At 34.3% G+C, this 57671-nt stretch carries 68 protein-coding genes and 2 pseudogenes (2 of these 70 cut by a window edge); 59 read left to right on the top strand and 11 right to left on the bottom strand.

The window, feature by feature from the left end; all coding sequences use genetic code 11:
- Positions 1 to 60, bottom strand: the beginning of a protein-coding gene (locus DOK76_RS03825) for a helix-turn-helix domain-containing protein (RefSeq protein ID WP_206965104.1). The gene continues 522 nt to the left of window position 1, outside the view; 60 of the gene's 582 nt are visible here — the first part of the coding sequence; its start codon is at positions 58 to 60; the stop codon falls past the left edge of the window.
- A gap of 158 nt (positions 61 to 218) precedes the next feature.
- On the opposite strand from DOK76_RS03825, the gene DOK76_RS03820 reads away from it, so the two are divergent.
- The 28 genes from DOK76_RS03820 (at position 219) to DOK76_RS03685 (ending at position 16841) form a co-directional block, all read left to right on the top strand.
- Positions 219 to 437: a helix-turn-helix domain-containing protein gene (locus tag DOK76_RS03820; protein ID WP_206965103.1), complete on the top strand. Its 219-nt coding sequence runs from the start codon at positions 219 to 221 to the stop codon at positions 435 to 437.
- Positions 438 to 752, top strand: a complete 315-nt coding sequence (locus DOK76_RS03815; protein WP_206965102.1) for a hypothetical protein — start codon at positions 438 to 440, stop codon at positions 750 to 752. It begins immediately after the preceding gene.
- A gap of 140 nt (positions 753 to 892) precedes the next feature.
- On the top strand, positions 893 to 1066 hold the full coding sequence (locus DOK76_RS03810) for a hypothetical protein (protein ID WP_206965100.1): 174 nt from the start codon (positions 893 to 895) through the stop codon (positions 1064 to 1066).
- A gap of 1 nt (position 1067) precedes the next feature.
- Positions 1068 to 1346, top strand: a complete 279-nt coding sequence (locus tag DOK76_RS03805; RefSeq protein ID WP_206965099.1) for a hypothetical protein — start codon at positions 1068 to 1070, stop codon at positions 1344 to 1346.
- 105 nt (positions 1347 to 1451) lie between these two features.
- A complete protein-coding gene (locus DOK76_RS03800) occupies positions 1452 to 1757 on the top strand; it encodes a hypothetical protein (protein WP_206965098.1) in 306 nt (101 codons plus the stop codon).
- On the top strand, positions 1747 to 1965 hold the full coding sequence (locus DOK76_RS03795; RefSeq protein ID WP_206965097.1) for a hypothetical protein: 219 nt from the start codon (positions 1747 to 1749) through the stop codon (positions 1963 to 1965). Before DOK76_RS03800 ends, DOK76_RS03795 begins: the two co-directional genes overlap by 11 nt.
- Positions 1965 to 2162 (top strand): hypothetical protein, encoded by a 198-nt coding sequence (locus DOK76_RS03790; protein ID WP_206965096.1) that lies wholly within the window; start codon positions 1965 to 1967, stop codon positions 2160 to 2162. Before DOK76_RS03795 ends, DOK76_RS03790 begins: the two co-directional genes overlap by 1 nt.
- Entirely contained in the window at positions 2155 to 2508 is a 354-nt protein-coding gene (locus DOK76_RS03785) for a hypothetical protein (RefSeq protein ID WP_206965095.1), read from the top strand. The genes DOK76_RS03790 and DOK76_RS03785 overlap by 8 nt, the downstream gene beginning before the upstream one ends.
- Before the next feature lie 2 nt (positions 2509 to 2510).
- Positions 2511 to 3356: an LvrA C-terminal domain-related protein gene (locus DOK76_RS13100; RefSeq protein WP_242542191.1), complete on the top strand. Its 846-nt coding sequence runs from the start codon at positions 2511 to 2513 to the stop codon at positions 3354 to 3356.
- A gap of 10 nt (positions 3357 to 3366) precedes the next feature.
- Positions 3367 to 4200, top strand: coding sequence for a DnaA ATPase domain-containing protein (locus tag DOK76_RS03775; protein WP_206965094.1), 834 nt, complete (start codon positions 3367 to 3369; stop codon positions 4198 to 4200).
- A gap of 18 nt (positions 4201 to 4218) precedes the next feature.
- Positions 4219 to 4710: a hypothetical protein gene (locus tag DOK76_RS03770; RefSeq protein WP_206965093.1), complete on the top strand. Its 492-nt coding sequence runs from the start codon at positions 4219 to 4221 to the stop codon at positions 4708 to 4710.
- 10 nt (positions 4711 to 4720) lie between these two features.
- Complete coding sequence (locus DOK76_RS03765; protein WP_206965091.1) at positions 4721 to 5335, top strand: hypothetical protein; 615 nt, start codon at positions 4721 to 4723, stop codon at positions 5333 to 5335.
- A 36-nt stretch (positions 5336 to 5371) separates the two neighbouring features.
- Positions 5372 to 5635 carry a hypothetical protein gene (locus DOK76_RS03760; RefSeq protein WP_206965089.1) on the top strand — a complete coding sequence of 88 codons (264 nt, stop codon included), beginning with the start codon at positions 5372 to 5374 and terminating at the stop codon, positions 5633 to 5635.
- 109 nt (positions 5636 to 5744) lie between these two features.
- The gene (locus DOK76_RS03755; RefSeq protein ID WP_206965088.1) at positions 5745 to 5879 is read left to right on the top strand and encodes a DUF2292 domain-containing protein; all 135 of its coding nucleotides are present in this window, start codon (positions 5745 to 5747) and stop codon (positions 5877 to 5879) included.
- A 178-nt stretch (positions 5880 to 6057) separates the two neighbouring features.
- Positions 6058 to 6258, top strand: a complete 201-nt coding sequence (locus DOK76_RS03750) for a hypothetical protein (RefSeq protein WP_206965087.1) — start codon at positions 6058 to 6060, stop codon at positions 6256 to 6258.
- A gap of 11 nt (positions 6259 to 6269) precedes the next feature.
- Positions 6270 to 6680, top strand: coding sequence for a phage replication protein (locus DOK76_RS03745; RefSeq protein ID WP_242542190.1), 411 nt, complete (start codon positions 6270 to 6272; stop codon positions 6678 to 6680).
- On the top strand, positions 6670 to 6930 hold the full coding sequence (locus DOK76_RS03740; RefSeq protein ID WP_206965086.1) for a hypothetical protein: 261 nt from the start codon (positions 6670 to 6672) through the stop codon (positions 6928 to 6930). The genes DOK76_RS03745 and DOK76_RS03740 overlap by 11 nt, the downstream gene beginning before the upstream one ends.
- Entirely contained in the window at positions 6920 to 7195 is a 276-nt protein-coding gene (locus DOK76_RS03735) for a hypothetical protein (protein WP_206965085.1), read from the top strand. Before DOK76_RS03740 ends, DOK76_RS03735 begins: the two co-directional genes overlap by 11 nt.
- Before the next feature lie 25 nt (positions 7196 to 7220).
- Positions 7221 to 7508, top strand: a complete 288-nt coding sequence (locus DOK76_RS03730; protein ID WP_206965084.1) for a hypothetical protein — start codon at positions 7221 to 7223, stop codon at positions 7506 to 7508.
- Positions 7509 to 7521: 13 nt separating this feature from the next.
- The gene (locus tag DOK76_RS03725; RefSeq protein WP_206965083.1) at positions 7522 to 8100 is read left to right on the top strand and encodes a hypothetical protein; all 579 of its coding nucleotides are present in this window, start codon (positions 7522 to 7524) and stop codon (positions 8098 to 8100) included.
- Positions 8101 to 8128: 28 nt separating this feature from the next.
- Positions 8129 to 8524: a hypothetical protein gene (locus DOK76_RS03720; protein ID WP_206965082.1), complete on the top strand. Its 396-nt coding sequence runs from the start codon at positions 8129 to 8131 to the stop codon at positions 8522 to 8524.
- A 50-nt stretch (positions 8525 to 8574) separates the two neighbouring features.
- Positions 8575 to 13509 (top strand): phage tail protein, encoded by a 4935-nt coding sequence (locus DOK76_RS03715; protein ID WP_206965081.1) that lies wholly within the window; start codon positions 8575 to 8577, stop codon positions 13507 to 13509.
- Between the two features lie 36 nt (positions 13510 to 13545).
- Positions 13546 to 13884 carry a DUF6711 family protein gene (locus tag DOK76_RS03710; protein ID WP_370590087.1) on the top strand — a complete coding sequence of 113 codons (339 nt, stop codon included), beginning with the start codon at positions 13546 to 13548 and terminating at the stop codon, positions 13882 to 13884.
- A 78-nt stretch (positions 13885 to 13962) separates the two neighbouring features.
- Positions 13963 to 14220 (top strand): hypothetical protein, encoded by a 258-nt coding sequence (locus DOK76_RS03705; protein ID WP_206965079.1) that lies wholly within the window; start codon positions 13963 to 13965, stop codon positions 14218 to 14220.
- A gap of 58 nt (positions 14221 to 14278) precedes the next feature.
- Complete coding sequence (locus tag DOK76_RS03700; RefSeq protein ID WP_206965077.1) at positions 14279 to 14566, top strand: hypothetical protein; 288 nt, start codon at positions 14279 to 14281, stop codon at positions 14564 to 14566.
- Positions 14567 to 14634: 68 nt separating this feature from the next.
- On the top strand, positions 14635 to 15012 hold the full coding sequence (locus DOK76_RS03695) for a hypothetical protein (protein WP_206965075.1): 378 nt from the start codon (positions 14635 to 14637) through the stop codon (positions 15010 to 15012).
- Positions 15013 to 15474: 462 nt separating this feature from the next.
- The gene (locus DOK76_RS03690; protein ID WP_206965073.1) at positions 15475 to 16134 is read left to right on the top strand and encodes a helix-turn-helix transcriptional regulator; all 660 of its coding nucleotides are present in this window, start codon (positions 15475 to 15477) and stop codon (positions 16132 to 16134) included.
- On the top strand, positions 16119 to 16841 hold the full coding sequence (locus DOK76_RS03685; RefSeq protein ID WP_206965072.1) for a helix-turn-helix transcriptional regulator: 723 nt from the start codon (positions 16119 to 16121) through the stop codon (positions 16839 to 16841). The genes DOK76_RS03690 and DOK76_RS03685 overlap by 16 nt, the downstream gene beginning before the upstream one ends.
- Positions 16842 to 17284: 443 nt before the next feature.
- On the opposite strand, the gene DOK76_RS03680 is transcribed toward DOK76_RS03685, so the two are convergent.
- From DOK76_RS03680 to DOK76_RS03650, 7 genes are all read right to left on the bottom strand, one after another.
- Positions 17285 to 18166: a LysR family transcriptional regulator gene (locus tag DOK76_RS03680; RefSeq protein WP_206965071.1), complete on the bottom strand. Its 882-nt coding sequence runs from the start codon at positions 18164 to 18166 to the stop codon at positions 17285 to 17287.
- A gap of 18 nt (positions 18167 to 18184) precedes the next feature.
- Positions 18185 to 18754 (bottom strand): UbiX family flavin prenyltransferase, encoded by a 570-nt coding sequence (locus DOK76_RS03675; RefSeq protein WP_206965069.1) that lies wholly within the window; start codon positions 18752 to 18754, stop codon positions 18185 to 18187.
- A complete protein-coding gene (lpdD, locus tag DOK76_RS03670; protein ID WP_206965067.1) occupies positions 18751 to 19101 on the bottom strand; it encodes a prenylated flavin chaperone LpdD in 351 nt (116 codons plus the stop codon). The genes DOK76_RS03675 and lpdD overlap by 4 nt, the downstream gene beginning before the upstream one ends.
- A gap of 25 nt (positions 19102 to 19126) precedes the next feature.
- Positions 19127 to 19849 carry a DUF554 domain-containing protein gene (locus tag DOK76_RS03665; RefSeq protein WP_206965066.1) on the bottom strand — a complete coding sequence of 241 codons (723 nt, stop codon included), beginning with the start codon at positions 19847 to 19849 and terminating at the stop codon, positions 19127 to 19129.
- A gap of 94 nt (positions 19850 to 19943) precedes the next feature.
- Positions 19944 to 21404 (bottom strand): UbiD family decarboxylase, encoded by a 1461-nt coding sequence (locus tag DOK76_RS03660; RefSeq protein WP_206965065.1) that lies wholly within the window; start codon positions 21402 to 21404, stop codon positions 19944 to 19946.
- 334 nt (positions 21405 to 21738) lie between these two features.
- Entirely contained in the window at positions 21739 to 21882 is a 144-nt protein-coding gene (locus tag DOK76_RS13330) for a helix-turn-helix domain-containing protein (RefSeq protein WP_206965150.1), read from the bottom strand.
- On the bottom strand, positions 21852 to 22553 hold the full coding sequence (locus tag DOK76_RS03650; protein ID WP_206965064.1) for a hypothetical protein: 702 nt from the start codon (positions 22551 to 22553) through the stop codon (positions 21852 to 21854). Before DOK76_RS03650 ends, DOK76_RS13330 begins: the two co-directional genes overlap by 31 nt.
- Positions 22554 to 23063: 510 nt before the next feature.
- On the opposite strand from DOK76_RS03650, the gene DOK76_RS03645 reads away from it, so the two are divergent.
- The 28 genes and pseudogenes from DOK76_RS03645 (at position 23064) to DOK76_RS03515 (ending at position 50540) form a co-directional block, all read left to right on the top strand.
- Positions 23064 to 24086, top strand: a complete 1023-nt coding sequence (locus DOK76_RS03645) for a LacI family DNA-binding transcriptional regulator (protein WP_206965063.1) — start codon at positions 23064 to 23066, stop codon at positions 24084 to 24086.
- A 61-nt stretch (positions 24087 to 24147) separates the two neighbouring features.
- On the top strand, positions 24148 to 24546 hold the full coding sequence (locus DOK76_RS03640) for a DUF6106 family protein (RefSeq protein WP_206965062.1): 399 nt from the start codon (positions 24148 to 24150) through the stop codon (positions 24544 to 24546).
- Positions 24547 to 24564: 18 nt separating this feature from the next.
- Positions 24565 to 25941 carry an ABC transporter substrate-binding protein gene (locus tag DOK76_RS03635; protein WP_206965061.1) on the top strand — a complete coding sequence of 459 codons (1377 nt, stop codon included), beginning with the start codon at positions 24565 to 24567 and terminating at the stop codon, positions 25939 to 25941.
- Between the two features lie 21 nt (positions 25942 to 25962).
- A complete protein-coding gene (locus DOK76_RS03630) occupies positions 25963 to 26826 on the top strand; it encodes a carbohydrate ABC transporter permease (RefSeq protein ID WP_206965060.1) in 864 nt (287 codons plus the stop codon).
- Positions 26826 to 27650: a carbohydrate ABC transporter permease gene (locus DOK76_RS03625; protein ID WP_206965058.1), complete on the top strand. Its 825-nt coding sequence runs from the start codon at positions 26826 to 26828 to the stop codon at positions 27648 to 27650. Before DOK76_RS03630 ends, DOK76_RS03625 begins: the two co-directional genes overlap by 1 nt.
- A 15-nt stretch (positions 27651 to 27665) precedes the next feature.
- Positions 27666 to 29780, top strand: a complete 2115-nt coding sequence (locus tag DOK76_RS03620) for an ADP-ribosylglycohydrolase family protein (protein ID WP_206965056.1) — start codon at positions 27666 to 27668, stop codon at positions 29778 to 29780.
- Positions 29781 to 31871: an ADP-ribosylglycohydrolase family protein gene (locus DOK76_RS03615; RefSeq protein ID WP_206965055.1), complete on the top strand. Its 2091-nt coding sequence runs from the start codon at positions 29781 to 29783 to the stop codon at positions 31869 to 31871.
- A 1-nt stretch (position 31872) separates the two neighbouring features.
- On the top strand, positions 31873 to 32766 hold the full coding sequence (locus tag DOK76_RS03610; RefSeq protein WP_206965054.1) for a carbohydrate kinase family protein: 894 nt from the start codon (positions 31873 to 31875) through the stop codon (positions 32764 to 32766).
- A 1-nt stretch (position 32767) separates the two neighbouring features.
- Positions 32768 to 33697: a nucleoside phosphorylase gene (locus DOK76_RS03605; RefSeq protein ID WP_206965053.1), complete on the top strand. Its 930-nt coding sequence runs from the start codon at positions 32768 to 32770 to the stop codon at positions 33695 to 33697.
- The gene (locus DOK76_RS03600; RefSeq protein ID WP_206965052.1) at positions 33698 to 34822 is read left to right on the top strand and encodes an SIS domain-containing protein; all 1125 of its coding nucleotides are present in this window, start codon (positions 33698 to 33700) and stop codon (positions 34820 to 34822) included.
- Positions 34823 to 34836: 14 nt separating this feature from the next.
- Positions 34837 to 35241 carry a secondary thiamine-phosphate synthase enzyme YjbQ gene (locus DOK76_RS03595; RefSeq protein ID WP_206965051.1) on the top strand — a complete coding sequence of 135 codons (405 nt, stop codon included), beginning with the start codon at positions 34837 to 34839 and terminating at the stop codon, positions 35239 to 35241.
- Between the two features lie 11 nt (positions 35242 to 35252).
- Positions 35253 to 36206 (top strand): nucleoside hydrolase, encoded by a 954-nt coding sequence (locus DOK76_RS03590; RefSeq protein WP_206965050.1) that lies wholly within the window; start codon positions 35253 to 35255, stop codon positions 36204 to 36206.
- A 14-nt stretch (positions 36207 to 36220) separates the two neighbouring features.
- Positions 36221 to 37258 (top strand): nucleoside 2-deoxyribosyltransferase, encoded by a 1038-nt coding sequence (locus tag DOK76_RS03585; RefSeq protein ID WP_206965049.1) that lies wholly within the window; start codon positions 36221 to 36223, stop codon positions 37256 to 37258.
- A gap of 17 nt (positions 37259 to 37275) precedes the next feature.
- Positions 37276 to 37989, top strand: a complete 714-nt coding sequence (gene deoD, locus DOK76_RS03580) for a purine-nucleoside phosphorylase (RefSeq protein ID WP_206965047.1) — start codon at positions 37276 to 37278, stop codon at positions 37987 to 37989.
- A 151-nt stretch (positions 37990 to 38140) separates the two neighbouring features.
- Entirely contained in the window at positions 38141 to 38851 is a 711-nt protein-coding gene (locus tag DOK76_RS03575; protein WP_206965045.1) for a putative ABC transporter permease, read from the top strand.
- A 174-nt stretch (positions 38852 to 39025) separates the two neighbouring features.
- Positions 39026 to 39502 carry a hypothetical protein gene (locus tag DOK76_RS03570; RefSeq protein ID WP_206965043.1) on the top strand — a complete coding sequence of 159 codons (477 nt, stop codon included), beginning with the start codon at positions 39026 to 39028 and terminating at the stop codon, positions 39500 to 39502.
- Positions 39499 to 40758, top strand: a complete 1260-nt coding sequence (locus tag DOK76_RS03565) for a hypothetical protein (protein ID WP_206965041.1) — start codon at positions 39499 to 39501, stop codon at positions 40756 to 40758. Before DOK76_RS03570 ends, DOK76_RS03565 begins: the two co-directional genes overlap by 4 nt.
- 177 nt (positions 40759 to 40935) lie before the next feature.
- Complete coding sequence (locus DOK76_RS03560) at positions 40936 to 41388, top strand: YaiI/YqxD family protein (protein ID WP_206965040.1); 453 nt, start codon at positions 40936 to 40938, stop codon at positions 41386 to 41388.
- Entirely contained in the window at positions 41385 to 41849 is a 465-nt protein-coding gene (locus DOK76_RS03555) for a YehS family protein (protein WP_206965039.1), read from the top strand. The genes DOK76_RS03560 and DOK76_RS03555 overlap by 4 nt, the downstream gene beginning before the upstream one ends.
- A 13-nt stretch (positions 41850 to 41862) precedes the next feature.
- Positions 41863 to 42327, top strand: coding sequence for a glutathione peroxidase (locus DOK76_RS03550; RefSeq protein ID WP_206965038.1), 465 nt, complete (start codon positions 41863 to 41865; stop codon positions 42325 to 42327).
- Between the two features lie 319 nt (positions 42328 to 42646).
- Positions 42647 to 43471 (top strand): phosphate acyltransferase, encoded by an 825-nt coding sequence (locus DOK76_RS03545; protein ID WP_206965037.1) that lies wholly within the window; start codon positions 42647 to 42649, stop codon positions 43469 to 43471.
- A gap of 11 nt (positions 43472 to 43482) precedes the next feature.
- Positions 43483 to 44547 carry a butyrate kinase gene (gene buk, locus DOK76_RS03540; RefSeq protein ID WP_206965036.1) on the top strand — a complete coding sequence of 355 codons (1065 nt, stop codon included), beginning with the start codon at positions 43483 to 43485 and terminating at the stop codon, positions 44545 to 44547.
- A gap of 31 nt (positions 44548 to 44578) precedes the next feature.
- Positions 44579 to 45991 carry a dihydrolipoyl dehydrogenase gene (gene lpdA, locus DOK76_RS03535; protein WP_206965035.1) on the top strand — a complete coding sequence of 471 codons (1413 nt, stop codon included), beginning with the start codon at positions 44579 to 44581 and terminating at the stop codon, positions 45989 to 45991.
- Between the two features lie 17 nt (positions 45992 to 46008).
- Entirely contained in the window at positions 46009 to 46995 is a 987-nt protein-coding gene (locus DOK76_RS03530) for a thiamine pyrophosphate-dependent dehydrogenase E1 component subunit alpha (protein WP_206965034.1), read from the top strand.
- Positions 46996 to 47026: 31 nt separating this feature from the next.
- Complete coding sequence (locus DOK76_RS03525) at positions 47027 to 48013, top strand: alpha-ketoacid dehydrogenase subunit beta (protein ID WP_206965032.1); 987 nt, start codon at positions 47027 to 47029, stop codon at positions 48011 to 48013.
- Positions 48014 to 48037: 24 nt separating this feature from the next.
- A pseudogene (locus DOK76_RS13325) lies at positions 48038 to 48208 on the top strand (biotin/lipoyl-containing protein); the annotation flags it as partial.
- A 183-nt stretch (positions 48209 to 48391) separates the two neighbouring features.
- Positions 48392 to 49336: pseudogene (locus DOK76_RS03520) on the top strand (dihydrolipoamide acetyltransferase family protein); the annotation flags it as partial.
- Between the two features lie 151 nt (positions 49337 to 49487).
- Positions 49488 to 50540: a PTS sugar transporter subunit IIC gene (locus DOK76_RS03515; RefSeq protein WP_206965028.1), complete on the top strand. Its 1053-nt coding sequence runs from the start codon at positions 49488 to 49490 to the stop codon at positions 50538 to 50540.
- Positions 50541 to 50559: 19 nt separating this feature from the next.
- On the opposite strand, the gene DOK76_RS03510 is transcribed toward DOK76_RS03515, so the two are convergent.
- Positions 50560 to 51456 carry a LysR family transcriptional regulator gene (locus tag DOK76_RS03510; RefSeq protein ID WP_206965025.1) on the bottom strand — a complete coding sequence of 299 codons (897 nt, stop codon included), beginning with the start codon at positions 51454 to 51456 and terminating at the stop codon, positions 50560 to 50562.
- Between the two features lie 178 nt (positions 51457 to 51634).
- Between DOK76_RS03510 and DOK76_RS03505 the strand changes: the two genes are divergently transcribed.
- The 3 genes from DOK76_RS03505 to DOK76_RS03495 all read left to right on the top strand — a co-directional run bounded on the left by DOK76_RS03505 (position 51635) and on the right by DOK76_RS03495 (position 54976).
- A complete protein-coding gene (locus DOK76_RS03505) occupies positions 51635 to 52576 on the top strand; it encodes a 2-dehydropantoate 2-reductase (protein ID WP_206965023.1) in 942 nt (313 codons plus the stop codon).
- 379 nt (positions 52577 to 52955) lie between these two features.
- Positions 52956 to 54008 (top strand): PTS sugar transporter subunit IIC, encoded by a 1053-nt coding sequence (locus DOK76_RS03500; protein ID WP_206965149.1) that lies wholly within the window; start codon positions 52956 to 52958, stop codon positions 54006 to 54008.
- Between the two features lie 29 nt (positions 54009 to 54037).
- Entirely contained in the window at positions 54038 to 54976 is a 939-nt protein-coding gene (locus DOK76_RS03495) for a 2-dehydropantoate 2-reductase (protein ID WP_206965022.1), read from the top strand.
- Positions 54977 to 55013: 37 nt separating this feature from the next.
- Here the strand turns inward: DOK76_RS03495 and DOK76_RS03490 are convergent, their stop codons facing one another.
- Positions 55014 to 56438, bottom strand: coding sequence for an AcpB/EbpR/MafR family transcriptional regulator (locus tag DOK76_RS03490; RefSeq protein ID WP_206965021.1), 1425 nt, complete (start codon positions 56436 to 56438; stop codon positions 55014 to 55016).
- Between the two features lie 38 nt (positions 56439 to 56476).
- Positions 56477 to 57671, bottom strand: partial view of a helix-turn-helix domain-containing protein gene (locus DOK76_RS03485; protein ID WP_206965020.1) — the 3' portion only. 143 nt of this gene lie beyond the right edge of the window; the window shows 1195 of its 1338 coding nt (coding positions 144-1338); its start codon lies beyond the right edge, outside the window; it ends in the stop codon at positions 56477 to 56479.

The following is a 57671-nucleotide window of genomic DNA, read 5'->3' as shown; positions in this document are numbered from 1 at the left end:
TCCATTATGTACCCTATTATTTCTAATTGTTTTTCCAAGTTTTATTAAATCTTTTTTCATAAATTTCACACCCTTTCGTTTAAGCAACACAATTATATCTTATATTAGATTGATAATCAAAATATATTTATCTAAAATTATATATTGACTTTTATCTAAAATTAGATATCATGTATATTATAAACTTCTTATTTTAGAAGTTGGAAAGGAGATAAAGAATGAAGATTGTCGCTAAAACTAATAAATTAAAAATAGCGTTACTTATTAAGGGTTACAGTCAAAAAGATTTTTCAGAATTAATACCCATGAATCAAGCATCATTTTCAAATTTTTTAAATAAAAGATCTGGAATTTCTTCACCAAAATCAAAAAAAATAACTGAGATATTAGGTGTTGAGTTCGAAGAAATTTTTGACATTGAAGAAAAAGGTGAGTAAATGAAACAAATGGAGCAACTACAAATCGAAGTATCACACGTTCTATCTGATGAACAATTAAGTCAGATAGGTAACCAAGTTACTACAGTGCTTATTGATGCGATTCGAAAGGCTAGGAAAGATACAGGACTAGATAATGATCTCATGTATTCCAAAGCAGAACTAAGAAGATTCCTTAATGATTGTTCTGATGGATATGTTGAGGAGTTACTAGCCAAAGGTTTACCTAAAGGACGTTCTTTGTCAGAAAGAAAAACAGTATTTAGTAAGAATCAAGTCAGAGCTTGGATGCTCGAAAATGAAGAAGAAAATTAAAGAATCACCACGCCAATACAGACTGATTGAACAGACATAAAAGCCCAAAGTAGTCACAAATTGTATTTTAACAATGTTTTCAATGTATTAATGATGAAGTCGTTAAATTTAGTAGGTTAAATTTTTAAGGAGGTGAGCGAGTGTGTAAAAGTCGTAGGCAAGCAGTTTTATTAGCAACTTATTTAATTGGTTTAGGAGTAGCAGCATTAAGTTTAAAGATTGCTATATCAATAGGAATCGTATTATCAATATTATGGTTATTCAATCATGACATTGTGAGTTTTAACCAAAATAATATGAAAAGAGGAAATTAACATGAGTAAAATGATTGATCTAGGTACAGAAAAAGATCCAACATTTGGAGATTTAGAAAATAAAGTTTATGACTACTATTCAAGATGGGACGAACTAATCAAAGGGCAAATTTCTATTCTAGAAATTGTAACGGATGAAGGAAGCGTATTACTTGATAAAAAGGGTAATGTTCAAGCTTATTCAACAAGTAAAAAACTAGGTGAAGTTATTAAAGAGTTAGAAGCTATCAAAAAAGAAGTAGAAGGAATTGAAAGAGTCCAGGATTTTTTATATGAATAAAAATAGCACACTAGAATTGGCGTTCTAAGCGTGCTGAGGTAAATAGAATTTGTACAGACTATTTACCTCATTCTATCACAAAATACTACAGAATGGGGAATTTGAATGAATGTTGAAGAAATAAAAGAATTATCTAAAGAATTAAATCAAGTATCTAGGAATCTAGAACTTCAAAAGGGTTATTTCAGTTTACTAAGAACACTTTTATCTAAAGAAAAAAGTGTTCAAGAAAAAGCTATGGTTTTCTATTTAGCTTTAGAAAATGATGGAGTGTTATCGGTTATTCAGAATGATTTAGAGGATATGGTTATCATCACGAATAAAGCTGATGATTTTATTTTTAAAGTTGCTGAAGAGTTGGAAGATAAAACTATGATAAGAGCTTCAAGGGGTACAAAAGATGAAAAATAAGAAAAATGATGTTGATTTAATAACGGCAGATGCTAATCAATTGAGTAATGCTATTAAGGCTTTAGAGACGTATATTTATTGTCAATTCAATAGTTCTGATATTACTGTTGAAGATATCAATAAAATTAATGGATTAATAGCTTCAATAAAATTATTAGCTGAAAAACATGCTGATGAAATGGTTGATTTTTCAATAGGAGGGAATTAATGAGATTACTAAAGTTTAAAGATACTCATAATAATAACGTTACTATTCCTTTGCTTAAATCATTCTTTAAAAGTGTTTCTTATCCATTGTCTGATGAATTATATTCAGCTCAATTAATTACAAATGACAATAAAACTATTCATGTACTTGGTACAAATTTTGAACTCTCAACTTATGGAGGTGCTGCTATTGAATAAAAAAGAACTATCAGTAATCGAATCGTCTGTTTTATCAATGATTCCAAGAGGAACAGGTAAGAAAGTGACTTTAAACGATATATGCCAGTTAACGAGTCTTAATTTAAGAGAAGTCCAAAGCGTTATTAGCAGCCTTGTATTCAAGTATAAAATACCGATTGTAGCTAACAGAGGTCTGGGAGGTATATTTATACCATTAACCAATGAACAACGCTCACAAGGCTTAAATGGCATTAAAAACCAAGTTATTGATTTGAACAAACGAATTGAAATTGTTGAATCTGCTGATTTAATTGATTGGAATAAAAATATTAACTTATCCTATCAAGAAAGGTTGGAGGTTTAAATATGAGTAAGTTACTTATAGATGACTATCCAATACAAGTTTTACCGAAGCTTGCTAAAGAAATTGGACTAAATGAAGCAATATTCCTACAGCAGTTACATTATTGGCTTAATAGTAAAAGTGCTAAAAAAATTAATGACAGAAAATGGATATATAACACCTACGAGGATTGGAATAAGCAATTTCCCTTTTGGAGTATAGCGACGATTAAGAGGACAATTACATCATTGGCAAAAAAAGAATTGATAATGAAAGGCAATTTTAATAGAGCTGGATTCGATAAAACAGTCTGGTATTCTGTGAATTATGACTTTTTAGAAGAGGTGAGCCAACGATTGGGTCAAAATGACCTTACGAGTGGTTCAAATTGCACCAATGGAGAAGGTCAAAATGAACCAACCAATACCATAGACTACTCAGAGACTTCTTCAGAGACTACAAATAATAATAAGTCACCTTCTAAGGAAGCTGCCAAAGTCAGTCTTAAAAATAGATTCGATGAGCTTTGGGACCAATATCCAACTGGACGGAAGCAAGGTAAGGACAAAGCATTTAACTCTTACAAGAAAGCTATAAAAGACGGTGTAGAGGACTCAACTATTTTAAACGGTATAAATGCATACAAGAAACAAATTAATTTTCAAAAGACAGATATACAATTTATTAAACAAGGTTCAACTTGGTTCAACGGAAAATGTTGGAATGATGAATATATTACTACTAACAATATTTCAAATGCTAAACCAGATTATGTAGTTGTTCCACCAGAATGGCGAGAAATGTATGAAGATGTCGGAAAGATGCCAGAGCCGAAAGAGGACTACGATTTGGATAGTTTACCATTTTAGGAGGGATTAGATGGCAATGAAAATGGGGAGTGTCAAAATACCTGATGAACAAATAGAACGTACTGGATATATCGAATTATCTGAATGCTGCGATGTGAAAGGTCATGAGAAAGTTAATATGATTCATTTTCACAGTGAGATTATCTGTCCTAGATGTTTCTTAATAGATAGAGGTCAAGAGTTCGCCTATAAAAAGACAATGGAACATTTTGATAACACGGCAGAAGGCAGAAGATCATTCTTTTATAAAAATAGTATCGTTCACAATAAAAATATTTTAGATGATGGTATTAAGAATTACGTCAACAAAGACGAGAAAGAAAGTTTTATCAAGAGACAAGCTAATCAAGTGGCTCATGATGTAATTGCTGATAGTAGAAATGTATTCATGTACGGTGGAGCTGGAACTGGTAAAAGTCATTTGTTGGTAGGAATCTTAAAAAATGTCAATGAGTTAAGTACTGAAAAGCGTTGTTTGTTCGTCTCAGTCCCTAAGTTGCTAAGCAATATCAAGAAATCTTTTAATGATCCAACTGAATTAAAAGGTGAAGCTTACTATATGAAATTATTAAGTGACGCAGATGTTTTAGGACTAGATGATATCGGAGCAGAGTTATCCATGAATACTACTAAACAGGCGACAGACTTCACTATAAACACACTCTATAATGTTTTAAATGCTAGGGAAGGTAAATCTACATTATTCACTAGTAACTTAACCATAGAGCAATTAGGTAACCTTATGGATGAACGTATTATTTCTAGAATTAAGACAAATGTTATTTACATGGATTTTAACCATATTAGTGACAAAAGACCAATAGCTTATAAATTAAAACAATAGCCAAAAGGAGAATAAAAGATGTTTGATGAATTGGAAGTAGTAAAAAAATACTTTAACCTTAACGAGTCGATTAATCGGCTGATTAGATACAAAAAACAGGCTGATAACATCTTTTATTCTCAAAATATGGCTACAAGAACAGACTACACAGAGCTAGGCGTTCAGGCTAGAGCATTCAGAGTTGATAAGATGGCAATAGAACATATCATGGCTATAGAATTGATTGACAAGCGTATAGAACGCTTTGAATTAAGGAGACGATACTTTAATCAGTATTTGAGCGAATTGCCTCATAGCGATTATAACGAGCTTATGATGAAGTTTAAGCAAAATTATAATATGGAATTATCTGAAAAATTAAAAGACAATCTTCTGGACGAAATAGAAGAAATCGAGATCATGATTTGTTTAAGGGAAGGAATAGAAGTACCTGAGAAATTGCCATGTATTAAACTATCAAAGGATTTTGATAGTAATTTGAATGTTTTGTCTAATTTATTCGCAATATAGGAGGGATAGAGTGGGTAGAGATTATAAGAGCGTTCGCTCACAATATTACTTAAGACGTTGGAAGATGTTAGAAACAAATAGAAGTATTTTAAGTTTAAGAGAAGTTGAAAATGCAAAATTATTATTTAATAGCCTACCTAAATTACCAAAAGAGAGCTTGGATATTTTAAAAGCTAAGTATTATGACACTCCAAATTTAGGGAACTTTGACCACAAAAGGGGAGTATACACTAGTAATATTCCTATTAGTGATAAGGCGATGGCTTTCAAGCTGAACATGGAACCAGCTGATTACTCAAAAGAGAGGCGACTTGCTGAGATTGAACTTGAAAAAATCATGATAGAAGTCGGTCAATTAATTTTAAAACGAGAAGAAATGATTTATCTAAAAATAAACCAATTCTTATACGTAAAAGAAGTGGATATTGTGCCAAGTATTTATGATTCTACTTGGATAACAATAGATGATGTCACTTTAAGTATCGGCATGACATCAGACAAAAAGAAAGTGTTTGATATGAGGGACGAAACAACTCGATTAGGTGTTGAGAAATTAGAAAGATACGGATTTCTTCGTGAGGCGTTAAATCAGTACGAATTAGAAGAATGGCAAATGAGATACTAGTGAGGTTTTGGCTAGGTTAGAAAAAGGAGGAACATCATGTTTAAAATAATGTATGTACCGAAGCATTTAAGAAAAATCAGTTATGCTGAGTTACTTGAAAAGCAAGATGATTTAATAAAGAAAGCTGAGGATGCATTAACTGAAGCTATTGAGGTGAAAAAAGAAAATGAAAAGATTCAAGCTGATCTGTTAATGACATTAGGCAATTTAAACAAGTGTAGCGATGAAGATTTAAAAGTCATGCAGACTATAGCAACCAATTATATGAAAGTTTCAATTAATAAAGAGAAATTAAAGTGATATCGACCAGGTACTAGTTATCGATGGCGGCAATATCTAGTATCATCACTATAAAATAAAAACATAAAAATAGGCTTCTAAAATTGAACGAGCGAAAGAAGGTAAATAAATGGATAAAATTTATATTGATTCAAAAGGGAAAAATACAACGGTGGAAGTGCCTAAATATGGTGAAATAACTCTAGTCATTCAAGATGGAAAAGTGATGAGATTGGAAACAAAAACAACTCAAAAATTAGTGTAAAAAGAGTACGGAAATGCTTATAAAAGTAGTATAAAATGCTATGAAATGGTATAATATAGGTAACATATTGATACAAGTCTGACTGGAAAACCAGAGGACAAACTAATGATTCTTAATTGAATTTTTAGTTTGTCCTCTTTTTTATTTGAAAATCTAGGGAGGTTTTGGGGAGGTAAGAATGACTAGTTTTTATAAAAGATCATTAGCGAATCGGATTACTAAAGTAGAAAAAATACTTATAAAACCTAAAAATCCAGTGCTAATTACTGATTTAAACAATGACGGAACTTTTGGTCCATGGAAGTTTAATGAGCAACAACTAGATCAATATGCAAACGAGAATGGTTATGACGTAGTTTTTATTGATGATATCGACTAAGTAGACGATTAATGTCTAAACGCTACGAATTAATCAGAAAGGAGCGCTTTATGTTAAATCAAAGACAGGATAAATTTTTAAAAGCATTGTTAGAAACATCTTCTATTGAACATGCGTGTGAGAAGGCTGGAATTGCTAAAACAACGGCTTATAGGTATCTAAAGGACGAAAATTTTATGAAAGAGTATAGATCTATCAGACGTGAATTAATGCAAGATGTAACGGCTAAATTACAAAAGAGTTCAATAGATGCCGTCAATACACTGAATGAAGTCATGCTTGATGATACTGCTACGCCAAGTTCTAGGGTACAGGCTGCTAAGAATGTGTTAGATGTGGCGTATCGTTCGATTGAGATTGATGATACACAAGAACGTATTGAAGAATTAGAAAAAGCGGTAGGTGTAGAAGATGGCTATTAATAATAGTTTGTTAGCAAGAATCAAAAAAATGGAAGAAATTATAGGACCAGATATTATACCTATTCCACGAGATAAAAGAAAAGTTACAAAGATTGAAGAAGGTAAATGGAAAGTGTTTCATTTAACTTTTGAGGTAGAGCAAGATGCTGTCGATTTTTCTAAACGATTAACAGAACAGGGGTTAACTGCCTATTTAGATGAAATACTAAACCAATTAGCTAAAGATTGTTGGGATGTTTATGAGGAATAAGAACGTATTAAACAGAATAAAAGCGTTAGAGGAAAAAGCAAATGATAAAGAGAATGATGGTTTTATAAGATATGTTTATTCTAAATTAGTATTTAGCGATATGTCAGATCAAAGGTTAAGAGAAATAATTAATTTAGATAAATCAGATTTAGATGAAGTATCGAAAGAAATCGATGTATTGATTGATGAAAAAATGAAAAAAGTAAAGTTTAAAGATATAGATAAAAAATTAGTTGAAGGTTTAAAGAGAACTTATTTTATCTAACAATAAAAGAAAGTAGGAATTAATAATGACAGAATCAATTGAGCAAACATCAAAAGAATTACAACAAGTAAGACAGGCGGACTTGCTTACTAGAAAGCATGAGTTAAGTGAAACTCAGAATAAAATTTTACAGGTAACAGATTACGATACTCAAGAAGTATTTGCTACGGAATTCGCAGAAAGCAACAAGGCGAAAAGACAACAAAAAGATAAAAGTAATTCTGATGACTATTTAACTACTCTAGTCAAAAGTTCTGCAGAATCTAATAATGAAAGAGATCTAAAAAGCAGAAACTGTACACTATGGAATTAAGGGAGGGATTACAGTGATAACTAATGAATCAAAGGAATTAATTAACCAAGAGATACAGAAATATACTGATTTAAAAGATGTTCACGCTAAGTACAAGAACTTAGCTTCAGTTACTAAAGTTGATTTTACAACTAAAAAAGAGCAATTAGCTCAAGAGCCTAGTTTAGAGTTATCACAAGAAGTTACTAGCTTAGAAAGACTCTTAGAAGCTTATGAGAACAAAGTTGATTCTTCTAAACAAGAATATGATGAATTTGTTAAAAATAATAATGCTAGTTTAAGACGTCTTGGTAATAACATCATGGAGCATGAGATACGAGATATGAATCCTATGTTTAAAGAAATGAAACAGTTAAGCGACTGTTTAAGTAATGCGTTGGAACTATCTGAGGTTATTTCAACAAAGATCCATCAACACGAAAATGACATAAGAAACGAAGTTAATCGATTGTCTGACTATAAAGATTCAGATGACTTTTCAATATTTCCCAAATGGCCATGGATCAATTTTTTATTTACTGAAGCGGGAAGAAGTAAGTTAGAGACTATGAAAAAGAACATTGATGATGAGTTGGAGAGTCATAATAAATAGTTTGAGTTGACGTAGGGAGTATATGAAAATGGAATATCATGAAAATATAAAAAAGATGAATAAAGCTATGGATAAAATTTTACTTAATACAGTGCTTAAATCTATAGAAGTGAATAATGAGTTAGATTTTATATTAAAAAACAAGTTAGAGTCTAATCTTATTGGATCTGCTGCAAAAATTAATAAAGAAATAGAACGATTATATCGTAGCAAAGCTTCAGTTAAAGAATTTAATAATGTCTATGCAGCAACTATGACTAAAGAGGTCAATAGAGCATTAAGATTAATTGGTTTTAATGGCGCTAAGTGGTGTAAGGCGATAACCAAAGAAATAACTAGAACATCAGAAATTGATGGATACGTTAACCAATATATCGAATTCCTAAAAGCTATCGATGAATTAGATAATAAGGAGGTGGTTTAGTTTTAAGTTTTGTAAGATTAAAAAATAAAAGAAAATAGGAGGTGAATTAGATGGAACTAGAAACACTTGAAATTTTTATCGAAGCCAATACAGAGAAAATCCAAGCTCAGTTAGAACCTTTGGCGCCTTTTTTTGATAAGGTATTTAACAATATCGAACGTATTACGGGCCAGTCAATCAATAAAACAGAAAAGAACATGGACGTAGGTAGTGGTGTCAATAACGTTAATAAACAGTTTGAACAAATGACCAAGATGATTCAGAAGCAAACTGACATGATGGAGAAAATTACAACATCATCAACTAACAACATCAACAAGGGTTTATCTAAAGGTTTTCAACAATCACGTAAAACAGTAGGTAAAGAAGTTGATGCATTAGTTAAGGATATTAACGCTAAAATGGGGCGTGCTAAAGCGGAACAAGAGAAGTTAGCATTCTTACAGGCTCAAAGACAAGATGCTTCTTCTAAAGGCGATACAAAGAACGTTGTTAAATACGATAGTCAGATAGCACGAGCGCAAGAAATGATGGATAAGTATCATAGTTCAGCTAAACAGATGGCTGATGGCATAAAAAGCGAGTTTAAAACATTGCCTGGTAGTTTAGATGCTATTAGTACTGAAATGCGTAAGAATGAATCTGTAATTGAAGGCCAAAAGGCTAAAGTTAGAGAGTTAACTGCTTTGTATGAAACACAAGCTAAGAAAGTAAGTAACTTTTCTAAAGAACAAAGAAATGCAATGGCTGCAAACTACTCAGATGGAGTGTTTAATCCGAATGTAAAAAGGGCTGAAGAAAAAGCTGGATTTAAGTTTGAAGATACAAAAGCTTCTAAGAAAACTAATGCTGAGATCATCAGAGCTAACAAAGAAATTCAGAAATTAATTTCTAAAAATGAAGCATTACAACAATCATACTCACAAGCAGAAGATAGGACTAAATCACTACGTTCTGCAGTAAAAGGCTTGAATACTGAGTTAGGTAAGTCATCAATGGCTACTGGTAATGCTGCTTTAGGTATGAAGAAAGTTGGTAAAGGTGCCGATGATTCAAAAGGGCTATTCTCTAAGTTTGGTGGAGTATTTAACAGAACATCTAATAATATAGCGCACGGTTCACGGCGTATGACAACTGGAATTAGCGGCTTTACACATCGCTTAAATCAAATGATTAAACAAGCATTTATTTTTAGTGTTATCTACAAAGGTTTAAACATGATTACACGTGGTGTAGGTTCAGCTTTGATGGCAAATGATGAGTTTAGTAACTCGTTAAATCAAATCAAAGTTAATCTACTAACTGCGTTCTATCCAATTTATACGGCGATATTACCTGCTATCAATGCGCTTATGAGAGCTTTAACAGTGGTTACAGGTCAAGTAGCTCACTTTACTGCTAGTTTATTTGGCACAAGCTACGGAGCAGCTAAACAAGGTGCACAAGGATTATACCAAAATGTCCAAGCTATGAACGACACAGGTAATTCAGCTGATAAGAACCGTGAGAAAGTCAAAAAACTTCAACGATCATTAATGGGATTTGATGAAATTAATCGAATTGGACTTGATGATAAAGAAGATGACAAGTTGGATAACAATAAAAATAAAGTTAACTTTAATACGCCTATCCCGACTAGGCCAGATTGGATAGATGGGGCTACCAGCGTATTAAGAGACTTCTTCAAGCCGTTTCAAGATTCATGGGCTAAACATGGTCAATCAGTTATAAAAGCATGGAAATACGCTTTAGGTGAGATTGGTGGTTTAGTCACTTCAATCGGTAGAAGTTTCATGGAAGTTTGGACTAACGGAACCGGTGAACAGTTTATCAGTAATATATTAATACTGGTTTCCAATCTACTTGGATTAGTTGGCGATGTTGCTAAAGCATTTAAAAATGCTTGGGACGAAAATGAACGTGGAACTAAACTAATTCAGTCAATTTTCGATATGTTTAATTCTATTTTAGGTTTAACTAATGAAATTATTAAGTCATTCAGAGATGCCTGGAATGAAAACAAAATCGGTGAGTCTATCATAGGTAATATTTTAGAGATATTCACCAATTTAAACGATGCAGTTGGCCTATTAGGTGAAGGTCTAAAAAAAGCTTGGAAAGAGGGAGAAGTTGGTACTTCAATTTTCAGTACAATCTTAGGCTTCTTTGATGACATTTTAGGCCTATTGAATGATGCTTCTAAAACAACTAAAGAATGGGCTAAAGAGCTTGATTTCACGCCATTGCTTAAATCTATTGATAAGTTGCTGAAACCTATTAAAAAGATAAGCAAAGACGTGTTTACTGTTCTTGAGTGGGCCTATTCTAACGTCTTACTACCTCTAGCTAAATTAATTATTGAAGATGGATTACCAACATTCTTTAATTTATTAGGAAATGCTTTAGAAATTGTATCTAAGGTAATTGAAGGCGGTAAACCTTTCTTCAAATGGTTTACCGACAAACTAATCAAACCGCTAATCGATTTCACATTAGGAGCGGTTAGCGATTGGTTAACATTCTTAGGTAAGTTCGGACAAGCGCTAGAGGATTTACTAGTAATAGATGTATCAAGTTTTAGTGATGTTGTTGAACGCTTTAAACAATTTGGTATTGATATTTGGGAAGGCCTAAAAGAAGGGTTATCAAGCATTGGTGATGGAATAGGTACTTTTATTAAAGAGTCTATGTTTGATCCAATCATCAATTGGTTTAAGGACCTATTCGGTATCCACTCACCATCAAAAGTATTCTTTGAATTTGGTACATTCCTAGTTCAAGGATTATTCGATGGTATCAAGTCATTAATGTCTAAACCTGTAGAACTAGTTAAAAAACTTTGGGACGACATGAGCGGAGCCGTTGTAACTAAAGGTTCTGTGATTTGGGATTCGTCTAAAAAAACATGGGACGATGTATCTACAAAAGTAAAAACTAGAGCTGGTGAAGCTTGGACTAACACCAAAGAAAATTGGGAAGGTATTAAAAAGTCTACTGGAGAAAACTTTGAAACTGTCAGAAGTTGGACTGTTGACAAGTGGGATAAAGTAAAAGACAAGGTAACAACTGCTTCAAGTAACGCTAAAAATGATGCTTCAACTGCTTGGAGCGTTATGAAAACAAACGTGTCAACTTATAACGGTATTATTAAAACAAATACTGAAAAAGCATTTAATGCAGTTGTTGATTGGGCTTCTGGTCTTGGTGATCGTATTAAAGGTGGTTTAAAAGCTGGAGTTAAATTTGTTAAAGAAGGGGCTAAAGCTATTGCAACTGGTTTCCATGAATTCCCTTTAAAAGCAGTAAACGCAATAAAAAATGGTGTTTCATGGATTCTTGAAAAAGTAGGTGCTGGTAAAGATAGTTTGGGTGCTGATTATGCAGCTCCTAATTACAACTATGCCCAAGGTACTGGCTATCACCCAGGAGGAATGGCACTAGTTAACGATGGTTATGGTTCTAGTTTCCGTGAAGCTTATCGCTTACCAAACGGCGAAACTGGACTTTTCCCTAACAAACGAAACTTAATGGTCGATTTGCCAGCAGGTTCTTCAGTGTTAAGTGGTCCGCGTACTGCTTCAATGTATGGCAATATGCCGGCATACGCAGGCGGTGTAGGTAAGTGGTTCAACGAGAAATGGAACGGATTCAAAGAATGGACTGGTGATGTTTGGGATTACATGTCCAATCCTGGTAAGTTGGTAGAGGTCGGTATCAGTAAGTTTGTTGACTTAAAAGGAGCTTTAGAGCCATCACTATCTATTGCTCAAGGAGCTATCGGAACATCGATGAGTGCAGCTACTTCATTTGTTAAAGAGAAAATGGAAGAGTTCTTTGATTCTGGCGATGCCGATACTTCCACAACAGGTATGATGGGCGTTATGCAATACTTATCAAATATTGCTTCTGATGTCATGAGTAAGTTCCCTGGTATGGTAGCAACAAGCGGTTATCGACATGGTGACCCTTATTCTCATGGTAAAGGGCAAGCTATTGATATTGCTTATCCATCTAATATGAACGGTTCGAGAGCATATTTTGATCCAGCTGATTATGTATTTAATAAGTTTAGGGACAAAGTAGCGTACGTGATTACTCAAGGTATGGTTAGGGATAGAAGTGGAATGAGCGGTCAAGGTTCAAGCGGTCAATGGACTAAATGGCCAGACAACGACCACTACGATCATTTACATATCAATGGTTCTATTGCACAAGGACAAGGCGGTTCAGGTGGAAGCGGAGGTTCTGGCGTTGAGCGTTGGAGAAGTAAAATTCTCAAAGCTGCTAAATTCATGAATCAAAGTATATCACCTAGCCAAGTTAACGGTATTTTAGCTCAGATTGCTCTTGAATCAGCTGGTAATGATAAAGCTATTCAAGGTGCCGGTGTGTGGGATATAAACATGGCTAATGGTAATCCTGCAAGAGGATTATTACAATATATCCCTAGTACATTCAACGCCTTCTCAGTACGTGGATATAGCAACATTATGGACGGATTCCATCAATTGATGGCGTTCTTCAATAATTCAAATTGGAGAAATGATATTCAGTATGGACTTAGCGGTTGGGGGCCTCGTGGTCATCGTATTCAACCATACGCAAAAGGAACACCTTACCTACCGGAAGACCAGTTAGCTATGATTCACAAAGGCGAGATGATTGTACCAGCAGACTTCAATCCTTATAACAATATGGCGGATTACCAAACGTTACAATTGCCGGATTTGTTTAGGGAGAATTCTAAACCGATTAATTACACTTACACACCTGAGCCAAAAGATGTCGGTGGTGGTATGAGCGGAGCAACTGAAGGCATTGTTAATGCAGTTATGATGGCTCTTAGTATGCGTGACACTAGTTCTGATAAAGGTGGAGATATCAATATCACGCTTGAAGTTGATGGAAGTAATATGGCTAATGTCGTAGTAAAAGAAATCAACAAAAGAACTAGGCAGCAAGGTGTTAATCCAATTTTATTCTAGGAGGTGGTTATAACGAGTAACCTGTTAATCAACGGGGTGGAAGTTAAACCACCCCAAGATTTTAATGTAACTTATAACACTATTGATGCGGATTCTAGTGGTAGAAATGCCAACGGAGATATGGTTCGTGATGTTATTACTCAAAAAGTTAAATTAGAGCTTAAATGGGGCCCATTGAATGATTCAGAGGCTTCGAATATACTTACAGCAGTAAAGAAGGCATTCTTTACAGTAAATTATCCGGACCCGGAATCTGGAAAACAGGAAACTAAAACTTTTTACTGTGGTGATAGATCACTACCAGCTTATTCATGGAATAAGAAGTTTAAGCAAATCAAATGGCAAAATTTATCATTAAATTTAATTGAGAGATAAGAGTCCACTTTAATCAGTGGGCTTTTTATTTCTGTTCTTTTAACTGGTATGATGAGATTAGTAGAAGGAGGTGAAAGAATGTCATTAAATATATCAGAAATGCTTGAAAAAATAGCAACTGATCCAGATATGGAAGATATTATTTACGCAAATAAAAGTGTAATATGTAAAAAATTTTCTATGAAGTTGCCGACTTTAGACAAGTGGATTAAAGAAATACATAACGATTTCCCTGTGAAGCATACAGTTATAAATCCAGGCGGACTGTGTTTGATCAACATTAAAAAATTTGAAGAGTTTTTGATTTGGAAATCTGACAAAAAATTTAGAAAGTAGCTTATTTAAAACGCTTCTTTTGAGGTGTTTTTGTTTTTTGAATAAAAGAGGTGAACTTATGAAGTTTGAAGTACCTGATGAGTTAATAGCAGAACAACTTAGCGATCAGATTATTAGTATTGTGGTTAAGGAAATAGACAAACGGTTATCGCTTATTACTAAAACAAATGAATTACCACCATATCCAAACAAATCACAAGTTAAAAAAATACTGGTGATTGGTACCGATAAGCTAGAAAGTTGGATTTCAGAAGGTTTAGAAGTTCAAATTTGGAGTAACAAAGACCACAGGATTGAAAGAGAGGCCCTTCAAGTGTTTTTGAGAACACATAAAACTATAAATTGATTTATAGAACACACTCTTAACAGGGTGTGTTTTATTGTGTATAATTCGTATAAAAGGTAGGAGATTACATGGTACTTAAAGGCGCACCAATTATTGATAATAAAATTTTTTTGAAGGAAAAAGGTTATGAAGATTATTCAGAAATAAGTATTTGTATTGATATATTCTTAAATATGTGTAGTCTAAAAGATAATCCTGATGCAACTATAGATAATTTAAAAGATTTCGTTAACTACTTTCAAAATCTAAATAAAGATGAGCGAAATGACTTATGTGAGTATATAAAAAAAGAAGAGAACGCTTGTATTGAAAGAAATCCAGACTTATTAAAAGAAAGATTTTGTATCTATCTAAGTAGGTATATAGGTACGCTAACTTATTATGAAAGAAATCAAAAACAAATCGTAAGTGAAATAATGAAAAAAATATCCAGTGCCAACCTGTGAAACTCGCCCGTGGTAATGAAGATTTTTGAATATATAAATATTGGCGTGGTGGGTTTAATTAGTCTGTGCAAAGGTCTGTATATGTCTGTAAAACTAGATTAATCTATGTTAATAAATTTATTTGAAAACATTGTATTATAAAGGTTAAATCAACTTATCGCTACTTATCAAAATCATTTAAATTAAGTGGAAGGGTCAGTAGGATAAGTTCAAAAAGAGTCTCTTGATCATTGTTAATTCAATGTTCAAGAGACTCTTTTTTGTTGCTACTATTTATTATTGTCTTCCTAGAAGATTGACAAGTCATTTGGAAAATGTTTGGCAAGTAAATTAAGTTCTAATAAAAAAATCGACATGAATAATTAAAAACGGAATCAATTAAAGTCTTTTTAGTGAATCTGGTTCCTTCAAATCAGGTGTACATCTTGATAAGATATACCTGAAATAGAAAGGAGAAAAGATATGAAACTTAATGAACAATTAGAAGTTGAAAGAAAGAAAAAAGGACTTTCTAAAAGGCAATTAACAAAAATAATTGAAGACGAGATAGGGAAAAAAATTCACGTTGATACAATTCGTAGGTGGGAGGTTGGAGAGACTACAATTGAGACTAGAGTATTAGTTTTTTTGAGTGAATTATATGATGTTACGATAGAGGATTTAGTTTTTGAGGACGTAGAACCAGTTATTGACGATAAAGAAGTACATTACAAATTTGGGAAGGAAATAAGCGACTATTGTTCGGTAGAAAATATAACGGAATTTGTAAGAAAATACGAAATAGTCAATGGTAATCATTGGGTTGTAGCACCAAAATATGATTTAATCATGCGTTGCTATGAAGATTTCTTAAAAACTGACCAAGTAAGCCACTCTAGTTGTTATAGTGCGTACGAATCTTGTAGAAGCTGGCTCACTAATAAAAGAGCATCGTGTAAAGATGAAGATAGATTGAGTACTAGAATATATGATGATGCAGCAGGTTATGTTGGGATTAAAGACAAGAGAGACCCAGTTGACCATATAGACTTATTAGAAGAATTAGAAACAGTTATAGATGATATTGAAGGATACCTGGAATTATTTGAAAAAGAAGGGTTTAATAGATGGGAATTCATTTAAAAATAATAGAGGAAAGAAAAAAGAAAAAAATGACCCAAGATCATTTAGCAGAAAAAATAATGGTTTCTACTAGAACTATTGTTAAATGGGAAAATGAGGAAGTTTTGCCATCATTGGAAAATTGTAAAAAATTAAGAACAGTATTTGGAGTTACTCTAGATTACCTATTAAAAGACAGTATAGAATTAAAAAGCAAATATGATGAATGCGTTAAACTAGGTGAAAAAGTACTCGAATTAGCTAATGAAGACTATCCTATTGACTTTGTTCAAAATTATTTTATTTGTTCTAGGGAGCCGAGCATGATAATTCCTAAAAAAATAGCTGAAGAATTCTTAAAAAACGTAAAAGAAAAAATAAGTAATATGGATCATTACGATAAAGAAGGATATGAATCAATACATCATGAAATGAAAGATTTTTTATTATTTTGGTATAAGTACAATAAGGGTAAATGTTTACTTTCAAAAAACTTAAAAGCAAAATTTTTGTATTTGAACAGTGTTTCATATACTGATCAAGAGTTAGAAGCACAGTTGAATAATGTACTAGTTAAGGAAAAGCCAATTTTGCTATTACGAAATTTAATGATCGGTAGACTAATAAAAGAATTTAATCTTTTAGAATATAAAATAGATGACAATATAGATGAAGAGCTAGATTATGATGGTGCTATCATGTGGCCTTTAGATAAATATAAACCGTAATTTTTTTCATCAGATAATCTTTGTTTGAGTAATGAAAGAAGATAGTCATGTTCAGATGTTTTTCCTCCAAGCAACAACATCATATATTTTTTCCAATACATTCTACACAGTAGACTTTAGCATTATTTTTGACTTCATCACGAATATCTATCCGTAAGCCTATCTTGGGGTGCTTGTAGCTGGATGTAGAGCTATTTGTATTCAGGTATTAATTTATGGCAAAGATCACAATAAATTTCTTTATTTTCATACATGTTTTTTTAACATAGGTATCTAAATGCCTCCAATGATGTCCAAAGATTATCCCAACAAAAACTCCTATTTTTTGTTGGGATAGTTATGAAAGATAGATTATGATGAACTGTTTTAAATAAGTAGTAGTAGCTTAATGATATTATCAGAAAGTAAATAATTTAAAGGTTAAGTCATTAAAAAATCTTGAGCTATTCAAGATTCAAGATATATTCTTTTAGACTTTCTGCTGCTGGTGATAAGGTATTGTGACGTAATTCGGCTAAAACGAGTCGACTTTTTATGGTTTGTTTGAGAGGAATAATAACAAACTCTTCATCAATAAAAGGACGAACCGATTTTTCCATCATTAATGTCGCGTATTCAGACTCTCTTAAAAGTGATAGGATTGTTTCAATCCTAGTATTTGTCATTCTGATACGAGGAGTAAAACCAACTTTTTCGCATTCATCAGTGATTAATTGAAATAAGCCAGATTCAGGTACAAGAGATATGAATTCTATAGAGTCAAGATCTGCTAAGTCAACACAGGGTTCTTTAGCAAGAGGATGATGCTTGTCAACGACTAATACCAGATGATCTTCAGCTAATAAGTAATTATTGGTAAGGTCATCTGGTAAAAATTCTTCTCTTAGAATCGCTAAGTCAATCGAATTATCTTTGATTTGCTTAACAATAAAATCGTTTTCTATTTCGAAAAAATGAACGTCAATTAGAGGGTGAGAGGAGATAAAGTCGATGAGTGCTGAGCTCAATGAAAATTGAGATAAGACAGGAATTGTTGCTAAAGTGACAGTTCCTTTTTCTAATTTACTATGCTTTTTCATTTTTAGTAACATATTTTTGTTTAAGTCAATCATTTGTTTGGCGTAGATAGCAAATTCATCTCCTGCATAGGTCGGAACAATCATTCTTCGATGTTGTCTATCAAAAAGTTGTATATCTAATTCGTCTTCTAAATTTTTGATTTGTTTTGATAACGCTGATTGAGAAATAGATAACTTTACAGCTGCAATAGAGAAACTTTTTTCTTTGTAAACAGCCATAAAATAGTTTAGCTGATCGAACATCATCGTTGTTTCCTCCTAAGCCTAATCATTTTCTAAATATCTTTTCCCTTCGATATGAATACCCACTTGATCTAATAATTTCATCACATGATGATCAATTAAATCTTCTATATCCTTTGGTTCGTTATAAAAAGCTGGCATTGGTGGTACGATACGAACTCCTAATCTGGATAATTTCAACATGTTTTCTAAATGTATTGTGTTTAGAGGTGTTTCTCTAGGTGATAAGATGAGTGGACGATGTTCTTTTAAACAAATATCAGCAGCTCGAGATATCAAAGTATCTGAAAAACCATTTGCAATACTACTTAATGTTTTCATACTAGTTGGCACGATGAACATGGCATCATAAAGTCTAGAACCGCTAGCTATCGGGGCAGACAAATCATGATTGCTATACGTAAAATCAGCTAGTTCTTTTGTTCTTTCTAAATTAATTTTATCTTCAAGTACTAAATTTTTTTTAGCCCACATAGACATAACAACATGAGTTTCAATATTGTGTTGTATAAGTTGTTCAATGAGTTTTTTTCCATAAATAGCTCCTGAAGCCCCTGAAATACCTACAATCATTTTTCGTTTAGGTATCATTTTTTAAGCCACTCCTCTACTTGAGAATATACATTATCAATTTTTGAAGTCAACACTTTTAGTTGTTCATTAGTTATTTGACTATAATGAACCCCACTATAAATCAAGATATTTCCAGAAAATTTTTTTCTTAGCCTAATGAGCCATTCTTCTGTGAAATAGAATTCTTTGTGGATGTCAAATACAATTGATTGTGTCTGATGTTTATAGTTTCCCGCAGTGATAGCACCAATATGAGGGCGATCACCTCCAATTATTTCAATGATTAAATCAGTATCTATTCGTTTAGCAGTGATGTGTATTTTTTTATGAAATACAGTTATGTCCTCAATAAAAGAATTTTCCAAATTTTAACACCCTTTCAGTTGTTGTTTATCCAAAGAATGCTGTCCAATAATTTGAAATAAACATGACGATGAGTAAGGCGGGGAGCATGTTTGCTATAGGGAAGGCTTTAATCCCACTGATTCTTAAACCTGTAACAAACATAATAATACCGCCACAAGCAGAAAAGTCAGCAATCATTTCTGGTGTTGTTAATGGCATAATAATTCCTGCAAGGAAAAATAAACCAAATAAAATAACGAACTGTGGGATAACTGTCGTTGTTACGATGTAACCCAATGCAGTTGCAAAAATGGCAGCAGTGAAGAAATCTAAAAAACTTTTAGAAATAAGGATAGATGGGTCTCCAGTAATTCCTTCATTTAAGGCACCAAAAATACCAGTTCCACTAGCACTAAAAAGAACAACAATACCAACAAATTGTTGCATGAAGTTTTCTTGAGAACCGACAATACTATTATCTGAAGGGAATATTTTTTGAATAGGCCCTCTTACTTTTTGAGCACACCACTCAATGCCTTTTTCTAATTTAAGCAGCTCACCAATGGCACTACCAAGTAACAAAGATAAGATAACAGGTGGGAGCATGTGAACTTTAACAACCATTGAAATCCCCATTCCCATTGAAGCTGCTCCAAAAGTTAAAGGTAAATTTAGTCTGAGTCGTTCGGGTATTTTTTTACCTAAAAAAGCGCCAATTAGTGCTCCTAAAAGTGTGCTTAAACAATTAATAAATGGTCCAACAGGCATAACTAATTCCTCCTAAAAAGGGAAGGACATTATAGTCACATCCCCTAGTTTTGTTATATTAATAGACTGTTTATATGATGATTTTATTTTTCTGTTAGAGGTATTTTTCATAATCCATTTCTTTAAACGTAGCTCGTTTAAATCGGTCTTTTTGGTCAAAAGGAACAGTACAGTCAAATATTGTTTTACAAGAAAGCCCTTTGTCACGCAATTGATTATTGTACTCAGGGCTTTGTGAAGGATCTAAGGGGTGACATCTAATTCCTGGAATAAAAATAGTATCAATATCGCCTTGGTATCGTGTGTTTAGAGCCCAAAGGACGTCATTGGTGTCAAAAATATCAACATCTTCGTCAACAATAATAATGTGTTTTAGTTCTGAAAAAGCAGAGAAGGCCAGAAGAGCTGCTTGTCTTTGACGTCCTTCATCACTAGGAATCGACTTTTTAAATTGTAAAATTGCCATGTATTTCCCACCACCAGATGAATGAGAATAAACATTTAATAATTTACCAGGCATTGCACGACTAACCATTTGTAAAATACTTGCTTCCGTTGGAATACCTGCCATATTGACATGTTCTTCACTAGGACCGATGACAGTTTGTAGGATAGGATTTTTACGATGAGTAATGGCTTTAATCTTAATGACTTGAATTTCTTGTTGAGCTGGTCCAGTATATCCAGGAAACTCAGGCATTGCTTTACCAGTATTAGTATTTTGATCTTCTCTAACTCGAACTTTAGGTAAAATTTCTCCTTCAATAACAAATTCAGCATTAGCGATTGCTTTTCCATCAATACTTAGGCAATCTACCAGTTCAACAGGCTCATTTCTAATACTTCCTGCAACCCCTAATTCATCATATCCAAGTGGAGTAGTTGGTGGTTCAAAACAAGCGCCAATTTCAATAGCTGGGTCAACACCAATGCTTATTGAGACAGGCATTGGTTCATTAGCTGCTTCATATTTTTCTAAAAATGCTCCTAAATGACGACCACCAGGAACAAAATACATGGTGAGTTCATCTTTTCCTTGAACACATAGTCGATGAATTGTGATATCTGTTTCATGAGTTTCTAAGTCATGTCCATAAATAAGTCCCATCGTAATATAAGGTCCTGCATCTTCTTCGGTATTTGTTGGTGCGGGAACAATTTTTCTAATGTCGAAATCTGAATCAGTTGCTAAGTGAATAACTTCCTGGCATTTTGCATCTTTTTTTGCTATTGTGATAGGATTAATTGGGTTTTTAACTGCTTCGTTTAACAGAAAACCTAATTTTTTTGATTCTACATTTAACATACTTGCGACTCTTGAACGACTTGCGAGTAGACCAATTAAAACCTGTACGTCTGGATAGCCAGTGACATTTCTAAAAATCATAGCGGGTCCTTCTTTAGTTGGTCTCATTACAGTACCACCTGCTCCGATATAACGATAAACGCCAGAAATTTCTGCTTGGGCATCAATGGGTTCGTCAGTGTAATGTAATTGATTAGGGATTGTTTCCAACAAAGCTAAGGCACTTCTTAAATCATTTATTTGTGTCATAAGACATTCCTCCTATACTTAGAATTATAGACTCCATGTGATGAGTTAAACAATTCGAGTTAGGCCGAGGGCTATGACAAAACGGAATAGTGACTTAATTAAATATGACTTTAACATTATGATGTCTGTTGAAATTTTTTTTGGTTGAAAGAATGAAGTCACAGACTTATTATTAATAATCTTTAATTGAATCTTTTTAAGTTTTTTTAATATAAGAAGATACACCAAAAATATAGTATTCGAGAAAATACTATTACTAAGACAATAATCCACGGCTCCTTTATAGTACTAGGAACCATGGATTTCAATATTGATATGAATTTCCCTAGAGTATTTAATGATCAATATGCAAAAAAACTGATTTTTCATAGAGCTTCAATGCGAGTTGAATATTTAATAAATCATTACTAGCATTTAGATCCACATGTAATAATGTTTCGACTTTCTTTAGGCGTGACCGAAGAGTATTAACGTGAATAAAAAGTAACTCACTTGTGCTTTTTTTGAAAAGTTATTATTAAAAAAGCAAGTGATTGTCTCGATTAAATCAGTGTTGTTGGAAGAATCATATTTTAGTAAGGGTTGGATAAATTGAGTAATCAATCGTTCGATATAGTAAGTATTAATCATACCTTCATCATCAGTGAAGAGGTTTAAGATGCCTAATTCATCGTATTTTTGTATGTGACAATCATTCTTTTGATAATGCAAATAATTAATCGCTTGTAGACTTTCTTTATAGGCTTTATTTAAATTCTCTAGTTGATGGAGGCTGCTGACCCCAACAGAAAATTTAGAATGTTGATAAAAAGTTTGAAGTAATTGGTCAAGGCCCTTTAAGGAATCATCTAGGGAATTGATACCTTCACCAATTAGGAAGATAATTCGACATTGGTAAGAAAACATCAAAATATCTTGTGTTTTTAAGAAGGATTCTAAAATGTAATCTTTTAAGTCACTTATCTGACTTTCTTCAAAAAAACGGGAATTGTCTGTTCCAAATAAATCACTAAAAATTGTTACCATGTAGTATTTGTTTTCAAGATTTGTGCCTAAAAGGAGACTATATCTTTTTTTATTGTCAGGTGTGAGTTTGGTTGATAGAATATCTTCAAAAATAAGGTTTCGTTTGTGTAAATTGGTCTCCATGTAGAGCCCATTTAAGGTGTCTTTCATCGTATAAATTCGATTGTTCATTTCTTAAATGGAGAACCAGAAAAGGTCTTTAAACTTGTAAATGGCGACCGTATAAATAAATAAGTACGTTGTTAAATGAATAGAACTAAGCCTACCTAGCAGTTAGCCAAGGTAGGCTTTCTTTTATCATTAACCTTTGAGAGAAGTTTTAGAAGTGAAGCATAAAAATAAACGAATCAACAGGAGTTCTTAGTTTTTTGCTTAATCTGAAAAGAATTCTTCTAAAACACTTGCTTTATAATTATTGATTCCACCACATTTTAGAGAAAATAGGAACGGTTCACTAATTTAAAATGAGTAAATTAATTGTTTTCTATAACTAAACACACATGTATCTAAAAAAGTGACTGATAGAAATTATTTGCTTTATCCTTTTTTTGGAAAAAAGAAAAGTGTAGGGGATGTCGTTGTGTGATAATTTGGTGTCAAGGGGATTACTAAAACGTTTAAGTGGAGAAGCACATGAAAAAAGTGACAATTAAAGAAATTGCAGAGAGATGCCAAGTTTCACCAGCTACTGTTTCTTTGGTCTTAAATAACAAGACCAAAGAAATTGGAAAAAATACGGTGGAGAGAGTCAAAAAGGTAGCAGAGGAGATGGGGTATGAAAGAAACCAAGTAGCTAGAAGCTTGGTAACCAAAAAATCTGAAACGATTGCTGTCGTTGTACCAGATGTTAGTAATATGTTCTACGCTTCGATTATTAAAGCTGTTAGTAAAGTAGCTTCAGAACAAATGTATAGCGTGATTGTTTGTGATACGGATAATGACGTTGAAGAAGAGAGGCGACAACTAAAGCTTTTAGAAAATAAAATGATTGATGGCATTTTACTAGCATCAAGAAATTCAGAAAAGTTATTGGCTATTTACCCAAATAAGCGAAGATTGCCTATTGTTATTTTAGATGAACATAATGATAACTTACACGACAATGTTTATGTGGTTGCCTCAAATTATGTAAAATCAGGATACGACATGGCAAATTATCTGATTGAAAAAGGTCATCAGAACATTTTTTGTTTTGGTGGAGTGATTGGTTCTACTAACAGTATTCATCGAGAAAAAGGAATCAGGCAAGCTTTAGAAGACCATGATTTACCTTATTCTAAAAAGCAAATTGTACTTGCAGACTATAAAATGAAAAAAGCTTATTCTATAGCCAAAACGTTAGATGTTGAAAGGTATACTGCCTTTATCTGCTTTAATGATTTAATGGCATATGGAGTCATGAAAGCATTTTTAGAAAGAGGGATTAAGGTTCCAGAAGATGTTTCAGTGGTTTGTTTTGATAATGATACGAGTTTTTCTTTAGTATCTGAATTGTCTCAGTACACAGTAACTTCCATTAATCAAGATGAAAGACAAATTGGAAGAGTTGCGATGACTTTATTAATCGAGGCATTAGAGGGTAAAAAAATAGATAAGAAGTTACACTTGCTATCTTCCAATTGGTTTATAGGCTCTACTGTAAAAGATATTAATTAAGAGAGGGGTGATAAGCGTGCTTGAAGAAAGTGTAGTCGTTCGAGATAAGGAGATAATTATATTGAAATGTTTAGTGATAATGATGTCCTTAATGCTATTTTCATTAACAGCTTTTATCCCTCTTGTTTCGTCTATAGCAGTTATAGTTGCTTACTTTGGTATTAAATATATTAACGACCGTGTTTGTATGGCTTATGATTATGTTCTTTTTCAACAAGTATTAAGAGTTGACCGTGTTTGTCAAAAGAAGGTAGAAACAGGGATTTTAGAAGTAGATGTTCATCATATCTTAGCCATTCTACCTTACGAACCATCTATGAAAGGAGGAAATGAAGTTTTTCTCACATCGAAATCAGACAAACGAAAGGGATTTTCTCAATACATGATTTCTATATCCAGTGATGATAAAACATACATTATTAGTTTATCGGAAAAAATGAAAAATAAGTTGCTTAAATGAGCAATAGGAGGAAAAGAAATGGATAAGGGTAGTAAGAATAAATTTTGGCGAGTTTTGTTAGTTATATTTGTAAGCGTATTCATAGCTACTGGTTGTAGCAAAAAGGAAAAACAAAGCACTTCTGATGGGAAAAAAGAAGAAATAACATTGTGGTTTTGGGGAGCAGAACCTTATTCAAGAGATGCTTTAGATAAATCACTTATCAAAAAATACAATGATTCTCAAGATAAATTTGTTCTCAAAGTTGAATATCGAAATTCAGTGGATTCAGATTTAAATACAGCATTAGCTGCTAACAAAGGTCCAGATATTGTTTATGGATCAGGTCCTTCATTTGTTAAACCACTTGTTGAAGCCGGTAAACTTGAAAGCTTAGATAAATATTCTAAAGAGTATGGTTGGGAAGATCAAATGTTAGCTCCTATTTATGATGCTGGAAAGGTAAAAGATGAGCTCTACGCAGTTGGTAGCGGCTTAAACACAGTAGGTGTTTTTTATAACAAAAAAGTATTAACTGAAAACAATTGGGAAACTCCAAAAACTGTCGAGGAATTAGAAAAAATCATGCAAGAGGCTGAGAAAAAGGGATTGTATCCAAGCGTCACAGGTAATAAGGGATGGAAGCCTGTTAATGAGAACTACTCGTCACTGTTTTTAACTCACTTTGCCGGTCCTCAAAACGTCTATGAAGCGTTAAAGGGTGAGAAGAAATGGGATTCTCCAGAAATTAAAAAGGCAGTCGATAAATCAGCGGAGTGGTATAAAGCAGGCTTTTTAGGAGGAAAAGACTACGCTAATTTAAATTTTTCAGAGTCTCTTCAATTGTTAGCTGATGGAAAATCTCCATTCTTTATTGGACCGACGATTGGCTATCAGTGGGCAACGTCATTCTTTACGGGAGATGCTGAAGAAGATTTAGGATTTATGCCGTTTCCAAAAACAAAAGAAGTGCCTGAAGAAACGTATACAGTTAGTTTAGCTTGTACGTTCTCTATTAATAAAAATGCGAAAGATACACATAAAGATGAAGGGGCAAAAATCATTAACATGATTTTACAACCAGAGTTTGTTGAAGAAATTTCGGCAGAGTGGCCAGGGTATTGGGGAGCTCCATTAAAAGATTTAGACTCTATTAGTACAGAAAAAATGGGTAGTCTATCAACTAGTTTTATTGAAACCATCAAGTCAATGTCTACAGCGATTGATAGTGGGAATTTTGGTTATATGACTAATGTGTTCTTCCCACCAGCTACTCAACAAGTCTTTATTGATATTGAAAATGTCTGGTTAGATCAAGAAACATCTACTGAATTGTTAGACAAGGCAGATAAGGAGTTTTCAAAAGAGCTTGAAAAGGGATTAGTTCCTAATATTCCACAACCTGGTTCAAAATAACTATAGATAGGAGTAGTATCAATGAGGAAAAAATGGACCGATTATTTATTAGTGATGCCAGCACTCCTGCTAAGTATTTGTATCGTTATTGTACCCGGTATTTTAACCATCGTTATGTCTTTTACTGATTACAATGGCATATCTTTTGATGTTAATTTTGTAGGGCTTCAAAACTTTCAAGAGCTATTTTCAAATCGTGTTTTTTGGAAAGCTATTTCTAATAACATGATTTGGATGGCACTATTTTTAACAGTTCCTGTTTTGTTAGCCTTAGGCGTTTCGGTGATTCTACTTAAAAAGAAGAAATCTAAAAATATCTATCAAGTTATCTTCTTAATACCGTATGTTCTTGCTCCTGCAGTCAACGCTATGCTTTGGCAAAACATCATATTTAATTCACGAACAGGTATTATCGGTGTCTTAAACAATATAGGTTACGCAGTCGGTTCACCGTTAACAAATATTCAAACCGCAATTTATGCAGTAGCTAGTGTGGATATCTGGCATTACTGGGGATATCTTGCGGTGATTTACTTTGCCTCACTTAGGCAGACGCCTCAAGACCTAGTAGAAGCCTCGAAAATTGATGGGTGTAATGCTTGGGGTACGTTTAAAAATGTCTATTTTCCTCATTTGCTACCTACCTTTAAATTAATGATGATTATGATTGTCATTGGTTCGTTCTTAGCATTTGATTACATTAAATTATTAACAGGCGGGGGACCTGCTAATTCGACAGAGGTTCTAGGTACTTATGCATATACTTTAGCTTTTTCAACGATGCAAGTTGGTAAGGCATCTGCTGTAGGACTTTTTATGAGTTTCTTTGGACTGATTGCCTCAACAATTTACACCATACTAAGTAGAAATGAGGAGAGAATGTAATGAAAAAAGATAAAACGAATTTTTTCTCACAAATGTTTTTAATCTTATTGATTGTTATTTCATTAGTTCCTATTTTTCTGGTGTTAGTTAATAGCTTTAAAGGGCATGTAGATATTGTTAAAAATCCACTATCTTTTCCAACGTCACTGTCTTTTGATAATTATAAGATTGCGTGGGAAACGGGAAAGTTTTCAAAAGGATTTATTAATAGTATTAAATTGACAAGTATCACGATTATTATCGTATTGATTTGTTCGTCCTTAGCCGGTTATGTGCTATCTAGCAAGAGAATCAAAGGTGCGGGAGCTATTTTAACTTATTTTATGATGGCGATGACAGTTCCTATTCAGATTTTCTTGTTTCCCCTTTACTATGTGATTGCAAGTCTTGACTTGATTGGAGTAGTTCCAGTTGTAAGTGTTATTTTAGCTGCGACAAGTATGCCCTTAGCTGTCTTTTTAATGAGAACATTTTTCTTAGCAGTACCTAAAGAGTTAGAGGAAGCTGCAATTATTGATGGAGCAACGACTTGGCAAGTGATATGGCATATTATGAGGCCGATTGTTAGTCCAGGTATGATTACAGTTGCGACTATTGTAGGGTTACAAACGTGGAACGAGTACTTAATTACCTCAACTTTTTTACAAGGGGAAGAGAGCTTTACAGCTACATTGGGCTTTTTATCAATGAATGGGACTTATTCTTCAGATCAGGGTATTTTAATGGCTGCAGCGGTCATCATGATTTTTCCAATTGTGGTGTTCTTCATCGCAGTGCAGAAATATTTTGTGGACGGCATGGTGAGTGGTGCGGTGAAAGGTTAAGAAGGAGGGGTTTATTTGGAGAAAAAATATCATCAACAAGTTTATTCTGGTGTTTTAGGTAAACTATTAGGTGTTTATTTAGGAAGACCAGTTGAAGGCTGGGAGTATGAAGATATTTTGACTACATTTGGAGATGTTTACACGTACAAAAATCATTACACAGGGGCGCCTTTAATTGTTCCTGATGATGATATTTCAGGAACTTTTGTGTTTTGTCGCTCCTTAAGAGACTTTGGTTACGAAAAAATCAAGTCAGAACAAATTGGTGAAACGTGGCTCAATTATATTATTGAGAATAAAACGATTCTTTGGTGGGGTGGCTTATCTAGGAGTACAGAGCATACTGCATATTTAAGATTAAAAGAAGGTATCAAAGCACCTCTAAGTGGCTCGAAAGAACTAAATGGTAAGACAATCTCAGAACAAATTGGCTCGCAAATTTTTATTGATACTTGGGCATTAATGTTTCCTAATGATCCGGAAAAAACAGCCTACTTCTCAAGAGAGGCGGCTCGAGTTAGTCATGATGGTATTGCAGTTGAAGCGGCAGTATTTTTAGCCGTCATGGAATCCCTAGCGTTTGAAGAAAAGCAGCTAGATAAATTGATTAAGCAAGCCCTTTTTTATGTGTCTGATGAGCTAAAAGAGCTAGTTGAAACAATTAGTGATGTTTGTGAAAAGGCAAAGGATTGGAGAGAAGTGCGTCAATGGATTAGCCTACATCACGGCTATGATAAATACCCAGGTGGTTGCCCAATGGTGACTAATCATTTGGTTGTATTGATGTCTTTATTGATGGCAAGAGATGATTTTCATCAGTCTATTATGATTGCTACTTCAGCAGGTTGGGATACAGATTGTAATGCCGGAAACGTTGGTTGCTTAAATGCAATTAGACTAGGACTTGATGCGTTTAAGGATGTTGGTAATTTAAGACAATTAGTTTCAGATAGAATGTATGTTGTTTCTTCTGATGGTGGATCCTGTATTACGGATGCGGTTATCGAGAGTCGTCAATTAATTGCAGACTCATGTCTATATACAGGAGCGTCTTACGAAAAGCCAACGGAAAGATATGCTTTTGAATTTCCAGGATCAGTTCAAGGGTTCATGCCGATTAAACTAAACAAATTTTCTCAAGCACTTACAAAAATAAGTAACACAAATGAGAGTAGTCAGGAAAATGGCTTAAAGTTATCATTTGAAGATTTAGGACGTGGGAGTGCGGCTTCCTTTGGTATCGATACGTTCATTGATTTAACTCCGAAGGGAAAAGAGGGTACGAGTTATTTTGATGTCATCTGCTCGCCGACTTTATACGGAAGTCAGCCTTACTTTTACGAGATTGAAGTTGATCAAGAAGGCTTAATGATTCAACATTTTTATCATTATTTTGACGAAAATGATGAACTTGCTTGTTACATGGAAGCAGAGTTAGAGCTGCACAAAGGTACTAACATCATTCAATCAATTGCACCTGATTTTGGTGGTAGACCTATTTACCAATTAGGTTTTGCTATTAGTTCTACAAAAACGTGTTCAGGAGATGTCATTATACGGCAACTATCCTTGGATCAAGAACCTCATCACTATGAGTTATTAAGTTCTAGAGAGATGACGAAATCATTAACGCCTTGGACAACTAATACCTCTTGGCTAAATATGTTTGTGTCTTCTGCTGAAAAATTTGCCCCTGATTATCAACACACAGTAGCCATCTCACATAAAGAGAAGAATGGCGTGGTGACTATTGGTAATAGTAAGTGGAGAAACTACAGTGTGTCATCAAACGTTGTTTTAGGATGTCAGAAACGAGCTGGCTTAGTAGGTAGAGCTCAAGGGCATCGTCGATATTATGCAGGGGTATTACAAGATGGTAAGGCATGTATTTTATTAATGCTTAACGGGAAAGAAGTCGTATTATCTGCTAAACCTTTCGATTATCAGCTTGAGAAAAGCTATCAACTTGAATTATTTTTCTTTAAAAATCAGATTAATTTCTTGATTGATGGCATCAAAGTTGTAGAAGCTAAAGATAAAATACTTAGTGAAGGCGGATGTGGATTCCTAGTGGATTGCGGCTTAATTCAAGCAGAAGGTTTACTGATTAAGAAAACGGAGGGTGACTAAATGCTAGATGTAACTATCAGAGAAAAGATATACGCAGGTGTTTTAGGTAAGCTCATCGGTGTTTATTTAGGTCGACCTGTTGAGGGTTGGGCATATGAAGACATTCGAAGTAGATTTCAAGAGATTGATTATTATGTCCACAAGGAATTGGATTATCCCATAATCGTTGCAGATGACGATATCTCTGGGACATTTGGATTTATGCGAGCACTCCCTGATTTTGATTTCAAACGGGATATAACAAGTCAAGAGTTTGGTAAGACTTGGTTGAACTATATTATTGAAAATCAAACCATTCTTTGGTGGGGAGGATTAGGGCGTTCAACGGAACATACGGCATTTTTAAATTTAAAAAATGGGATTCAAGCACCCAAAAGTGGTTCTATACAACAAAATGGGCAGACATTAGCTGAACAGATCGGTGCTCAGATTTTTATCGATGGTATAGCAATGGCTTGTCCTAATGATCCAGAGTTAGCAGTTTATCTAGCTAGAGAATCGGCTAAAGTAAGTCATGACGGAATTGCAGTTGATGCAGCAGGACATTTAGCAGCGATGGAAGCATTGGCTTTTGGTGAAAAGAATATAGATACAATTTTAGATCAGAGTTTTAGATACACAACAAACACGTTACTAAGAAATATCATTGATGATGTTCGTAATATTTGTGCTAAAGAAAGTAATTTTCGAGTTGTTAGAGATTACCTTAATTCAAAATACGGTTATCATATTTATCCTGGTGCTTGTCATATGGTACCTAATCATGCCATGGTGTTAGCTTCGATTTTACTTGGAAAAGATGACTTTCAACATTCTATTAGTATTGCGACAAATTCGGCTTGGGATACGGATTGTAATGCAGGTAATGTTGGTACGTTTAATGGTATTCGTTTAGGTCTTGAAGGTGTTAATGGGGGAGCTGATTTCAGGGGTCCAGTTGCTGATCGTTTGTTTGTTTCAACTGCTGATGGCGGAAAGGGAATATCTGATGCAGTAAGAGAAGCCGATCACATTTGGTATGCTGCTAATCAACTTGCAGGGGAAGTCATTGAGAAAGAAAAGAGACAATTTAGCTTTTCATATCCTGGATCTACACAAGGTTTTTTACCAGATACATACTTAGAAGGAAGTCCGAGTCGTGTTGTCAATGGAACAGATTTAGGTAGTGAACCAAGTTTAGTGATTCAGTGTCATCATATCGGGAAAGGAACACCAGTTAATGTTTCAGCTCCAGTCTTTATTGACTACAGTGAAGATTCGACTTTGTACAAAGTAATAGCATCTCCTCTGTTGTATTCAGGACAAACTGTTGAAGCTAAATTAAAGGCTGATGGTAGGGTGAGAGGACGCTTGTATATTCATTACTACGATATTGAAGATAATGTTAAACAAGCGTACTCGCCATTTATTACTTTATCATCTGAGTGGCAACAACTGGAATGGAAAATACCAGATACACAAGGTATGGCGATTTTTAAGATTGGGATTCAGGTAGATAGTGACAGTAGGTATAGCGGCAATGTTTATTGCCAAGACATTCACTGGGATAATGCTCCTAGTTATTATGGCTTAAAAGGAATGTTAATGACAAGTATTTGGAAAACTAATCCTCATTGGTTAGACAGTTTTGTCTCGTCAGCTAGAAATTTTTGTGCAGACTTTAACAAAACCTTTTGTGTCTCTCACTCTGAACCAGAAGGTCTTGTCACAATTGGAACACAAGAATGGCGAGATTATAGTGTGTCTTCAGATTTATTTTTCTCTCTTCACCAAGCCGGTGGGCTCGTAGCAAGAGCCCAAGGACATCGAAGGTATTACGGAGCTATTTTAAGGAATTGGAATGAGGCTGTTATTTATTGTCGCTATGATGATTCAATAACTGAATTAGGACAAATTGATATTAATTATGAGGAAGATAAGGAAGTAAATTTATCACTAAATGTATCAGGAAATGAATTGACTTTACTAGTTAATCACCAGGAGTTATTAAGAGTTACTGACGACACGCTAAGTTATGGTGGAGCAGGATATGTTGTTTCAGAAGGAACATTTATGGCAGATAATTTTGTTATTCACTCATTGGAGGATTAAGATGGATTATTATATTTGCTCTACTTCAGTGATTGACAATTTGCATTTTTCAAATGGAGATGTCAAAAAAAATGTTGCAGGAGGTGCTGGTATCTATGCTTTAGCAGGTGCGCGTCTGTGGCATGAGTCGACTAAGCTAATTTGTGGAGCGGGAAATAATTATGCAGCAACATTTTCTAAATGGTATCGAGACAATCATTTAACAATGGACTATCTCAAGTTTGTTAATGAAAAAACACCTATTAATAACGTTCACTATTTTGATGACGGAGAAAGAATAGAAATTCCTGAGTATGGAGAAGATCATTATAAAAAATTTGAAGTGACAGTAGATGATATTCTTCCCTTACTTGATCACTCTTGTGGCATTTATATTTTTAGAAATACAGCATCAGATTTTTGGCTTCCAATTCTCGCTAATCATCATAAAAGTGCCAAAATTCTTTGGGAGATTGCAGCAGACGCTTGTGCAAATGATAATCTTCCGAGTGTTAGAGAAATTTGTCAATCTATTGATGTACTATCAATCAATTTATCAGAAGCCAAAAAACTACTTCAAGTTGAGACGGAAGTGGATGCGATTAAAGAATTAAAACAATTAAATGTACCATTAGTTTTTTTAAGATTAGGAAAAAAAGGACAAACAATGATAACAGAAAAAAATACTATTTTTGTTCCAAGTTTTGATAAAGGAAATGTTGTTGATGTTACTGGAGGAGGAAATAGCTCATCAGGAGCAGTACTAGTGGGTTATTGTGAGAAAAGAAGTTTACTCAAAATAGGAAGAATGGCGAGTCTTTCAGCTAGTATGTGTTTATCACAATACGGTGTTCCAAAAGAGATTGATTCGTTTCAACCGAATGCCTCTCATTTATTAAAAGAAGGGTGGTATTGAAATGAATAATAGTCACCAAATACGTCGCAAGCCTTCAATTCAAGCTATTCATAAAAAGTATCGGTACTATCAAAATGTCCCAGAACGAGGTTTAGTTATTAATGGTAAACCAGCAATGACCCAAATAAATCCAGAAAAAGTGGGTGATTATGTACTGATTACGGTACGTGATCCATTAATTGTCTACGGTGAAGATCCAGCTCTTTATATCGCCAAACAATTAGAAAATTATGAATTAATTGGTCAATCTGGGATGTTCACTAGTTACACAGGCACTTATAACGGCGCGAGGATTACGGTTGTTAGCGGAGGAAGCGGGTCTGCTGAAGTTGAGTTATTACTCTATGATTATATGGAATACAGTAATGCTAGTACTTATATTAGAGTAGGAGGATCTGGAGGGATTGGAGATGAGGTCAAACCAGGAGAATTAGTGATTTCTTCTGGAGTAGTGAGAGAAGAAGGAATGACAAAAGCTTACATTCCTGAAGCCTATCCAGCGGCTTCTCATTATGAAGTGGTACTGTCACTAATTGCGGCAGCAGAAAAAGAGCAGGCCACGTATCATGTCGGAACAACCTTATCAGTTGATAGTGATTTTGTAGGGGGTGGAAGGCCAGGTGTAGGTGGTTATCTTCAACCGTGGAATATTGATATTGCTGAAATTTATAACCGAGCAGGTGTGTTAAATGGTGACAGAGAGTCTGCAGGTATAGTGACACTGGCTAATTTATTTGGTTATCGTGGTGGTTCGATTTGTTCAGTAGCTGATAATTTAGCTACTGGTGAAAAGTTTAAAGAAGGAATAGGACATAATGATGCGATAAAAGTTGCTCTAGAAGCCTGTGCTTACCTACACAAAATGGATACAAATAAACGTCAGAGGCAGTTGAAACATTGGTTTGATAATACATTAAGCGAGGAGAAATAAATGGAATCGTTGACGAATAATATGAGTAAACAAGTTCATAGTTTACCAGCACTTTATCGAGAACAATACATTGATTTAGAACCCAAAACAAGAAAGTTATTAAGTATACCAGAGATCTTTTCAGTTCAGGAAATCTTGATTACCGGTTGTGGAGATTCTTTTGCAGCAGGGTTAGCAACAAAACATATTTTTGAATTATTAACAGGAATTCCAACTCGAGTTGTTACTGCCATTGAATTGTCGCGATTTTATGAATCTTCTCAATTAGGAACGTCACCAAACAATCCATTAATCTTTTGTATTAGTCATTCAGGTAATGTAGCAAGAATGGAAGAAGCTACGTTAAGAGCTAATAAGTATGGGGCATTAACAATCGGGGTAACAGGAAATTTAGATTCAAAATTAGGGCAGGCTGCTCAAAAAGTATTACACATGGAAATACCAAAATTAAATGATGCCCCAGGTGTTCGAGGTTATGGAGTTACTTTAATGGCTTTATTACTTATGGCGATTCGTATGGGGGAAGTTCGTGGTCGCTACACTATGGATGTCGCGATGTCTTACCGAGAAGATATAGCTATCATTAGTGATAGACTTCAAGAAAATTTATTAGAAATAGACAAACAGATGAAAGAACTTGCAAATGAATGGCAAAACTTTTCAACTTTCGATTTTATTGGTAGTGGTTTTGATTATGCGGCTGCTTGGTATGGTTACGCCAAAATATTAGAAGCAACAGGGGATGCTGCTATGCACATAAACACGGAAGAGTGGCTACATCTTAACTTTTTTGCCAGAAATAATGAAGGGATTGGCACAATTCTGGTAAGCAATGAATCAAACCCTGCTCTTAGTCGAACTAATGAGGTGATTAAGTATATTAAACAATTGAAGCGGCCATTCTTGTTAATCAATGATGAGATAAGAGAAGGTGTTAATACACTTGTTGTACCCAAGGGAGACCATGAGTTTACGGTGATATTAACACAATTTGTACCAATTGCTTTGTTAGCTAGCTATTTATCAGTACTAAAAAAAGAAGAGTATGGTAGGAATTGTGAGGGACCATGGTCATTCAGTCAACAAGGACATGCAGTAACGACAAGTCAGATAATAATAAAGTAAAGGATAGATGAAACATGTTAAAGAAAGTCAGTTTGACGACTCAATTTAATGATGTGGTCAATATTACAGATGAAATAAAAAAAATTGTTAAAGAAAGTGGTATTAAAGAGGGTGTGTGTCATGTGTATAACCCACACTCTACAGCTGGTCTGACATCAACTTCTTTCTGGGATCCAAATGGATGGCTAGATTTACAGGATGAAATATGTCGTCTAATCCCTACACGAATTGACTTTAAACATCAACATGACACACCGCAAGATGCGGCAGCACACATCAAGTCATCACTATTAGGGATTTCGATGTCATTTATTATAGACAGTGGTGAATTACTCGTGGGATCATCTCAGGGCATATTCTTTTTGGAATTTGATGGACCTAGAAATCGACACTATTTTGTAAAAGTAATCGCAGGCTAAGGAGGAGTACGATGAATAAAAGAAAAGTAATTATTGATTGCGATCCTGGAATGGATGACTCAATGGCGATTGTTTTAGGATGTAAATCCGACACATTAAGTATAGAAGGAATTACAACTGTTAACGGTAATTATCCTGTTGAAATGACAACAAAAAATGCTTTGAAAGTATTAGAAATGCTTGATCGACCAGACATTCCAGTAGCAAAAGGTTTAGGAAAACCTATTCTACGTGAATCACCAAAGGATCCATTCTCCCATGGAAAAGACGGTCAAGCAGAGAACAATTTACCAGAACCAACTTTGCGTTTAAACGATTTACATGCAGTTGATTTGATGATTGATACTATTCGAAAAAATCCTGGAGAAATAACGTTGATTTGCCTTGGCCCTTTGAGCAATCTAGCGTTGGCTATGATAAAAGAGCCTGCCATAATTGAAGAGATTCATCAAGTTATTGCCATTTCAGGAGCTTTTGGGCTAAACGAGTACGCTTTCAGAAAAGCAACAGGAGATACTCCTCAAAGTGAATGGAATGTTTATGTGGATCCAGAAGCAGCAGATATTGTCTATAAATCAGGTGCTGACTTTACCGCTATTGGATTAGATATTGCGACTCATTTTGATGTCAATATGACAACTGAACAGATAGAGTTGTTAGAGAAAAGTCCAAATCCAGAGGCTAAGTTTTTATTAAATGCTATTCAATTTGTTAACAAAAGAGGCTATGAAGCTTATACGACGATTATCGATTGCTTAGCTGTAGCTTATGCAATTGATCCAGAGTTGATTGAGACTTTTGAAGGAAAGGTAGGTATTGAGCTAAAGGGAACCTATGCTTTTGCCAATACGGTTCTCGACAGAAGAGATCACCATTCTTGGGAGAGTATGACTAAAATCAATATTGGCTCTCGTGTTAATTATAATCACTTTTTGGAGATGATTATTCAACATGTGATTGCCTAAAAGGAGGAGGAAAATTGCAACCAACAGAAGTCATTTATATTGCTGGACCTGAATGTTTTTATGAGGAAGGCATTCAGATGTTGCAATCAATGAGACGTTTTTCAGAAGCTAAAGGGCATCGAGTAAGCCTGCCTAATGATGATCCCTTAAAAATGGATCACCATGATTTGAGACTAAATGCCCATTCTATTTTTCAAAATTTAAAAAAGGTTATGCTTGAGACAACAACAATTATTGGTGACTTAGATGCTTTTAGAGGTTCTGAGGCAGATAGTGGAACTGTTTATGAGATGGGTATGGCCTATGCAAGAAACCTAAAAATTTATGGGTACACTAGGGACAAGCGAGGGCTAGTTTGGAAAGATCAAAAAATTCAACAAAAGGAAGGGGATATATTAGATGAATGGGGAAACAAGCATCACTATTCTTTTCTACCATACTCTCCATTAGTAGTTGCCTCAACTAAAATTATTGAAGGAAACTACGAAGATTGTATCGCCTCACTTGAAGCCGATGAGCTCTACGGAAATAATATGCCCAAAAATAGGAAATATGTAGAGAGTATCTCAGATAATAAGACAATCTACTTAGCTATTCGAAATCGCTATAGTGAGCTTACTGATATTAAGCTTATTGAAACAATAACTCAATTGAAATCAAAAGGTTATACAGTTTTGTTGCCTTATTTTAGAGAGTATGACTCAAAAGAGTCCATTCAAGAATGGCTATCTGATTTACTTGAAACTAATATGTCCCGAATTAACCAGGCGCAATTAGTTATTGGTGATCTCAATGATTATCGAGGATTTGAATGTTCCAATGATGTAGCGTTTGAGTGTGGTTATGCCTTTCAATCAGGAAAAACACTTTACGGGTATATGGAAGATACCACTCCAATGATTGATAGAATTCCAAATACATTAATTGACGGAAAGTATAAAGACCCAGCAGGAAGAGATGTCGAGAATTTTGATTACCCAATTAATTTGATGTTTGCTTGTTCAATGGACATAGTGGAAGGTCAACTAGAGGATATAGTCAACATTCTATAAAGAAAAGGGGAGAATATATGAAACACACACCTCATATTAATCCAAATGGTGTTAAAGTTGCTCAAGATATATTATTGCCGGGTGATCCACTAAGAGCAAAATTTATTGCAGACACATTTTTATCTGATGTTGTTCAGTTTAATAGTGTCAGAGGAATGTTGGGCTATACAGGAAATTATCAAGGTAGGGAAATATCTGTAATGGGAACGGGTATGGGCGTTCCAAGTATGGCTTTGTATTCTTGGGAATTAATTAATGTATTTGATGTGAAAAGACTGATTAGAGTTGGAACTATTGGTAGTTTACAGGATACAATTTCTTTATATGATGTGATTATCCCTATGGCTACAAGTGTTAATTCAAGTTATACAGAGCAGTTTAATTTGCAGGGAACGTTTTCTCCAACAGCAGATTTTAATCTGATGAATAAGTTGATTCGAGTAGCTGATTCTAAGAACGTAACAAAACATGTAGGTTCTGTTTTGACCTCAGATATTTTTTATGATGTTACAAGTGACGCATTAAAAAATTGGTCAAAAATAGGCATTCTAGGGGTTGAAATGGAAACTGCAGCCCTATTTACTAATGCTAATTATTATGGTGCTCAAGCAGCATCTATTATGACAGTAAGCGATAATATCATCACAGGGGAAAAAGCTTCTACAAATGAACGGGAAGCGACATTCACTGAAATGATAGAAATAGCTTTATTGTCATTACAAGATGACTAAGCGATGAGTTTATAGAGTAACTTATGTAGATTTTTCTAACAACTGCCTTCCAAATAAAAAAATAACCTCATTTTCCCCTTCTCAAAAGACATTCTTATGTTAGACTTTACTCATAAAGATAACTGAATGTGTTTTAGGAAGGGGTTTTTTAATGGAATCATTATTTATGACATTTTTTGCTTATGCGTTTATTGGCTGGCTATGGGAAAGCTTTTATTGTTCTTTGAAGGCCAAACATTTTGTTTATCGAGGGTTTTTACTAGGCCCTTATTGTCCTGTTTACGGGTTTGGTGTGAGTGCGGTGTTGTTACTTGTGCCAGAAAATGCAGGAACTTTGTTGAACTTGTATCTAAATATTGTAGTGATTGTGACGGTCATCGAGTTTTTGACGAGTTGGATATTGGAAAAACTGTTTAATATGAAACTTTGGGATTATACTAATGTGCCTTTCAATATTGAAGGACGTGTAGCTGTGCCTGTGTCACTCTTTTGGGGTGTAGGATGTCTGGTTTTAATTAAGCTGATAAATCCTGTTATTCAAGAGTTATTAAGTGACTTTAGTCAAATGACTAACCATATTGGGCCAATTATTTTATTTGTCCTGTTTATGTTAGATTGTTTATCAACGTTTGTCTTTACTCTAACAACGAAAAAAGAAGTGGAAGCTATTGTAGATACGACTGATACTGAAAATGCGGCGCTTAAAGAGTATCGTTTGAAGAACTTATTTATTAATAACAAATCATCTGAAGGACGAGAAAAAGTGCTTGAGTGGCTCGGAAATAGACCTAAAAAATTACATCATCGTCATTTAAATCGATTATTAAGTAACTACCCAAATCTACGTTTTAAGAAGAAATAAAGAGAATCAAAGGAAGGCAAACATCAAGAGTGAAAGACTCATGATGTTGCCTTCTTTTTTTGTAAAAAATGTATGAGTCGAATTAAATCAAAATGATAATCAGTTTGTTATCTTGAAAGACTAAGGAGAAAGAGCTATGATAAATGTTAAATAACAGATGTTAGGAGTTTTGGAATGAAGGAGTATCAACAGGTTGGTTTGTTGTACAAGTCCCATAAACAATATGGTCGTAGAATTATTCTACTATCACTTGGTTTGATGGTATTGGGAGGAATTTTACTAGGCACAGATGTGAGGCATTTTAATCCAGGATTGATTTTTTTAGGATCAATGGCGGTTGTTTTGGTGTATGTATTTATAGCTCGTCAAACAAGTGCTAATTACGATGATGTGTATCGTTTTTTAAGAAAGAATAAAAAAGAGCTACTTCAACAAAAAGAGTTAGTCTTTTTTATAGATAATCAATTGTCTAAGAGCTTTAAAGGAGATAAAAAGGCATTAAAGCAAGCTTTAAAGGATAAAGAAAATCAAGAGAAAATGATAAGGAAAATCGAAGACATTCATTTTTTATTTGACTCTCTCTCTGAAGAGCCAGTACCTCAAAAAGAACTTAAGAAAAAGAAACGACGTAAGGGAGGTAGTACTAAATGACCTTCAAAAAAACCGTAGCTGGTGTGATTTTTTCATTCTTTATGGTAGGAACTGTAGCAACAAGTGCCTATGAATCAGGATATCAAGAAATCTACAATCAGCAAGAAGAACAAGAAAAACTAGTTAACACAGCTTTACAATCAGAATTTATTTCTGTTCAGGATAAAAAGCAACTTGAAGATAATCTCAGTAGTTTTGAAAAGGCAGAGAAAAATGAAAATAAGCAAGCTTTAAATAAGCGACTCACAGCTCAAAAGAATGAGTTTGAAGTCGTTGAAGAACGATTAGTTGTAGAAGAAAAAAAGACTGCTAAAGAAGAATATAAGGCTTTAACAAAAGACATCAAAGCTTTAGAAATAAAAAGTAAAGAAGCGTTTGTCAGATTAGAAGATGAGGAAGAAGTTGAGTCGTTAAAAGAAGAAATCGCTCAATTATCTTCAGTTGAAGAAGTGAAACCAGTTAGAGATATTGCAGTGACACTACCAGAATTATCTAAAGAACTAGCTAATAATCAGGCAGAGACAATTCAAGTTGTTGATGAGTTGAAAAAAGAATCAAAAGAAGTAGAAGCTTTAGCTGCTAATCAGTATGTACTAGCAGATGATAAAAAAGCATTAGAGGATAATATCAAAGCAAGTAGTAGCTTCTTTAAAGATGCCGATAATTTTGAAAAACTACAGAGTCATCGAAAAGAGTTTAAGTTAGTTGTTGAAGAAGTTAAACAAAGAATCAAGGAAACAGAAACAGATTTTAAACAGTTTGGACCTAAAACAAATGAACTAGTAAAAAAAGTAGATGGCTTACTAGCTAAGGAATCTCTAACAGCTGATGAAAAAGCAGCTCTAACAAAAGAAGCTAAGAAAGTAAAAGCTGCTCTAGAGAAAAAAGGGTATCAACCTGGTGATTTAAAACAACTGAATGAGCAGTTGAGTCAAACGTATCAACAATATGAAAAAGTAAGTCAAGAGCGTCTTGAAGAAGCGAGAAAAAAAGCCGAAGCAGCCGCTAAGAAGCAACAACAAGAAGAAGCTCGTCTTCAACAAGAGGCACAAGCAGCTTCTAGTCAACAAGCTAGTAATCAAAGTGGTGTGACAGATAGTAGTGGTTGGACTCATGCGCCAGCTGGGTCTAAATATTTATCTAAAAGTGGTAAAACATATAATCAGGTTAAAAATCCTGGTAACTTCACCTTGATTACAGAAGCCGAAGCAGCAAACTACTCGCCTGGTCACGGCAATGGTTCAGCAAAACAGTAACTTATAGAGGTTGACTCAAATGTTGACCTCTATTCTTTTTTTCTAATTCCTCCAGTTGCTTAGAGAAAAATGTTTTTTGCCTACGTCTATATAGAAGAGAAAAGAAGTCTTAAGGAGTAAAAAGTGATACAATAAGGAGTAACTTTTGGAAGAAGGACATGAGAAAAGGTGTGGCTAATGAGATTAGTAATAGATGGAGATGGTTCTCCTGTCAAAAATGAAGTGATAGAGTTGGGGCGAGAGTTTTCATTACCTGTTGTGATCGTAACAAGTATTGATCACTTCACTCATAAGGAGTACCCAGATTTTATTCAGTTTATTTACGTGGATAAAGGCAATGATGGAGCAGACTACCGAATTGTTAAGGAAATTAAAGTAGGAGACTTTATTGTCACTCAGGATTACGGCTTAGCGTCTCTTTTATTGAGCAAACCAGTCAGGGTATTTCATCATAATGGGAAAGAGTACTTAAAAGAAACAATTGATGGTTTACTTACGCAGCGTTATATAGGTGCGCAAATGAGAAAAGCTGGGAAAAGAACAAAAGGCCCAAAAGCTTTTACAAAAGAAGATCGATTAGCATTTAAAGAAATCATTAGAAAAGAAATTGAAAAAGGAGTGAGCCGATGAATCATAATGATCGACTGACAAGATTGAGATATGCACTAGATATAAAAGACACGGATATGGTGGAGTTATTTCGTTTAGGTGGCGTGAGTGTCACTAAAGAGGAATACTTAGAAATGCTTAAAAAAGTAGATGAAGACAACTATGAGCGAGAGTTAGAAGATGAAGAGCTTGACCGTTTCTTAAATGGAATGATTATCTCTCAGCGTGGTGAGAGAAAAGGAGATACACCTATTTTTGAGTTAAGACAAGGGAATGCTAACAATATCTTACTAAAAAAAGTAAAAATAGCTTTATCCTTAACAACAGATGACATGTTAAAAATCTGGTCAGATGAAGGTGTCAATGTCTCAAAAAGTGAATTAAGTGCCTTCTTAAGAAAAGAAGGGCACAAGAATTATAAAACTTGTGGCGATAATTTTACTCGTCGCTTCTTGAAAGGATTAATTCAAGAGTATCGTTAAAGGAGGAGAAAACATGGGTGTTTATGACTTTGAAATGGCTCGGATTGATGGCACTGTGGAACCTTTAAGTAAGTATGAAAATCAAGTAATGTTGATAGTGAACACTGCTAGTAAGTGTGGATTTACGAAACAGTTTGAGGGATTAGAAATGCTATATCAGACTTATTCAGATCAAGGATTTGTTGTATTAGGCTTTCCGTGTAGCCAATTTTTAAACCAAGAGTACAAGGACGATGAAGAAATCGTAAGTTTTTGTCAGAAAAACTATGGCGTGAGTTTTCCGATGTTTTCAAAGATAAATGTGCGAGGTAAATACAAAGCTCCTTTGTACGAGTATTTGATTGAACAAACATCAGGTAAAATGATTCAATGGAATTTCACTAAGTTTTTAGTGAATAGACAAGGTGAAATAGTTGCTCGCTTTCAACCAAAAGTAACACCAGAAGAAATTGAATCAGCTATCAAAGATATTTTATAAGACTAGATAAACAAAAAGGAGAGATCTTTCTAAGAAGATTTCTCCTTTTTGTTGTCTAAAATCTCTCATCTGCAAACACAAACTTGTTTTTATTTTCAAATAAGGTATATTTATAAGTCGTTTTGATTGAAAACGAAAATTAGTTTTTGATTAGAAAGTGAAAGATTAAACTAATAATCAAAACACGAACATTGTATTAGCAAGGTTTATAGCCTATATAAATTAAGTTAATAGTGTCATAAAAATAAACAATTTGTTTCCGCTTACATTTTAGCATACATTAGTGGTGTAAGAGAAATAAAAAAAGAGGTGAGGGGCAATGATAACGATTTCTGTTGCGGGAGGTTCGCGAACTGAAATCTTACATCTTGTGAAAAAGGTCAACGAAGAGTACCCAGAGAATGTGAGATTTAAAGTGTTCGACACAACTGAAAATATTGCAACAGATAGTATGTGGGATTACGTTCACTGTGAGAGTGAACTTGAAATGGCTCAAAAAGCAGTTGAATTAGTTGCATCAGGTGAAGCTCAAATTTTACTAAAAGGCATTATTCCGACTCATACTATTTTAAAAGAATTACTGAATAAAAAACATGATTTAAAAACTCGAAAGGTATTATCACATGCAGCACTGATTAATATCCCGAAAAAGAACAGAGCATTTATTTTAACTGATTCAGCAATGAATATTGCGCCAACAACTGAAACAATGATCGAAATTGTTGAGAATGTGAAACAAGTAGCTAAAAAAACAGGGATTGACAAACCAAAAATTGCACTACTCAGCTCAGCTGAAAGTTTCAATCCAAAAATGCCATCATCTGTGTTAGCAACAGAAGTGACTGAGCATTTTAAAGAAACAGAAGATGCAGTGATTTACGGTCCAATTTCATTTGACTTAGCCACATCAAAAGAGTCAGCAGAACATAAAAACTTCCAAGGACCAATTGTTGGAGATGCAGATGTGTTAGTCGTACCAACAATTGACACAGGAAATACGTTGTACAAAGCGTTAACTATTTTTGGAGATGCGACAGCAGGCGGTATTATCGTCGGTACAAAAGTGCCAGTAGTGTTAACGTCTCGCAGTGATTCAACGGAAAGTAAGTTTGATTCCTTGAAATTTGCGATGCAACAATTATAAGGAGGCAATCTATGGAAGCAATATTAGTCATTAACCCAGGTTCAACATCAACAAAAACAGCTATTTTTGCAGATCATCAATTGATTGCAGAAGAAACAATCAGACACTCAGTTGAAGAGATTTCACAATTCAAAGGAGTTATCGATCAAACAGATTTTCGTTACAAAATTATTTATAACTTTGTTGAAAACGAAGGTTTAATCAATGATTTAGTAGCTGTTGTTGGACGAGGTGGTCTATTAAAACCAATTCCTGGTGGAACTTACCGAGTTGGTGAAGAGATGTTAGAAGATCTAAGAACTGAAAAATACAATACTCATGCTTCAAACCTTGGTGGTATCTTAGCCAATGAATTTTCGAAGCAATTAAATATTCCTGCTTTCATTGTTGACCCAGTGGTAGTAGATGAATTAGAACCTTTAGCTCGTATCTCAGGCTTAAAAGGAATTGAAAGAAGAAGTGTAGGTCACGCTCTTAATCAGAAAGCTGTTGCTAGAAAAGCAGCTGATGAATTAGGTAAGACTTACGAAACCTGTTCAATCATTGTAGCTCACTTAGGTGGTGGTATCAGTGTTGGTGCTCATAAAGAGGGCAAGATGGTTGATGTTATTAACGGATTAGACGGTGAAGGACCTTACACACCAGAAAGAAGCGGTTCTCTACCTTTAATTGATTTTGCTAACTTAGTTATCGAAGAAAAAATGGAATTAGGTGATGTCAAAAAGTTAATTGCTGGGAATGCTGGTATGAAGTCTTACTTAGGTGAGACAGATTTACGCGAAGTTGAAAAGCGTATGAATGCTGGAGACAAAGAAGCTAAGTACTACTTAGATGGTATGAACTATCAAGTAGCCAAAAGTATTGGCGAGTTAGCTGTTGTGTTGCAAGGAAAAGTAGATGCTATTTGTTTAACAGGTGGCGCAATTTACTCTTCTTACAACGTAGGAAAAATCAGTGAGCTTGTTGACTGGATCGCACCAGTTAAACCATATCCAGGAGAAATGGAAATGGAAGCGCTATACGACGGAGCATATCGTGTATTAAAAGGTGAAGAAACTGCCTTAGAGTATGCGTAAAGTAAAGATTTCAAAGTAGGAGAGATGTAAGATGGCAGAACAAACAGATTTACTTATTTTAGGTGGCGGTACTGGTGGATATGTTGCAGCAATTCGTGCAGCTCAAGCTGGCTTAAGCGTTACTATTGTAGAAAAAAACAAATTAGGTGGAACATGTTTACATAGAGGTTGTATTCCAACTAAAGCCTTATTAAGAAGTGCTGAAGTATTTGACACAATCAATAAAGCATCAGAATTTGGAATCGAATCAACAAGTGAACATGTCGTTAACTTTAAAAAGATTCAAGAGCGTAAACAATCAATCATTGACCAACTTCACGGTGGTGTTCAAGGATTATGTAAGAAAAACAAAATTAAAGTCCTTGAAGGTGAAGGCGCTATCTTAGGCCCATCAATTTTCTCACCAGTTTCAGGTGCAGTGGCAGTGACTTTCAATGATAAATCAAAAGAAGAAGAAATCATCGTTCCTAAAAACGTGATTATCGCAACAGGTTCAACACCAAGAACATTACCTAACTTACCATTAGATGAGAAAGATATTCTATCATCGGACGGCATGTTAGAGCTTGAAGAATTACCAAAATCAATCGTAATCGTTGGTGGAGGAGTTATCGGTGTTGAGTGGGCGTCATTATTAAACAGTTTAGGCGTTGACGTAACAATCGTTGAATTCTTAGACAGATTATTAATCAATGAAAGCTCAACTATTTCTCGTCAATTGAAGAAAAGCTTAGAAGCTAAAGGGATCAAGATCTTATTAAGCTCTAAAGTAGAGTCAGCTAAAGTTGGCAAAGGTCAAGTTGAAGTTGCTATTGAAGGAAAAGATACTTTAACAGTTGATAAAGTAATGGTAGCCATTGGACGTTCACCAAAAGTTGAAGGTTTAGGCTTACAAAATACATCAGTGAAATACAACGAACGTGGTATCGAAGTAAATGAATTCTACCAAACAACTGAAGGTCATATCTATGCTATTGGTGACTGTATTCCAACGATGCAATTAGCTCACGTAGCTATGAAAGAAGGAGAATTAGCTGTTGATCACTTATTAGGTGAAACCATTGAACCACTTAACTACACAAACGTACCTCGTGGTGTCTATACTAACCCAGAAGTAGCTAGTGTTGGTTATGTAAAAGATAATGTACCAGAAGGTAAAAAAGTTAAAATTGGAACATTCAATTTTGCTGGAAATGGTAAATCATTAGTATACGGCGCTAAAGAAGGTTTTGTGGAAGTGATTCGTGATGTTGAAACAGACGATTTATTAGGTGTTTCTATCATCGGACCACATGCAACAGATTTGATTGCTGAGTCAAGTACTGCTATGTACTTAGATGCCTCACCACTTGAGATTGGGGAAGCAATTCACCCACATCCAACATTAACAGAAGTGATTCAAGAAGCAGCATTAGACACTTATGGCAAAGCCATTCATAAATAATAGAAAGGTTGATAAATATGAAAACGTTAAAGAAATCAGGTTTAAGTAAAGAAGAGATTATCCAAGCTTACCGTGAGGTACTAAGAGGTCGTCGTTTAGACGAACGTCTATGGCAATTAACTCGTATTGGTAAAACATCTTTCAATATTTCAGGACAAGGTGCTGAAGTAGCACAAGTAGCTATGGCTATGGCTTTTGAACACGAAAAAGATTATTTCTTACCATACTACCGTGACATGACAGCATGTCTTGTATGGGGAATGACATCAAAAGATATCCTTTTAGGTTCATTTGGTAAAGAAGATGACCCATCATCACATGGTCGTATGATGCCTAACCACTATGGTTCAAAAGAACATAACATTGTGGCATTCTCATCAACTGTAAGTACACAAATGGTTTTAGCAACTGGTGTAGCTTACTCAGCTCAATTAGAAAAATCAGATTTTGTTACGTTAACAACAACTGGTGAAGGATCTGCCAACCAAGGTGAAGTACAAGAAGCAATGAACTTTGCAGGTGTTAAAAAATTACCATTAATCTTCGTTATTGAGAACAATGAATACGCTATCTCAGTACCAATTGAAGAACAATATGCTGGTGAAAACATGAGTTCACGTGCAGTTGGTTACGGATTTGAAGGCGTTACAGTTGATGGAAACGACTTTACTGAAGTTTACTTAACTTTCAAAAAAGCAGTAGAAGATGCTCGTAAAGGTTTAGGACCTAAATTAATCGAACTTAAAGTATCTCGTTTAACATCTCACTCTGCTGATGATGATCATAACGTATATCGTTCTAAAGAAGAAATCGAAGAAATGAAAAAACATGATCCACTAGATGAAATGCAAAAACAATTAATCGCTGAAAAATATTTAACTCAAGAAGAGTTAGACAAAATGGACGAAGAAGTTCGTGATGAAATCAATAAAGCGACAGACGAAGCAGAAGCAATGCCAGATCCAGTAGCATCATCATTATTAGACGAAGTTTACGCGAAATAATTAAGACGATATAAGAGAGGATTGAAATAAAATGGCTGAAATGACATATTTAGAAGCAATTAACTTAGGGATTTCTGAGGAAATGGCTCGTGATGAGAAAGTAGTTATCTTTGGAGAAGACGTTGGTGGAGAAAAAGGTGGCGTTTTCGGTGTTACCAAAGGTTTAGCAGCAAAATTTGGAGATGACAGATGTTTTAACACTCCTTTAACAGAAGGATTAATCGGTGGATTAGCAGTTGGTTTAGGTGTTCGTGGATACCGTGCGATTGGTGAATTCCAATTTGCTGACTACATTTTACCAGCAACTAACCAAATTCTTTCAGAAGCTCGTACAATGCGCTACCGTACTAAAGGTGACTGGACTGCTCCTATCGTTTACCGTACGCCTTATGGTGGTGGTGTTCGTGGTGGTTTATACCACTCTCAATCAACTGAAAAATTATTCTGTGGACAACCAGGTTTACGCGTTGTAACACCATCAAATCCATATGATGCTAAAGGTATGATTAAAGCAGCTATTAGATCTGATGACCCAGTTATCTTCTATGAGCATAAACGCTTATACCGTCTATTAAAAGATGAAGTTCCAACTGAAGATTATGTAGTAGATATTACAAAAGCTAACGTTGTTCGCGAAGGTAGCGACATCACAGTTATTGGTTATGGAATGGTCTTACAACATGCCATTAATGCAGCAGAAAAATTAGCTGGAGAAGGTATTGATGCTGAAGTAGTTGACGTTCGTTCTTTATACCCATTAGATAGAGAAACATTAGTAAACGCAGCGAAGAAAACAGGTAAAGTTTTATTAATTTCTGAAGATAACAAAGAAGGAACAGTTATTAGTGAAATCGCAGCAATGATCGCTGAAGATGCTTTATTTGACTTAGATGCACCGATCCAACGTTTAGCTGGACCAGATGCTCCAAGTATGGGATATGCTTTATCACTTGAAAGAGAATTCTTAGTAAATGAAGATCAAGTATTAGAAGCAATGAGAGAATTAGCAGAGTTTTAAAAAAGTTTTAGGAGGAAGTCAATTATGGCAATCAAAGAAGTATTACTACCTCATTTAGGGGAAAGTGTAACAGAAGCATCAGTTGTAGGTTGGTTAGTACAACCTGGAGATAAAGTAAAAAGATACCAACCACTTATGGAAGTGGTTTCTGATAAAGTAACAACAGAAGTTCCTTCAGATTTTGAAGGTGTTGTAAAAGAAATCTTTGTAGAGTTAGATACAGATTACCCAATTGGTACACTTTTAATGACTCTTGAAGTTGAAGGCGCTGAAGAAGCACCTGTAGCAGAAGTTGTTGCAGAAGCACCAAAAGCAGAAGCAACTGCACCTGCTCCAGTAGTAGAAGCACCAAAAGTGGCTCCAGTAAAACCTGCTGGAAAAGCAGCAGGACGTTTCTCTCCAGCAGTTCTTAAACTAGCTCAAGAAAAAGGAATTGACTTAGCAGAAGTAGTAGGGACTGGTAAAGAAGGTCGTATTACAAGAAAAGACATCTTGAACTTTGTTCCTGGAACTACTCCAGTAGTAGCAGTAGAAGAAGTTGTAGTTGAAGCTCCAGTAGCAGCACCAACACCAGCTGCAGCAGTAGCGCCAAAAGCAGCACCAGCTCCAGTAGCAGCAGGAGCAAATGACACTGTCGTTCCAGCTGATGGCGTGCGTAAAGCAATCGCTAAGAAAATGGTTCAAAGTGTTAATGAAATCCCACACGCATGGATCATGGTTGAAGCAGATGTGACAAACATTGTTAACCTACGTAACAGCGTGAAAAATGACTTCAAGAAACAAGAAGGTATCTCTTTAAGTTTCTTCCCATTCTTTGCTAAAGCAGTTATTCAAGCAATGAAGAAAAATCCAAAAATCAACACATCTTGGCAAGATGGTAACATCATCTACCATAACGATATTAACTTATCAATCGCTGTAACAACTGATGAAAACTTGTTTGTTCCAGTTATTAAAAATGCTGATAACTTATCATTAGCAGGCTTAACAAAAGAAATTAACCGTTTAGCAACAGATGTACGTAACGGATCATTATCAAATGCTGATATGCAAGGTGGTACATTTACATTAAACAATACTGGAAGCATTGGTTCAGTGACTTCTATGGGTATTATCAACCATCCTCAAGCAGCAATCTTACAAGTTGAATCAATCAACAAACGTATTGTTCCAACTCAAGATGGCGGATTTAAAACAGCAGACATGGTTAACTTATGTCTATCAATTGACCACCGTATCTTAGATGGTCAACAAGCAGGTAAATTCTTGAAAGACGTAAAAGAAAACTTAGCTCGTTTCTCAAGTGAATCAGATATCTACTAATCATTAGATCAACAAACTGACTAGTCATGACATACTTAAGAGGCATAACATTTATGCCTCTTGGGATAGTCATGAAATAAATTGGTACAGTGTCTAGTGAATGTTTTCTCAAAGTTAAAGTCATATGAAAAAGTGAAAGAAGGAATTAGCCATGACTCAAGTAGAACAGGCCCCAAAAATGACGCCAAAAATTTTCTTCAACAAATTGTTAGCCGGTACAGCACAAGGTACAATCGTTGCTTTGATTCCAAATGCGGTTTTAGGAGCGATTTTAAAGTACTTCAACCATATTGAAATTATTCAAAAAATTATTGATGCAGCTCTTATTTTCCAAGTTGGTACAGCCTTAATCATTGGTGGTTTAATCGCAAAACAATTTGACTTAACGCCACCAAAAATCATGATCGTTGGTGGCGCGGCTTTTGCAGGTTCTGGCGTTATCAAATTCAACCCAGAAATCAAAGCCTTTGTTGCAGCAGGTACAGGTGACATTATCAATATCATGTTAACAGCCGCAGTAGCAGTCCTGATGATGATGTGGTTAGGTAATAAATTTGGTTCCACAGAAATAATAGCGCTACCAATTGTAGTAGGTATCGGTGCTGGATTAATCGGTATGCTAACATATCCATATGTGACTCAAATCACTGCACTAATTGGTAAATTAATCAATACATTTACAGATTTCCAACCAGTGATTGCAAGTATTTTAATTGCTTGTTCATTCGCAGCATTGATTATTTCTCCAATTACAACAGTAGCAATCGGTATGGCAATTCAATTAAATGGTGTGTCAGCAGGGGCTGCGGCTATGGGGATTGCAGCAACAACAATCGTTTTAGTCATCAACTCTTGGAAAGTTAACGAATCAGGAGTAACATTAGCAGTTGCTTTAGGTGGTATGAAAATGATGATGCCTAACCTATTTAAGTACCCAGTAATCTTGATTCCATGTTTAGTAACAGCCGCAGTTTCAGCCATTCCAGTAGCGATGTTCAACATTTCAGGAACACCAAACTCAGCAGGATTTGGTTTAGTAGGTTTAGTAGGACCACTTGCTTCATTAGATGCAGGGTTAAACTTCTTCTTATTAGTTATTTGTTGGTTTGTTGTACCAATCGCAATGGGATTAGTTTCAAAAATGTTATTTGAAAAAACGTTAAAACTTTATGATAGTAACGTAGTCTTTAAATACCAAGGATAATAAAAAAACATCGAGATTATTAATTGTTCTTAATAATCTCGATGAAATCTTTAATATCTTTTGTGACATGATAGTCTTTTCGAAGAGCGATCCCAATTGGGAAGTAATCATATTTATCAATTAAAGGGATCCATTTGACTTGATCACTTTTACCGACTTCTTTGTATTCAATTGGTAGAATACTAATTGATTCATTTTTATTCACACTATGAAGCAACACTTGTAAATCATCATTTCTTAGAACTATGTTTGGTTGGTAACCATAATCAGTTGCACGGTCTACAAGTAGACGACCCAACATAAAATTAGTCGTTAATGTAGAGAATCGCTGACCTTCTAAGTCTTTAAAAGTAAGTTCTTTCTTTTTAGAAAGTGGGTTTTTCTCAGGCACAACTACGTAGACATGATATCCTCTTGTTGAGGTACCAAGTGCTTCCATAGAAATGGTTTCAGGGTAAAGGTTTGGAAATGAAATGAGGCCAATATCTAATTCACCTTGATTGAGTAGTCCTTGTAGAAAAGGTGAGCCATCTTGTTTAATGACTAAGTCTACATGAGGGTGAGTGGCTAAGTATTGGGAAATCTCTTGCATAAACTGTACTGAAAAGAGTGTTGTAATGCCAAGTTTGATTTTTTTCTTTTTCTCAGAAGAGTTTTTATTCATGTTATGAATGTCTGTAATTAATTGATCGAACTGATCAACAATATGCTGACCTTCTTCAAACAGATAAACACCAGAATTGGTTAGCTGAAATGGTGTGTCGGTGTGAGTAAAAAGAGATGTACCTAACTCGCTTTCCATTTTTTTTAAAGCGAGAGAAAGAGTTGGTTGAGTCACGAATAAATTTCGTGCTGCAGCGGATAAATTCTTTGTATTTGCAATTTCAATAAAATATTTTAGTTGTTGAATATTCATCAAATCACCTTGTCCATTCGTATTATCTAACGATTGTTATCTAATTATTTTTAATAACTTCTAAACTCTATTATAGCATATAAACAAAGGGTTTTTAAGGTTTTGGCAGTGTTTTATTTTGCTTTATTTTGTTTTTAATTAAAATACTTTTGATAAAAAAATTAGGAGAGTGACTTATATGAAAATTATTATTGCAGGCGCAGGAGCAATGGGAAGTCGTTTTGGTTTAATGTTACATCAAGCAGGAAATGAAGTTGTGTTAATCGATGGTTGGCAAGAACATATTGACCTTATAAAAGAACATGGGTTAAGAGCAAACTTCAATGGTGAAGAAATTGCTGAAAAAATTGTGATCTATCATCAAAATGAGTTAGAAACTTTGAATTTTTCTGCTGATTTAGTGATTTTATTTACAAAAGCAATGCAATTAGACGCGATGATGCAGTCTATAAAAAGCATGGTTGGTGATCAAACTAAAGTTCTGTGTCTACTTAATGGAATAGGACATGAAGATGTGATTAAACAATATGTACCATTAAGTAACATTTTATTAGGAAACACCATGTGGACGGCTGGACTAGAAGGACCAGGAAAAGCCAAATTATTTGGTAATGGAACAATTGATCTACAAAATCTTGGAACAGAAGGTAAATCTTCAGCTAATGAAGTCATCGAAGTCTTGAATGAAGCGAAATTAAATGCAAGATACTCAGATAATATTTTATCATCAATCTACAAAAAAGCTTGTGTCAACGGAACGATGAATGGCTTATGTACGATTCTTGATTCTAATATGGCCAGTTTTGGTGAAACAAGTGTGGCTGATGCCATTGTTGAATCCATTGTGGCTGAGTTTGCACAAGTTGCAGCTTATGAAAAAGCAGAACTAAATGTGCCAGAAGTATTAGCTCAAATAAAAACATGTTACAATCGTGAAACAATTGGTCTTCATCATCCATCTATGTATCAAGATTTGATTATCAATAATCGTTTAACAGAAATTGATTATATTAACGGAGCTATTGTCAGAAAAGGACGAGAGTACGGGATTGAAACACCTTACTGTCAATTCTTAACTCAATTAGTTCATGGAAAAGAAGAAATTCTAGGAGCAAAATAGCTTTTTTAAGGGCTAATCCCATCAAAGATTAGCTCTTTTTATTATCTAGTTTCTTCACAAAAAATAAAGGTACTTCTTTATGAACATTAAAAAAAGATGAAAGTTTTCAGTAACTCGTTTGAGTTTAGAAAACAAACGTTGTTTTAAAGCTTTTTTTAGAAGGGTATAAAAAAAATCAATAACACCATTAATTTTTGTTATTTGTATTTCATTTCACAAAATTGTATAGTGAGTATGTAAAGAAAAACAATTAAGAAAGGTTGATTAAAGCAGTAATATCAAAGAGTTAAATAAAAGAAGTAATGCCATTATTATATTTTTTTAACACAACAAGTGAAAAATATCTCAAAGTAGATAATGAAAAAGGTAGGGAATGACTATGTCAGCAGAAGTAAGGGAAAACAAACTAACAGTAAAAGAATTTTTTAATAAATTATTAGCCGGTACAGCACAAGGTACAATCGTTGCTTTGATTCCAAATGCGGTTTTAGGAGCAATTTTAAAATACTTCAACCATATTGAAATTATTCAAAAAATTATTGATGCAGCTCTTATTTTCCAAGTTGGTACAGCTTTAATCATTGGTGGTTTAATTGCGAAACAATTTGACTTAACACCACCAAAAATCATGATTGTCGGTGGTGCGGCTTTTGCAGGATCTGGCGTTATTAAATTCAACCCAGAAATCAAAGCTTTTGTTGCTGCAGGTACAGGGGATATTATCAATATTATGTTAACAGCTGCAGTGGCAGTCCTAATGATGTTATGGTTAGGTAACAAATTTGGTTCAACTGAAATTATTGCATTACCAATTGTTGTAGGTGTAGGTGCTGGATTAATCGGTATGTTAACATATCCGTATGTGACTCAAATCACTGCACTTATTGGTAAATTAATTAATACATTTACAGATTTTCAACCAGTGATTGCAAGTATTCTAATCGCTTGTTCATTCGCAGCGTTGATTATCTCTCCAATTACAACAGTAGCAATCGGTATGGCAATTCAATTAAATGGTGTGTCAGCAGGGGCTGCCGCTATGGGGATTGCAGCAACAACAATCGTTTTAGTCATCAACTCTTGGAAAGTTAACGAATCAGGGGTAACATTAGCAGTCGCTTTAGGTGGTATGAAAATGATGATGCCAAACCTATTCAAATACCCAGTGATCTTGATTCCATGTTTAGTAACAGCCGCAGTTTCAGCCATTCCAGTAGCGATGTTCAACATTTCAGGAACACCAAACTCAGCAGGATTTGGTTTAGTAGGTTTAGTAGGACCACTTGCTTCATTAGATGCAGGATTGAACTTCTTCTTATTAGTTATTTGTTGGTTTGTTGTGCCAATCGCAATGGGATTAGTTTCAAAAATGTTATTTGAAAAAACTTTAAAATTATACGACAGTAGTGTAGTCTTTAAATATCAAGGATAATAAAAAAACAATTTAGGAGTGACCAATAGATGAATATTATTATTGCAGGCGCAGGTGCCATGGGAAGCCGTTTTGGCTATATGTTACACAAAACAAACAACGAAGTGATTTTAGTTGATGGTTGGCAAGATCATATCGACTCAATTAAAAATAACGGTTTACAAGGAAGTTTCAACGGTGAAGAGATAAAAGAACCAATGACAATTTTTCACCAAAATGAATTAAGCCAAGTTGATTTTTCAGCAGACTTAGTTATTCTATTTACAAAAGCAATGCAGTTAGATAACATGATGAATTCTTTAAAAGATATGGTAGGCGAATCAACTCAAGTACTTTGTTTATTAAATGGAATTGGTCATGAGGACGTTGTTAAAAAATACGTTCCTGAAAGCAACATTTTATTAGGAAACACAATGTGGACTGCAGGATTAGAAGGACCTGGACATGTTAAACTATTTGGTAATGGTTCATTAGAGTTACAAAGTTTAGGAAATGATGAAAAAGCTGCTCAAGAAGTGATTGAAGTTTTAAATAAAGCAGACTTAAACGCTAAATATTCAGAACACATTCGTGCATCAATTTACAAAAAAGCTTGTGTCAATGGCACAATGAATGGGTTATGTACCATTTTAGATTCAAACATGGCAAGTTTTGGTGAAACAAAAGTAGCTGATAGCATTGTTGAAACAATTGTAAGTGAATTTGCAGCAGTTGGAAGACATGAAGGCGTAGAATTAAATATTCCAGAAGTATTAGCGCAAATCAAAACATGTTATAACCGTGAAACAATCGGTTTACACCACCCTTCAATGTATCAAGATCTTATTGTAAGTAATCGTTTAACAGAAATTGATTACATCAATGGAGCAATCGCTCGTAAAGGTCTTGCATATGGAGTAGAAACACCCTATTGTACATTCTTAACTCAATTAGTTCATGCTAAAGAAGAAATTTTAGGTGCTAAATAATAAAAAAGATGTGGTCATTTAATTGACCGCATCTTTTTTAGGTTAGTAAGATATCTTTGATAGCCAGGATGTCTTTAGAGGAAGGGAATCCACTAATAAGCAGGCTATCGATTGTTTGATTGACCACAATGGAATTTGTAATGATGAGCTCATAACTATTGTAGTCAACCTTATGGAGGTCTTTTTCATGAATGCAATCTACATGTTCAAAGGAAACTGGCTCCATATTGAGTTCGGTTTGAATCATGCGACATAAGAATTTAGCATGATCTTGTGAGTCAGAGCTAATAATTAACACGTGTTGGGTAATTCTATTTTTCATTATCTCAGGTAGTTGGGTGATGAAAATATAAATAAGATAATCAATATGATAATTAAAATTAGTATTTGCTTGAAGGGATAAAGAAGCCACTAAATAATTAATTTCTGAAATAGCCCAAGCATTATTTTTTAAAGCTTCAGTCGTAAAATAAACATATTTATTACTAATTAAGTGAAACGGAATGTTCACAAAAAGATTGTTAATGTATAAATCTTTTAAATAGGTCAATAGTTTATGATAGACTTTATCTTCTTTTTTTATATGAAAGGTATTGTATAAGTCATCTAAAAAGTTTGGAATTGTTTTTTCAAGATGTTCATCGGTATAACTGTTTAAGCTTGTTCTTAAAATAAGAATAGATGCTTCAATTCGGTAGACATCTTCTTCCGTTAAAGAACTATAGTGAGTTGACAATACACTTCTACCAAAATCGCATAAGGGCAGATAATCACCAGTAAAATTATCAGGTAATTCTACTTTATATCCCTGAATCTCTCTTTGAAGAGAGACATAGTAAAGATCAGCGTAAAAAGAAATCTGAAGTTGTGAAATCTCTTCTTTGTTGTGTTCATAGAGATTTTTTATTCGATTTTTCAAAAAATCATTTTTTTCATGTGTTAAGAAGACTTTAGATGAATAACCAGAGACTTCTAGAAAAAGAATGGTAAAAAAGCGTCTTAAACTTATTTCATTATCGCCAATAATTTGGTAGCTAGATTGTGTGTTTTGAATTTTGATATTGTAGCGCTTTAAGTCTTCATTCCATAGGTGAACATACTTATAAAAAGTTGAAGCACTTAAATGCAAGTGTTCGGAGTAAAAGCTCAATTTTTCATTGGGATAAAAAAAGATAGCTTTGATAATTTTGATTGGAACAGCATCTAACAAAATCATGGATTGAAGGGTTAAAAAAGTACTCATAGACATTTTGGGTGCGCAAATCTCATCAGTATCTGATAAAGAAATTTCGATGATATCATCCCAGTTTTCATTGATAAAGGTTAAATCATCATATAATGTCTTTTCTGAAATATTTAAAGTATCAGACAAAGTATCGAAAGATATTTTACCATCAGATTTGAACAGGACGTGTAAAATTGTAATGAGACGGTCTGAGTAGTTGTCTAAAACGTGTAACATAAAAGGTCTCTCCTTAAGATCAGGCTAGTAGCGTCAAGCTAAGCAAAATGAAAATTGCTTAATTTTTTTTGTAGATTAGTCAAGTCAATCCTTTTAGGATAGTCATTAATAATAAAGTTATTGTCTAGTTTGATAGAGTTGTCATTAGTTACAAATAAGAAATTATCTTGATTTTCTTTAATGAAGGATTTGTCTTGGATTACAATAAAGGTATACAGTTTGTTAAATTTATTTTCTAAAAGCATTTGTAAAAATTGCCCATGAGAAGTAGATAATTGACTATAGACATAAACTGTTTTTTTATCTTTTGCTTCTAAAAATTCAGGGAAGTAAACAACTATGACATAGCTGATTAGGGTGCTATATTGAGACAGATTTGCTGATAAGATGATTTCGAGCTGCTGAATCAAGTTATCGACAGGTTGAAAAAGATGAGAATTCTTTTTTAAAGATTGATAGAAATAGTGATATTTATTGACAAATAAATGGGCTGGAATTTCATCAGTTAGCTTGTTTTTGTAAATTAATAATAAAAATTCGTAAAAAAGTAAGGCATCATTTGTATCGTGAAAAGTATCTTCTAAAAACTCTTTTAAGGCATTTAAACGTCGACTGTTGAGTAATGGATTTTCTTTAAAGGGTGAATAAGTAAGACTGTCTAAAATAATTTCCCGACTATTTTTGTTAGTTAATTCTTCTGGAAATCGAGCTTTTTGTAGAGAAAAACCTTGCTTTTCTCTAATTAGCGATAAATAAACAAAAGAATGATAGTAATTTTGGGTTAGTGTTATTTTTGAGTAGGCGGGTAATTCCATAGTCAGTGTTTGTTTGACACGTTCAAATTCTTGATTATTCTTAAAAAAATGATTAGGTTGGTAGTCATGTATCTCTAACCAATAGACAGAAAAAAGACGTCTTAAGGTTATTTCGTACTTCGCTTCAATAAAATATTTGTTTTGAACGTTGATGATCTCTATATCGTAGGGAGCTAAAGCAACGTTTATTTTTTTTATGGTTTTATATATATTTGAGGCACTAGTTTTTAGTTTATCAGCATACGTTTTGACCTTATTAAAAGGGTTTTGCATGAACTCACTTAATAGTTTGATGTTAGAAGAACTATTAAGTAATAGTGTTTCCAGGTAGTAAATACTCTCAGCATTCTTGTCTGCTATGCTAACGTGATTGAGGTCTTGCTCAATTAGAATATAGGTAGCGAATTTTTCATTAATA

Origin of the sequence: Candidatus Vagococcus giribetii (assembly GCF_017316185.1) — a bacterium.
GTDB classification, from domain to species: domain Bacteria; phylum Bacillota; class Bacilli; order Lactobacillales; family Vagococcaceae; genus Vagococcus; species Vagococcus giribetii.
This window is presented reverse-complemented; position numbering and strand designations above follow the sequence as displayed.

Bases quoted from the DNA above. Each gene is read 5' to 3' on its own strand.
- DOK76_RS03600 (WP_206965052.1), top strand. From the start codon at position 33,698: ATGGAATCGTTGACGAATAATATGAGTAAACAAGTTCATAGTTTACCA.
- DOK76_RS03490 (WP_206965021.1), bottom strand. From the start codon at position 56,438: ATGTTACACGTTTTAGACAACTACTCAGACCGTCTCATTACAATTTTA.
- DOK76_RS03605 (WP_206965053.1), top strand. From the start codon at position 32,768: ATGAATAATAGTCACCAAATACGTCGCAAGCCTTCAATTCAAGCTATT.
- DOK76_RS03550 (WP_206965038.1), top strand. From the start codon at position 41,863: ATGGGTGTTTATGACTTTGAAATGGCTCGGATTGATGGCACTGTGGAA.
- DOK76_RS03530 (WP_206965034.1), top strand. From the start codon at position 46,009: ATGAAAACGTTAAAGAAATCAGGTTTAAGTAAAGAAGAGATTATCCAA.
- DOK76_RS03630 (WP_206965060.1), top strand. From the start codon at position 25,963: ATGAGGAAAAAATGGACCGATTATTTATTAGTGATGCCAGCACTCCTG.
- deoD (WP_206965047.1), top strand. From the start codon at position 37,276: ATGAAACACACACCTCATATTAATCCAAATGGTGTTAAAGTTGCTCAA.
- DOK76_RS03800 (WP_206965098.1), top strand. From the start codon at position 1,452: ATGAATGTTGAAGAAATAAAAGAATTATCTAAAGAATTAAATCAAGTA.
- DOK76_RS03730 (WP_206965084.1), top strand. From the start codon at position 7,221: ATGACAGAATCAATTGAGCAAACATCAAAAGAATTACAACAAGTAAGA.
- buk (WP_206965036.1), top strand. From the start codon at position 43,483: ATGGAAGCAATATTAGTCATTAACCCAGGTTCAACATCAACAAAAACA.
- DOK76_RS03500 (WP_206965149.1), top strand. From the start codon at position 52,956: ATGTCAGCAGAAGTAAGGGAAAACAAACTAACAGTAAAAGAATTTTTT.
- DOK76_RS03675 (WP_206965069.1), bottom strand. From the start codon at position 18,754: ATGATACCTAAACGAAAAATGATTGTAGGTATTTCAGGGGCTTCAGGA.
- DOK76_RS03760 (WP_206965089.1), top strand. From the start codon at position 5,372: ATGTTTAAAATAATGTATGTACCGAAGCATTTAAGAAAAATCAGTTAT.
- DOK76_RS03515 (WP_206965028.1), top strand. From the start codon at position 49,488: ATGACTCAAGTAGAACAGGCCCCAAAAATGACGCCAAAAATTTTCTTC.
- DOK76_RS03680 (WP_206965071.1), bottom strand. From the start codon at position 18,166: ATGATGTTCGATCAGCTAAACTATTTTATGGCTGTTTACAAAGAAAAA.
- DOK76_RS03565 (WP_206965041.1), top strand. From the start codon at position 39,499: ATGACCTTCAAAAAAACCGTAGCTGGTGTGATTTTTTCATTCTTTATG.
- DOK76_RS03790 (WP_206965096.1), top strand. From the start codon at position 1,965: ATGAGATTACTAAAGTTTAAAGATACTCATAATAATAACGTTACTATT.
- DOK76_RS03495 (WP_206965022.1), top strand. From the start codon at position 54,038: ATGAATATTATTATTGCAGGCGCAGGTGCCATGGGAAGCCGTTTTGGC.
- DOK76_RS03665 (WP_206965066.1), bottom strand. From the start codon at position 19,849: ATGCCTGTTGGACCATTTATTAATTGTTTAAGCACACTTTTAGGAGCA.
- DOK76_RS03690 (WP_206965073.1), top strand. From the start codon at position 15,475: ATGAAACTTAATGAACAATTAGAAGTTGAAAGAAAGAAAAAAGGACTT.
- DOK76_RS03615 (WP_206965055.1), top strand. From the start codon at position 29,781: ATGCTAGATGTAACTATCAGAGAAAAGATATACGCAGGTGTTTTAGGT.
- DOK76_RS03770 (WP_206965093.1), top strand. From the start codon at position 4,219: ATGTTTGATGAATTGGAAGTAGTAAAAAAATACTTTAACCTTAACGAG.
- DOK76_RS03510 (WP_206965025.1), bottom strand. From the start codon at position 51,456: ATGAATATTCAACAACTAAAATATTTTATTGAAATTGCAAATACAAAG.
- DOK76_RS03700 (WP_206965077.1), top strand. From the start codon at position 14,279: ATGAAGTTTGAAGTACCTGATGAGTTAATAGCAGAACAACTTAGCGAT.
- DOK76_RS03745 (WP_242542190.1), top strand. From the start codon at position 6,270: ATGTCTAAACGCTACGAATTAATCAGAAAGGAGCGCTTTATGTTAAAT.
- DOK76_RS03685 (WP_206965072.1), top strand. From the start codon at position 16,119: ATGGGAATTCATTTAAAAATAATAGAGGAAAGAAAAAAGAAAAAAATG.
- DOK76_RS03560 (WP_206965040.1), top strand. From the start codon at position 40,936: ATGAGATTAGTAATAGATGGAGATGGTTCTCCTGTCAAAAATGAAGTG.
- DOK76_RS13100 (WP_242542191.1), top strand. From the start codon at position 2,511: ATGAGTAAGTTACTTATAGATGACTATCCAATACAAGTTTTACCGAAG.
- DOK76_RS03740 (WP_206965086.1), top strand. From the start codon at position 6,670: ATGGCTATTAATAATAGTTTGTTAGCAAGAATCAAAAAAATGGAAGAA.
- DOK76_RS03735 (WP_206965085.1), top strand. From the start codon at position 6,920: ATGAGGAATAAGAACGTATTAAACAGAATAAAAGCGTTAGAGGAAAAA.
- DOK76_RS03795 (WP_206965097.1), top strand. From the start codon at position 1,747: ATGAAAAATAAGAAAAATGATGTTGATTTAATAACGGCAGATGCTAAT.
- DOK76_RS03660 (WP_206965065.1), bottom strand. From the start codon at position 21,404: ATGACACAAATAAATGATTTAAGAAGTGCCTTAGCTTTGTTGGAAACA.
- DOK76_RS03635 (WP_206965061.1), top strand. From the start codon at position 24,565: ATGGATAAGGGTAGTAAGAATAAATTTTGGCGAGTTTTGTTAGTTATA.
- DOK76_RS03555 (WP_206965039.1), top strand. From the start codon at position 41,385: ATGAATCATAATGATCGACTGACAAGATTGAGATATGCACTAGATATA.
- DOK76_RS03610 (WP_206965054.1), top strand. From the start codon at position 31,873: ATGGATTATTATATTTGCTCTACTTCAGTGATTGACAATTTGCATTTT.
- DOK76_RS03590 (WP_206965050.1), top strand. From the start codon at position 35,253: ATGAATAAAAGAAAAGTAATTATTGATTGCGATCCTGGAATGGATGAC.
- DOK76_RS03755 (WP_206965088.1), top strand. From the start codon at position 5,745: ATGGATAAAATTTATATTGATTCAAAAGGGAAAAATACAACGGTGGAA.
- DOK76_RS03705 (WP_206965079.1), top strand. From the start codon at position 13,963: ATGTCATTAAATATATCAGAAATGCTTGAAAAAATAGCAACTGATCCA.
- DOK76_RS03775 (WP_206965094.1), top strand. From the start codon at position 3,367: ATGGCAATGAAAATGGGGAGTGTCAAAATACCTGATGAACAAATAGAA.
- DOK76_RS03625 (WP_206965058.1), top strand. From the start codon at position 26,826: ATGAAAAAAGATAAAACGAATTTTTTCTCACAAATGTTTTTAATCTTA.
- DOK76_RS03720 (WP_206965082.1), top strand. From the start codon at position 8,129: ATGGAATATCATGAAAATATAAAAAAGATGAATAAAGCTATGGATAAA.
- DOK76_RS03505 (WP_206965023.1), top strand. From the start codon at position 51,635: ATGAAAATTATTATTGCAGGCGCAGGAGCAATGGGAAGTCGTTTTGGT.
- DOK76_RS03645 (WP_206965063.1), top strand. From the start codon at position 23,064: ATGAAAAAAGTGACAATTAAAGAAATTGCAGAGAGATGCCAAGTTTCA.
- DOK76_RS03805 (WP_206965099.1), top strand. From the start codon at position 1,068: ATGAGTAAAATGATTGATCTAGGTACAGAAAAAGATCCAACATTTGGA.
- DOK76_RS03695 (WP_206965075.1), top strand. From the start codon at position 14,635: ATGGTACTTAAAGGCGCACCAATTATTGATAATAAAATTTTTTTGAAG.
- DOK76_RS03650 (WP_206965064.1), bottom strand. From the start codon at position 22,553: ATGGAGACCAATTTACACAAACGAAACCTTATTTTTGAAGATATTCTA.
- DOK76_RS03595 (WP_206965051.1), top strand. From the start codon at position 34,837: ATGTTAAAGAAAGTCAGTTTGACGACTCAATTTAATGATGTGGTCAAT.
- DOK76_RS03525 (WP_206965032.1), top strand. From the start codon at position 47,027: ATGGCTGAAATGACATATTTAGAAGCAATTAACTTAGGGATTTCTGAG.
- DOK76_RS03570 (WP_206965043.1), top strand. From the start codon at position 39,026: ATGAAGGAGTATCAACAGGTTGGTTTGTTGTACAAGTCCCATAAACAA.
- DOK76_RS03715 (WP_206965081.1), top strand. From the start codon at position 8,575: ATGGAACTAGAAACACTTGAAATTTTTATCGAAGCCAATACAGAGAAA.
- DOK76_RS03750 (WP_206965087.1), top strand. From the start codon at position 6,058: ATGACTAGTTTTTATAAAAGATCATTAGCGAATCGGATTACTAAAGTA.
- DOK76_RS03815 (WP_206965102.1), top strand. From the start codon at position 438: ATGAAACAAATGGAGCAACTACAAATCGAAGTATCACACGTTCTATCT.
- lpdA (WP_206965035.1), top strand. From the start codon at position 44,579: ATGGCAGAACAAACAGATTTACTTATTTTAGGTGGCGGTACTGGTGGA.
- DOK76_RS03545 (WP_206965037.1), top strand. From the start codon at position 42,647: ATGATAACGATTTCTGTTGCGGGAGGTTCGCGAACTGAAATCTTACAT.
- DOK76_RS03820 (WP_206965103.1), top strand. From the start codon at position 219: ATGAAGATTGTCGCTAAAACTAATAAATTAAAAATAGCGTTACTTATT.
- DOK76_RS03575 (WP_206965045.1), top strand. From the start codon at position 38,141: ATGGAATCATTATTTATGACATTTTTTGCTTATGCGTTTATTGGCTGG.